Here is a 57,671-nt window from a genome sequence, read left to right as displayed (position 1 = left end):
TCGACTTGCCGGCACCGGTCTTGCCGGTGATCAGGAAGAGCCCGTCAGCGGCCAGGCTCGTGAAGTCGATTGTCTGCGAGTCGCGATACGGGCCGAACCCGCGAAACGCGAGGTGGAGCATCCTCATCGCTGGGCCCCCTTCGCACGCGCGGCGGCGAGTAGGTCGTCGAGTTCGTCGAGTTCGGCCTCGGTGGCCGATTCTCCGCGCACGAACTCGAAGAACGAGCGCAGTCGCTGCTCGTCGCTCGTGTGTTGCGAAAGCTGCTCGAGGTGCGAGGGGGCACCCTCGGCCGGGGCCGGTGGGTCGTATTCGAGATGCACGGCGTGGGGGAAGCGCGCGCGCAGGCGGCGCATCGCGTCGATCGGCCGGGCCGCGTCGGTGAGTTGCGCCTGCACCCAGTCGCCAGCGGCGTCGGCGTGAGCGGCGTTGGTCAAAAGCTCGTCGAGCTCGCCGCGCAGTCGCGTCAGCGCGCGGGGCACCGGTAGCTCTAGCCACGTCGCGCCGGCGAAGCCGTCGGCGTCGAGGTCGACGAGCCAGGCGCCGCGCGGCGCCCCCGCCTCGCTGAACGAGTAGTGCAGCGGCGCTCCCGAATAACGGATGCGCTCGGTCACTTCGACGCGCGAGTGGATGTGCCCGAGCGCGACGTAGTCGAAGCCCTCGAACAGCGAGCTCGGCACGACGTCGATGCCGCCGGCCGTGAGGTCGCGTTCAATGTCGTCGCCCGGGGTGGTCTCGGGTACCCCGGAGACGAAGCAGTGCGCGAGCACGAGGGTGCGCTCGCCGTCGGAGCCGTGCGCCGTGAGGTCGGCGCGCACCGCCTCGGTCGCCCAGCGCAGGGCGTCTTCTTGCGAGCGCACCCCGTCGGCACCTGGCAGGTGACGCACGAGCGCCGGTTCGAGATAAGGGATGGGGTAGCACCGCACCGAACCGTGCTCGTCGCGGAGTTCGATGGGCGCGGCCGGCTGCGCCGGGTCGGCCGAAATGTGAATGTCGGCGAGCTTCGCCCAGGCCGAGGGAAATCGCAGACGTGCCGCCGAGTCGTGGTTGCCGCTCGACACAACGACGGTCGCGCCAGCGGCGCGTAGGCGCTGGAGCGCGGCGGCCAAGAAGTCGAAGGCGGCCGCGGCCGGCGCTGACGAGTCGAAGATGTCGCCCGCGACAACGACGACATCGACGTCGTGTTCGGGCACGAACTCGGTCAGTGCACGCAGCACCTCCTCGAGGTGAGCGAGGGTGGATTCGCCATGGAAAGTACGACCGATGTGCCAGTCAGACGTGTGCAGGATGCGCATGCACGCAGGCTAGCGCGAGCCTGCGACATTGACCTCGCGCACCCCGATGAACCGCCGCGCCTGCGAGGCAACCAGCCACACGAGCACGATGAAGAGCACCGCATCCGTCGCGATATAGAAGAAGTGAGCGAACGAGCCACCCTCGCCGCCGGCGAGCACGGCGTCCGTGTGCACCGCGAGCAGCGGACGAATCACCCCGAACTTGAGCACAAGCAGAGCGAAGGCGGCACCCGCGAGCGTCCAGGACCGTCGATCGGCACGGCTGCGCCACAGCGCGATGGCGAGCACGAGGGCGATGACGATCTCGGTGATGTTCATCGCGAGAAACACGAGCCGGCCGATGCCAAGGCCAAGCGGAATCGTGATGCCGGGTGCCTGGAATTTCAGCGGCGCCTCGATGAGGTCAATAGCGATGATGAGGCCAAGCCAGACGGCCGGAAGGATGAGGCGCAGAGCCTGCCACACGCGAATCGACATGGCCTAACTCTACGCTTTGTAGTGATCGCGCCCGGCGGTGCGATCAGGCTCCCGGGGCCGTCACGAAATCGATGAGTTCCTCGACCCTGCCGATCACCGAAGGCTCGAGGTCATTCCAGTTGCGCACTCGCCCGAGGATGCGCTGCCAGGCCCGCGCGATGTCGGCCTGTTCCTCGTGGGGCCACCCCAGGTGCGCGCAGATGCCGTGCTTCCACGACTGGCCGCGCGGGATATTCGGCCACTCGCGCATCCCGAGCCGCTCGGGTCGTACCGCCTGCCACACGTCGATATAGGGGTGACCGATGACGAGCACCGAGTCGCGGCCGAACTTCGCGGTGATGTCGTCGGCGATGCGCGACTCCTTCGAGCGTTCGACGAGGTGGTCGAGCAGGATGCCCGCACGTCGTGGGCCTCCCGGCGCGAACTCGCGCAAGACCTCCTCGAGGTGGTCGGCGCCCTCGAGGTACTCGACCGCAACACCCTCGATGCGCAGGTCGTGGCCCCACACCTTCTCGACCAGCTCGGCGTCGTGCCGGCCCTCGACGAAGATGCGGCCGGCGCGGGCGACACGGGCGCGGGCGCCCTCGACGTAGACCGAGCCGGATGCGCTGCGGGTGGGCGTCTTCGGCGCCACGGCGGCGAAGGTCAGCAGCACCGCGCCGTCATCGTCAAAGAACATCTCGTGCCGCGGAAACTTCTTCACGGCGCCGTCGGCGTCGCGTAGCGTTACGGTCTCGCGATCGGCGGCGGCGAGCTGCCCGTAGAACTCTGTTACGGGATCCTCAAGCCACATGCCCTTGCGCGCGGTAACCTTGCGAGGGCCCTTAGGCTTGCGTGATTCTCGCAATTGCGCGATCGGGTCAATGTCATACCGCTCGTCCATAATGAGCGCGAGTTTACTGGGCCCACGCCCATCCTTCAGATTTTGGCGTGCGCTAGGCTGATTGCTCTCATCGAGCAGGAGGAATACATGTCGCAGAACGACGGGCGCGACCTGGAGCACCCCCGCGGTGACGACGACCAGCAGCCGGAGCCGTCGTCGACCATGTCATTCACCGGTGACTTCAGCGCTCAGCTCGCCGCACTCATCGCCGGTGGTGTGAGCAAAGAAGAAATGGACTCGATCGGAGCCCTGCCTTCGGGCTCGGCGCTGCTGATCGTTCGCCGCGGCAGCAACGTTGGCGCCCGCTTCCTGCTCGACACCGACCTGCAGATCGCCGGCCGCCACCCGAACGCCGAGATCTTCCTCGACGACGTCACGGTGTCGCGCCGCCACGCGGAGTTCACGCGCACGGGTCGTACCTTCCAAGTGCGCGACCTCGGCTCGCTCAACGGCACGTATTACAACGGCGAAAGCATCAACCAGGCTCAGCTAACGAACGGTGGCGAGGTGCAGATCGGCAAGTACCGGCTCACCTTCTACGCATCGCCGCTCGACGTGCCGGGCACGCAGACGGCGCAGTAACCGATGGTGGCGTCAACTGCGGCGGCCGCGTCGAGTGGCGCGACCCCGAAGCTGTCGATCGGGCAGGTATTGCAGCGCCTCGGCGCTGAGCACCCGGAGCTCACTCCGTCGAAGATTCGCTTTCTCGAAGAGCAGGGGCTCGTGCACCCTGCCCGCACCGAGAAGGGGTACCGTAAGTACTCCGACCAGGACGTGCAGCGCATTCGCGTCGTGCTTGCTCTGCAGCGCGACCACTACCTGCCCCTGAAGGTGATCGGCGAGTACCTCGACGCGGTCGACCGTGGCGAGAACCCCAAGGTGCCGGGCGCCGCGGCGCCGGCGCGCGCCAAGGGTGAGGCGACCGCACCAGCGGGCCTCGGCATTCTCGAAACTGGGCTCGAGCTGCGCCGCGATGAGCTGCTGCAGCGCTCGGGCGCGAGCCGAGACCTGCTCGAGGCGGCGCACACCGCCGGTCTCATCGCGAGGGCGATGCGTTACGGCGAGGAGGAACTCGTGCTGCTCACGACGCTCGTCGAGCTCGACGGCTCGGGCATTCAGCCGCGTCACCTGCGGCCCTACCGTTCGGCCGCTCAGCACGACCTCGGCCTCGTCGAGCGCGCGATCACGCCGCTGAAGCGGGGCAAGGATGCGGAGGCCTCGGCCCGCGCGCAGGAGAAGGCGGATGAGCTCGCGACCGCGCTCGAACGGGTCCGCTCGGCGCTGCTGCGCCAGGGCCTGCGCGACCGCCGCGGCTAAGTCCGGACGGGTGAGGCAGGCCGGAGGTTACGGTTTGGTCTCACCCTCAACTTGAAGTTGAGGGTTTCGGCGTGCCACCTCTGGCGACGTGGAATTCTTTGACACGATCTCATCGTTGTAATTCGACCTCGATGAACGACGCTGGCTCGCCTACACTGAGGTGAGCCGACCTTCGAAATCGGATGCGTCATGCGACGCTGCACCGGCGAGCCGCACCTACGAATCCGGTCCGAAGGACAAGACTGACTGCAACGCAACTGGGCGGAACATCCGCACAAAGCAGACCGGCACGGTTCGGTTGGAAAGGGTAACGCCATGAGCGCACGCGAGGGTGCAGACGGACAGCCGCTGCACGGAGAGCTGCTGTTCACTGATGGTCTGCCCGACCTTGACCCGAACCTCGGGTACCGTGGCGCCGTCGCCGCGAAGGTGGCCGGCATCACCTACCGTCAACTCGACTACTGGGCCCGCACGGAGCTCGTGCAGCCGACCATTCAGAACGCTGCAGGATCGGGCTCACAGCGCCTCTACTCCTTCCGCGACATCCTCGTGCTCAAGCTCGTGAAGCGACTGCTCGAGACGGGCATCTCGCTCCAGCAGATTCGCATCGCCGTCGAGCAGTTGCACGATGCCGGCATCACCGACCTCGCCCAGACGACGCTGATGTCCGACGGCGCGAGTGTGTACCTGTGCACCTCGAACGACCAGGTCATCGACCTCGTCCAGCGTGGCCAGGGCGTCTTCGGCATCTTCGTCGGTCAGGTGCTGCGCGAGGTCGAGACGAACCTCGTCGACATCGAAACCGAGCGGGCCGAACCCGAAGACGAACTCGCGGCACGCCGCAAGAAGCGCGTCAGCTAGCGCGTCCATACTTCAGAGAAATCGCGGACTTGTACGAAAAGTTCGCGATTTTCTTGTTTGCTTGAACATATCCACGAAATGTCGCGTGTGCGCCGATCCGCGCGGTTTCCCCACGCAAATCCCGCCGCTCGACCGATAGTGTGAACTGCACCGCACAACAACGTGCATAATCCACTTCCACACCCAAGGAAGAGTGAGGGGAAGCGTGTTCAAGAAGATTCTCGTCGCGAATCGCGGTGAAATTGCGATCCGTGGATTCCGGGCCGCGGTCGAACTCGGGGCGAAAACCGTCGCCGTGTATCCATTCGAAGACCGTAACTCGCTGCATCGTCTGAAGGCCGACGAGGCCTATGAGATCGGCTCGGAGGGGTCGCCGGTGCAGGCGTACCTCAACATCGACGAGATTATTCGGGTCGCGAAGCTCTCTGGCGCCGACGCTATCTACCCGGGCTACGGCTTCCTTTCCGAGAACGCCGACTTTGCGAAGGCCTGTGCCGACAACGGCGTCACCTTCATCGGCCCCTCGCAGACCGTGCTCGCCTCGGCGGGGAACAAGGTGCACGCGAAGCAGCAGGCCATCGGCGCCGGGGTGCCGGTGCTGAAGTCGTCCGAGCCGTCGACCGATGTCGACGCCCTCATCGCGGCGGCCGACGAGATCGGCTACCCCGTGTTCGCCAAGGCCGTCGCCGGAGGCGGTGGTCGAGGGATGCGCCGCGTCGAGCGGCACGAAGACCTCCGCAGCGCACTTGAGTCGGCCATGAACGAGGCAAAGAGCGCCTTCGGCGACGACACGATGTTCATTGAGCAGGCCGTGCTGCGGCCACGGCACATTGAGGTGCAGATCCTCGCCGACTCGAGCGGTGACGCGGTGCACCTGTTCGAGCGCGACTGCTCGGTGCAGCGCCGCCACCAGAAGGTCATCGAGATCGCGCCCGCGCCGAACCTTGACCAGTCGATCCGCGACGCGATCTACGCCGATGCGGTGAAGTTCGCCAAGTCGATCAACTACGTTAACGCGGGTACCGTCGAGTTCCTCATCGACACCGAGGGCGAGCGTGCCGGCCAGCACGTGTTCATCGAAATGAACCCACGTATCCAGGTTGAGCACACGATCACCGAGGAAATCACCGACATCGACCTCGTGCAGTCGCAGATGCGCATCGCGGCGGGGGAGTTGCTGGTCGACCTCGGTCTCGAGCAGGACGCCATCGAGCGTCGCGGCTACGCGATCCAGTGCCGCATCACCACGGAAGACCCATCGCAGGACTTCCGCCCCGATTCGGGCACGATCACGGCCTACCGCTCGGCCGGTGGGTCGGGCATCCGCATCGACGGCGGTACCGTCGCGACCGGCGCCGAGGTGCTGCCGTACTTCGACTCGCTGCTGCTCAAACTCATTGCCCACGGCAGCGACTTCCCCACCGCGGTGAGCCGAGCCCGGCGCGCGCTGAGCGAGTTCCGCATCCGTGGCATCGCCACGAACATTCCCTTTATCGAGGGCGTGCTCGGCGACGAGGCCTTCGTCGCCGGCGAGGTCTCGACCGACTTCATCGAGAAGCGGCCCGAGCTGCTGCAGTACCGCAAGTCGGCGAACCGCGGCACGAAGATCCTCAACTGGCTCGCCGACGTCACCGTGAACAAACCCAACGGCGAGCGCCCCGCGACGGCGCAGCCGCGGCTCAAGCTGCCGGCGCTCAAGGCGGCAGGTGAGCCGACCGGCCAGCGGCAGCTGCTGCGCGAGCTCGGCCCCACCGGGTGGGCAGCACAGCTGCGCGCCGACCCTCGCCTGCGAGTGACCGACACGACGTTCCGCGACGCCCACCAGTCGCTGCTCGCCACCCGCGTGCGCACGACCGACCTGCTCGAGGTCGCGCCGCACGTCGCGCATCAGCTGCCCGAGTTGCTCTCGATGGAGGCCTGGGGTGGTGCGACCTATGACGTCGCCCTGCGCTTCCTCGGCGAAGACCCGTGGGAGCGACTCGCGCGCCTGAGTGCCGAGCTGCCGAACATCCCGGTGCAGATGCTGCTGCGCGGCCGCAACACCGTCGGTTACACGCCGTACCCGACTTCGCTCACCGACGCGTTCGTGCGCGAGGCGACCGACACGGGCGTCGACATTTTCCGCATCTTCGACGCGCTCAACGACGTCGAGCAGATGCGCCCGGCGATCGACGCCGTGCTCGAAACCGGCAGTTCGGTGGCCGAGGTGGCCATGTGTTACACCGGCAACCTGCTTGACCCGGCCGAAGACCTCTACACGCTCGACTACTACCTGAAGCTGGCCGAGCGCATCGTCGATGCGGGCGCACACGTGCTCGCGGTCAAGGACATGGCGGGCCTGCTTCGCCCGGCCGCGGCGACGAAGCTCGTCGAGGCACTGCGCGAACGCTTCGAGGTGCCGGTGCACCTCCACACGCACGACACCGCGGGCGGCCAGCTCGCGACGCTCGTCGCGGCGAGCAACGCCGGGGTGGATGCGGTCGACGTCGCCGCCGCGCCGATGTCAGGCACGACGAGCCAGGTGTCGATGAGCGCGCTCGTCGCGGCACTCGCGAATACCGAGCGCGACACCGGCTTCGACCTGCAGGCCGTCACCGACCTCGAACCATACTGGGAAGCCGTGCGCGCGATCTACTGCCCGTTCGAGTCGGGCCTGCCGTCGCCGACCGGCCGCGTCTACCGCCACGAGATTCCCGGCGGGCAGCTCTCGAACCTGCGCCAGCAAGCGATCGCCCTCGGCCTCGCGAACGACTTTGAGCGCATCGAGGACATGTACGCCGAGGCCGACCGGATTCTCGGTCGCCTGCCGAAGGTGACGCCGTCGTCGAAGGTCGTTGGCGACCTCGCGCTCCACCTCGTGGCCGTGAACGCCGACCCGAAGGACTTCGAGGAGCACCCCGAGAACTACGACATTCCGGCGTCGGTCACGGGCTTCCTCGCAGGCGAGCTCGGCGACCTGCCGGGCGGCTGGCCCGAGCCATTCCGCACGAAGGCGCTGCGCGGTCAGCAGCCGAACATCGATGTGAAGCCGCTCAGCGCGCAGGACGAGGCTGACCTCGCGGGCGACTCGGCAACCCGTCGGGCGACGCTGAACCGCCTGCTGTTCCCACAGCCGACCGCGATCTTCGAAGACATCCGCGCACTGTTCGGCGACCTGTCGAAGCTCGACACGCTCGACTATCTCTACGGACTCGAGCCGGGCGAGGAGTACCGGGTGCCGCTCGAGAAGGGCGTCGACCTGTTCATCACCCTCGAGGCGATCGGTGAGCCGGACGAGTCGGGCACCCGCACCGTCATGGCCACGTTGAACGGCCAGCTGCGCCCCGTGCTCGTGCGCGACCGCAGCGTCAAGGTCGAAGAAATCGAGCGCGAGAAAGCCGACCCGAACAACGCCGGCCACGTAGCGGCGCCATTCTCGGGCACCGTCACGGTGCGCGTCGAGGCCGGCCAGGAGGTCGCGCAGGGCGACCAGATCGCGACCATCGAGGCCATGAAGATGGAGGCGGCAATCACCGCGAGCGTCGCGGGTACGATTGAGCGCGTGGTGCTCCAGCAGGCATCGCAGTCGGTTGACAACGGCGATCTCGTTGCCGTCATCCGACCCGCAGACAGCAGCGGGCTGGTCGGCGCGGAGTAGCGCGCGCACGGCCATCCCCGCAGGACGAAGGGATGGCCGTGCCCCAGACCGAGTACGAGGAGTTCGACCTCATTATCATCGGGGCCGGTTCGGGCAACACGATTCCCGGGCCGGACTTCGCCGATTGGCGCATCGCGATCGTTGACGACGGTCGCTGGTTCGGGGGCACTTGTCTCAACGCCGGCTGCATTCCGACGAAAATGTTCGTGCACCCGAGCGACGTTGCGCGCGAGATGCGCCAGGGTGGGCACCTCGGCGTGCACGGCTCGGCTGAGCTCGACTGGGCGGCCGTGCGCGACCGCGTCTTCGGTCGCATCGACTCGATCTCGCAGGGCGGCGAGGCGTACCGCGATCACGGTGAGCCGAACATTACGCTCGTGCGCGAGACCGTGCAGTTCACGGGGGAGCGCGAGCTCACGACGGTGAGCGGGCGACGCCTGCGCGGTGAGCGCATCGTCATCGCGGCTGGCTCGCGGCCCCGCGAGCTGCCGAACCTGCCGTTCGGCGACACTGTGATTTCGAGCGACGACGCCCTGCGGCTCGACGCGCTGCCCGCGAGCCTTCTCGTCATCGGTGGCGGTGCGGTCGCGTCGGAGTTCGCCGCCGTCTACTCGGCGTTTGGCGTCGAGGTCACGCAGCTCAACCGCTCGCCGCTGCTCCGCAGCGCCGACGCCGACGTCTCCGAGACCTTCACCAAGCTCGCGGGCGAGCAGTGGTCGGTGCGTACCGGCGTCACGGTCGCCTCGGCTGAGCACCGGGACTCGGGCTGGCAGCTCACGCTCGATGACGGCAGTGAGCTCTCGGCCGAGCTCGTGCTCGTGGCCGCCGGGCGCATCCCGAACACCGACCGCCTCGGTGTCGACGCGGCCGGCTTCGACGTCCGCGCCGACGGCACGCTCGCGGTCGATCTGGGCCAGCGCGTGCTGCGCGACGGCGAGCCCGTCGACGGCATCTATGCGCTCGGCGACGTCTCGTCGCCGCACCAGCTCAAGCACGTCGCGAACCAGGATGCGCGCATCGTCGCCGAAAACCTGCGCCGCACAGCCCGCGGAGAAGCGCTCGCCGAGAACACGCTCGGGCCCGTGCCGTACGCCGTGTTCAGTGCCCCCGAGGTCGCCCACTTCGGGCTCACGCTCGCGGAGACCACCGAGCAGGGCATGGACGCGTTCGAGGTGCGCCACGACTATGGCTGGACGGCCTGGGGGTGGGCGCTCGACGACGAGGTGAGCTTCCTCAAGATCGTCGTCGAGCGGGTCACCGGCAAGCTGCTCGGTGCCCATATCATCGGCCCCGACGCACCCATCTTGCTGCAGCCGCTGCTGCAGGCCGCGAGCTTCAACCAGAGCGTGCGCGGTCTTGCCCGCGGCCAGTATTGGCCGCACCCGGCCGCCACCGAAATCATCGAGAACGCCCTGCTGAAGGCGGAGGAGGAACTGCAAGCGTGACCATTCGCGACATCCGGTATTACGGCGACCCCGTGCTGCGCACGGAGGCCGACCCGATCACGAAGATCGACGACCGCATCCGCAGCCTCATTGCCGATCTCGTCGAAACGACCGACATGGATGGTCGCGCGGGCGTGGCCGCGCCGCAGATCGGCGTGCCCCTGCGCGCGTTCAGCTACAACGTCGACGGCAAGGTCGGCTATGTCATCAACCCCGTGCTCGAGGAGGTCTCGGGCGAACCGACCGAGATCGATGAGGGCTGCCTCTCGGTGCCCGGCCTTTGGTTCCCGACCAAGCGCTACCCATACGCGCGCGTGCGCGGCATCGATCTCGAGGGCGAGGAAGTCATGCTCGAGGGCACGGGCGTGATGGCGCAGATGCTGCAGCACGAGACCGATCACCTCAACGGCACGGTCTACGTCGACACGCTCGCGAAGGACCAGCGCCGGCTCGCCCTCCGGCAAATCCGCGAGAGCGACTGGTTCTAAGAACCAGCCGCTCTCGGCAGTGGGGCGCGGGGGCTAGAGCGTCGGCACGGACGAGGTCTTCGAGTAGATCTCGGCGATGACCGGGGCGATGCGCTCGAGCACTACGTTGCGCTTGATCGACAGCTTCGGCGTGAGCGTGCCGTCGTCGATGCTGAAGACATAGTCGAGGATGCGGAACTCGCGAATCGACTCGGCCCGCGACACGCGCGTGTTCGCGCTATCGATGACCGACTTCAAGTGCGCGCGCACCTTGTCGTTCTCGGCGGCTTCGGCGAGCGAGAGATTCGGGTCAAGGCCCTGCGTCTCGAGCCACTTCGGCAGCATCTCGGGGTCGAGCGTGATCACTGCCGAGATGAACGGCTTCTGGTCGCCCACGACGACGCACTCGCCGACGATCGTGTCGGCACGGATCGGGTCTTCAAACGTCGCCGGCGCGACGTTCTTGCCGCCCGCCGTCACGATGATGTCCTTCTTGCGGCCCGTGATGGTGAGGTAGCCGTCCGCGTCGAGGCGGCCGAGGTCGCCGGTACGGAACCAGCCGTCCTCGGTGAAGGCATCGGCCGTCGCTTCGGGGTTATTGAGGTACTCACGGAACACGTCGACGCCCTTGACGAGAATCTCGTCATCGTCATCGATGCGCACGCCGACACCTGGCAGGGGCGGGCCGACGGTGCCGACCTTGAACGCACCGGGCAGGTTTACCGACACCGGCGCCGTCGTCTCCGTGAGGCCGTACCCCTCGAGCACCTGCACGCCGAGCGCGCGGTAGAAGTGGCCGAGGAACAGGCCCAGCGGCGCCGAACCCGAGACGGCGTGCTCGACGCGGCCACCGAGAGTCTCGCGCAGCTTCTTGAACACGAGTCGGTCATAGAGCTTGAACTGCAGCTTGAGGCCGAGCGGCACCTTCGCCTCGTCGAGGGCGCGCGAGTACGCCACGCCGATCTTCACGGCGCGCTCGAAGATCTTGCGCTTGCCACCCTCGGTCGCCTTCTGCAGGGCCGAGTTGTAGACCTTCTCAAAGACGCGGGGCACCGCGAGCAGGAACGTCGGGCGGAACGAGCCGAGCGCCGGCACGAGCTGCGAGGTGTCGTGCTGGTGGCCCACCTTGACGCCCGTCGAGACGCAGAGAATCGAGATGAGCCGGGCGAACACGTGCGCGAGCGTGATGAACAGCAGGGTGGATGAGCCAGGCTTACGCACGAGCGGCGACAGCGGCTCCTCGATGTTGCGCACGAGTTCGACGAAGTTCGCGTGCGTGAGCACGGTGCCCTTCGGGCGGCCGGTCGAGCCAGAGGTGTAGATGATGGTCGCGACGTCATCGGCCTTCGCCTGCGTGCGCGCCTGCTCGAGCTGCGCATCCGTGACCGACGTACCGGCCTCACGCAGTTGGTCGAGCGCGCCCTCGCTCATCGTCCAGCGCCACTGGACCTCGGGCCGACCCTCGCCGATTTCGTCGTAGCGGCCGGCGAGCTTCTCGTCTTCGGCCAGAATACCCTTGGCGCCCGAGTCACTGAGCATCCAGGCGAGCTGCGAGGCCGAGCTCGTCTCGTAGACCGGGACCATCACCGCGCCGGCCGTCATGAGCGCGTAGTCGACGAGCGTCCACTCATAGCTCGTGACGCAGAGGAATGCGATGCGGTCGCCGGGCTGAACGCCGGCGGCGATGAAGCCCTTGGCGATCGAGTTCACGTCGTCGACGAACTCGCGGGTGGAGATATCGCGCCAACCGTCACCCTTCGGCACTGAGAACAGTGCGGCTTGGGGTCGCAGATCGAGCTGCTTGTGCAGCAGATCGGTGATGTTGAGTTCTGGGTCAGCGGGCACGACCGGAGGAGTGATGCGTTCTCGCACCCCGCCTCCCTGTGCTCCCGACTTCGGGGTACCGGACATATGGGGTGGCTCCTCGTCGAGTGGTGGATTGATTGCGCGACATCTTTGGCGGTTGCGTCATTGCATCTGTCTCGCTGGGATCCTATGAGGATTCTCCGAGCGGGGCGCCCAGGTGGGTATGATTGCAGTCGCGCAATTGGAGGTTATGGTCCCGCATGATTTATTGGCTGCTCAAGCACATTGTGGCTGGCCCCATCCTTCGGAGTCTTTTTGGACCAGAAGTTGTTGGCGCTGAACACCTCCCGCGGAAAAAGGGGGCAGTCATCTTTGCCTCGAATCACCTCTCGGTGATCGACTCCTTTTTGCTGCCGCTCGTGCTCCGTCGCCGCATCTACTTCCTCGCCAAATCCGAGTACTTCACGGGCAAAGGCATCAAGGGTGCCTTCGTGCGATGGTTCTTTACGTCGACCGGCATGCTCTCGATCGACCGCTCCGGTGGCAAGGCCTCCGAGGCGTCGCTGCGCACGGGCCTTGAGGTGCTCAACCGCGGCGACTGGCTCGGTATTTACCCCGAGGGCACTCGTAGCCCCGACGCCCGCCTGTATCGCGGTCGCACCGGCATCGCGCGCATGATCCTCGAGTGCGAGCGCCCCGTGCAGGTGGTGCCCGTGGTGATGGTGGACGCCGAGAAGATCATGCCACCTGGTGCGAAGCGCCCGCGGCCCGGCAAGGTCGGTATCCGCTTCGGCAAGCCCATCGAGTTCTCGCGGTATCAGGGCATGGAACCCAACCGGTTCATCCTGCGCTCGATCACCGACGAGGTCATGAGCGAGATCGCCGCGCTGAGCGATCAGGAATACGTCGACGGCTACGCGTCGTCGTATAAGAACCGCGAAATCGCCGCCGCCTAGCTGTCGGGAATTCCGCCCGAACCCCACGCGTTGCCCGAGACAGACGGCACCCCCACACGTCCCCGAGCCCCATTGAAGAAAGACACTTCCGCATGACCAACACGCCCACTCTGCAGCCGACTTCCTCCCCGTTGCCCGGACTTGAGGCGTGGCGAGAGCTGCCGATCAAGCAGCAGCCGACCTGGCCCGACCCTGCCGAGGCGACGCGCGTGTTCGACGACCTGTCGAAGCGTCCGCCGCTCGTGTTTGCGGGCGAGGTTGACCGCCTGCGCACCCGCGTCGCCGATGCCGCGGCCGGCAACGCCTTCGTGCTGCAGGGTGGCGACTGCGCCGAGACCTTCGTCGGCGCGACCGCCGACAAAATCCGTGCGCGCGTCTCGACGATCCTGCAGATGGCGCTCGTGCTCACGTACGGTGCCTCGATGCCGGTCGTGAAGATGGGCCGCATGGCCGGCCAGTTCGCGAAGCCACGCTCGAGCGACACCGAGACGCGCGAGAACGTGACGCTGCCCGCCTACCGCGGCGACATCGTCAACGACTTCGCCTTCACAGAGGCGTCGCGCACGCCGAACCCGCAGCGGATGCTCGAGGGCTACCACGTCTCGTCGTCGACGCTCAATCTCATTCGTGCCTTCACGACCGGTGGCTTTGCCGACATGCGCGAGGTGCACTCGTGGAACCGCGGGTTCGCGCAGAACCCCGCCAACGCGAAGTACGACGCGATGGCGCGCGACATCGACCGCGCCCTGAAGTTCATGGCCGCCACGGGGACCGACTTCGACACGATGAAGGAGGTCGAGTTCTACGTCGGCCACGAGGGCCTGCTGCTCGAGTACGAGCGCGCCCTGACCCGCATCGACTCGCGCACCGGCTTGCCGTACGACACCTCGGCGCATTTCATCTGGATCGGCGAGCGCACACGCGATCTCGACGAGGCCCACATGGACTACTTCTCGCGGGTGCGCAACCCGATCGGTGTGAAGCTCGGCCCGTCGACGACGCCCGAGACGATGCACCGCATCATCGAGAAGCTCGACCCGAACCGCGAGCCCGGCCGCCTCACCTTCATCACTCGGATGGGCGCGGGCAAGATCCGCGACGTGCTGCCAGGCCTCCTCGAGGCGTCGAAGCAGGAGGAGTCGACCCCGCTGTGGATCACCGACCCGATGCACGGCAACGGCTTCACGAGCGAGCGCGGCTTCAAGACCCGCAACTTCGACGACATCGTCGATGAGGTCAAGGGCTTCTTCGAGTCGCACCAGCAGGCCGGCACCCACCCGGGCGGCATCCACGTTGAGCTCACCGGCGACGACGTGACCGAGTGCCTCGGCGGCTCGGAGCACATCGATGAGGACGCCCTGGCGACGCGCTACGAGTCGCTTTGCGACCCGCGTCTCAACCACATGCAGTCGCTCGAGCTCGCGTTCCTTGTGGCCGAGCTGCTGCAGCAGCGCCCGGCCTAACGACCGCAACGAAGAATCCCGCCCACGGAGCGACTCCGCGGGCGGGATTTCTCGTTGGTCGCTAGAACTCGTAGGTGGCGGTGATCTTCACCGTCGAGCCGCGCTCGACCTCCTCGCCGCCGCTCGGGTTCTGTGATGAGACCTTTGCGTCGTCGAGCAGCACCGATGGAATGCTGTGGTCGACGTCAAAGCCCGCGGCCTCGAGCTCGGCAATCGCATCCTTCGCCGGCTTGCCGGTGACGTCGGGCACCTCGACGAGGTCGGGCCCGAGCGACACGACGAGGTTCACTGTCGAGCCGGGCACCATCGGGTCGGACGTGTTCTCTTGCGAGAGCACGACCCCCGCGGGCACCGACGAACTGTACTGCGAGTCGACGACCGCCGGCGTGAGGCCGGCGTCGGTGAGTGCCTGCTCGGCCTCGCCCTGGCTCATGCCGCTGACCTCGGGCACCGAGCCGGCCGAAACGACGAGCCGAATGGTCTGCTGCTCCGCCATCTCCTGCGGCAGGGTCTCGCCGGTCTCGGTCGTGCCGCGGATGACGTGGTCGGCCTCGATCGAACCGCTGAACTCGGTCACGTGCGTCTCGGCGTCGACGACGAAGCCGGCGTCGGTGATCGCCTGCTCGGCGTCGGCGGTCGACAGGCCCTCGAGGGCGGGCACGGTGAGGATGCGCGGCCCGGCAGAGACGACGAGGTCGATCGGGGAGTCGGGTGCGAGCTTCGTGTTGGGGTCAGGGCTCATGCTGATGACGGTGCCCTCCGGCACTTCGAGCGAGTTGTCCTCGGTCACCTCACCCACGGTGAAGCCCGAGGCGACGATGGTCGCTTCGGCGTCGGACTGCGCCTGCGCGACGACATCGGGCGTCGAGCCGTAGGACCCCGGGCCGATGCCCTCGTACCAGCCGAGGCCCGCAGCCAAGAACGCCATGACCAAGACGACAAAGAAGGCGAGCACACCCGCACGACGCTTCTGCCCGTTGAGTCGTTGTAGGCGTCTAGCCGCGGGCGCGCCGCCCTCGACTGCCGGCGCAATCGTGGCCACATCGACCGACTCGACAGGACCCGTCGGCTGCATCACCGAGTTCGGCATGGAGTCGTTGTCGGAGACGGCGAGCAGGTGGGTGTCGTTGTCGGCAAAGTTCTGGATCGCCGTTTCGAGGGGCACAGTTGCCCCGCCGCCGTTGGCAATGTCGCGCTCGGCCTGCCGCAGCGCGGCGAGCATGGCGCCGGCGTCAGCCGGGCGGTCCTCGGCGTCGCGCTCGGTCGCCCAGACGACCAGGTCGTCGAGCACTCCGGGCACGCTCGGCTGGGCCTCGCTCGGCGGCGGCACCGAGTCGTTCGCGTGCCGGTAGGCGATGTTGACCGGCTCATCGCCGCGGTAGGGCTGCTCGCCGACCAGCATCTCGTACATCATGATGCCGGCCGAGTAGATGTCGCTGCGCACATCGGCGAGGCCCTTGGTGACGAGCTCGGGCGCGAGGTAGGCAATCGTGCCAAGCAGCACCGAACCGGACGCGGTGTTGTTCGTCACAGCACGGGCGAGGCCGAAGTCCGAGAGCTTGATGCGGCCATCGTCGGCGAGTAGCACGTTCTCGGGCTTGATGTCGCGGTGGATGATGCCCTGGCGGTGCGCCACCTGCAGGCCTGCCAGCACCGCATCCATGATGTCGATGGTCTGCTCGACCGTGAGCCGGTGGTGGTCGTGCAGCAGGTCGCGCAGGGTGATGCCCGGCACGTACTCCATGACGATGTAGGCGAGCCCCTCGTCGTCGCCCTGGTCATAGACATTGACGAGGTTCGGATGCGCGAGTCGTGCGGCTGACCGGGCTTCGCGAATGAAGCGGTCGCGGAACGATTCGTCGGCCGCGAGATGCGCGTGCATGATCTTGATCGCGACCCGGCGGTCGAGCCGGAGGTCGGTCGCGACGTACACCGTGGCCATGCCGCCTCGGGCGATGAGCGACCGAACCTGGTAGCGGCCGTCGACGAGACGGCCGATCACGGTGTCGGGATTCACAGGGCTCACGCTGGCAGGGTAGTCGGCCGCGACAAATCAGCGCGTGTGAAACTCCGCGGGCGATGCATTTTGCCGCGCGGTGGCAGGCGAGACGGAGAATCTGCAACCATGGAGGTGTGACCGATGTCAACACCGAATCCGTATACGCCGACCACGAGTGGATCTCGCTCAAAGACGCCGCCGGGCAGCTCGGAGTCTCCTCCGGCCGCCTCCACCGCCTGCTCCAGGAGCGCTACCTGCTCTCCGTCAAGTACGACGGCGAGAAGCAACTGCCGCAGGCCTTTATCCAGAATGGTGAACCGCTCGCCGGTCTGCGTGGCACGCTCACGCTGCTCGCCGACCAGGGCATCGATGGCGACGAGGCCATGGCCTGGCTGCTCAGTGAGGACGACAGTCTCGGCATGACGCCGGTGGCGGCGCTCACCGAAGGGCGCAAGTCCTCGGTGCGTCGCTCCGTGCAGCTGTTCGCCGTCTAAGGGCTACGAGCTGCGCTTCGCTGTCTGCTCGGCGAGCGCGGTCAACGACGACTGGGTCTCGGAGCTGAGCGGCGTCGCATCGATTGCCGCGACGGCCTCGTCGAGCCAGGCTTGGATGCGCGCCTCGACGGCCTCGAGCGCGCCGCTGTCGGTCAACGCCGCCTGCATCCGGCCGATTTCGTCGAGTGAGAGGTCGGGCCGCCCGAGGCGGGTGGCGAAGAACTCGCGCGTCGCCGCGTCGCCGCGGGCCGCCACCTCGGCGACGAGCAGCGTGCGCTTGCCCTCGCGCAGGTCGTCGCCCGCCGGCTTGCCGGTGACCTCGGGGTCGCCGAAGACGCCGAGCACGTCATCGCGGAGCTGGAAGGCGAGGCCGAGGGGTAGGCCGATGGCGCTGGCCGAGTTGAGCTCGGCCATGGATGCGCCGGCGAAGCTCGCGCCGAGGCGCAGCGGCGACTCGACCGAGTAGCGTGCCGACTTGGACGTCGCGATGGCGATGGCTCGGTCGGCCCAGCGCTCGACCGGCACGACCGGCCACGCGAGTTCCTCGACGACGTCAAGGTATTGGCCGGCCGTGACCTCGGTGCGCATGCGGCGGAACTCGGCCGCCGCGGTCTCGGCGCGATCGCGACCGACGAGCCCGCGGGCCAGGTCGAGGGCGTCGTTGCTCCACATGAGCAGGAGGTCGCCCGCGAGGATGGCGGCTGAGGCGCCGAAGTGTTCGCGGTCGCCGGTCCAGCCGCGCTCGCGGTGGAGCGTCTCAAAGACCCGGTGGGTCGACGGGCGGCCGCGGCGGGTGTCGGAACGGTCGAGCAGGTCGTCGTGCACGAGGGCGGCGGCGTGAAAGAGCTCGACGGCGACACCGGCGTGTACGAGCGCCTCGTCAGTGCCAGATTCAGGGGAGGCCGCGGTGAGGCCCCCGCCGGCCGCGACGAACTGGGCCCGCGTGCGCTTGCCGCCACTCGAAAAGGCGATGAGCTGCTCGAGTAGGGGAGCGAGGTCGTCGCTCAGCGCAACAAGGTCTGGGCGGTGCTGGTCGAAAACCGTGGCAAGCGCCTGGTTGACGCGGTCCACGAAGAGCAAGCTTTCAGTCACTGTCTCATTCTATTCAGGGGACGGCAGCGTAGAATCAAAGTTCAATCCGCCAGCAGGTGGGCGCCTGCCCAGGGACAGCGAGGGAATCATGGCACTCTCAGAGCAAGAACAACGGTTGCTTGACGAGATGGAGCGCAGCCTCTATCAGCACGATGCCGATGTTGTGTCGACCGGTCGTCCCGCTGGTGCTGCCCTCACCGCACGCTCGATCACCATCTCGGTGCTCGCACTCGCGGTCGGGCTTGCCGTCATCGTCGGCGCGATGGCAATCCAGCAGCCTTGGGCCGGCCTCATCGGCTTCGCAATCATGATCGGCGGCGTCTATTGGGCGTTCGCTTCGTCGGGTTCTTCGTCCACGGGCGAGTCGACGAAGCTTCCCGGTACGCCGGGTCGACCGACCACCGACGCTGGCGTGAAGTCGCCCGACGGTCGCGGCTTCATGGATCGCATGGAGGACCGCTGGGACCGCCGGCAGGATAACCAAGGCTAACCACCTCCCACCACCCCACTTCGCTCCCCGCGGGAGCAAAACGGGGCCAACCCACTCGGGTTGGCCCCGTTTTTTGTTTCCTGCGCTCCCCACTGCCCCCAAAACGGCGGCAAAGCCGGCTTTCTCCCTCCACCGCGCTCCACCTGTCGACTGCCCAGTAGTTTCCACAGTTCTCTCAGGAATAAACCCCGAAAATCGCCCCACTTACCGTGACTCGTGGGGTGATGTGGAGTAAAGTGGTGCGAGATGGCATGAGGTGGTCTGAAGGTGGTGAACACCACCGCGAGCAGGAGGGGAGGGCGCACCGATGTTTCTCGGCACGTACTCACCGAAGCTCGACGAGAAAGGCCGTCTGATCTTGCCCGCGAAGTTTCGCGACCAGCTCACTGAGGGGGTCGTGCTCACCCGCGGGCAGGAACGCTGCATCTACGTGTTCTCGAACGCCGAGTTCGAGGGCTTTCACGACCGCATCCGCCAGGCACCGGTGACGAGCAAGCAGGCGCGCGACTACCTACGACTGCTGCTCTCCGGCGCCCACGCCGAAACCCCCGACAAGCAGGGGCGCATCACGATCCCGCAGCAGCTGCGGCAGTACGCAGGACTAGACCGCGAACTCGCCGTTATCGGCGCGGGCAGTCGCGCCGAAATCTGGGGCGCTGAGTCGTGGAACACCTACGTCGCCGCGAACGAAGCGGCATTCTCTGAGACCGCCGAGGAGGTGATCCCGGGCTTGTTCTAGCCCTGCCGCGTGGCCCCAGGTCGGTCACCCTGACGCACCTTCCCCGGCGCCAGGTTGAGTGACTCGGGACCACGAGGCAGGGAGGAACCCTCCGGAACGATATGGACCGTGACCTCAGCTCCATCCACATCCCCGTCATGCGCGAACGGGTCGTCGAGATGGTCTCGCACTCGCTCACCAAACCCGGCGCGATCTACGTCGACTGCACCCTCGGCATGGGCGGCCACGCCGAGGCGGTGCTGCGGGCGAACCCGAATGCGCGCCTCGTTGGCATCGACCGTGACACGGCGGCGCTCGACGTGGCGCGGGCCCGTCTCGCCGACTTCGCCGACCGCACGCACTTCGCGCACGCCGTCTACGACGAGTTCGATGAGGTGCTCGATGACGCCGGCATCGACGAGGTTGACGCAGTGTTCTTCGACCTCGGCGTCTCGTCGCTGCAGCTTGACGAGGCCGAGCGAGGCTTCTCGTACATGCAAGACGCCGCGCTCGACATGCGCATGGACCAAACCCGCGGCGTCACCGCGGCCGACCTCATCGCCGAGCTCAGCGAGGCCGAGCTGCGCGAACTCTTCTACCGCTACGGCGACGAAAAGCTCGCGCCCCGCTACGCCGGGGCGATCGTTCGTGCCCGCGCCGAGTCGCCGATCACGACGACGGGTCAGCTCGTCGGCCTCCTCCAGCAGGCAACCCCGGCCGCGCGCAAGAACGCCGGGCACCCCGCGAAGCGCGTCTTTCAGGCGCTTCGGGTCGAGGTGAACGGCGAGCTCGACGCCCTTGAGTCGGCGCTGCCGCAGGCGCTTGGGCGTGTACGGGTCGGCGGCCGAGTCGCCGTCGAGTCCTACCAGTCGCTCGAGGACCGCCTCGTGAAGCGGCTGTTTCAGCTGCGCAGCACTTCAGATGCGCCGCGCGGCCTGCCCATGACTCCCGAACAGATGCAGCCGGAGTTTCGACTGCTGACCCGGGGCGCCGAACAAGTTCACGACGAAGAAGCCCGCGAGAACCCGAGAGCCAAGCCTGTGCGCCTGCGCGCCGTCGAGCGAATTCGGAGCCACATCGCATGACCGCAGCAACGTCACCCAGCAAGCAGCCGCAGTCGACCCCGCGGCCGGCGCTCCGCCTGATTCCGGGCCTGCGCCGCCGCCCCAACATTTCGGGCCGCATGATTGTCATCGCGGTAGTCGTGCTGCTCGGCGCCTTCGCGATTCAGCTCGCGCTGTCGATGGCGATCATCCAGGACGCCTACCGGGCCGACGACCTCGAAAGCCAGCAGCTCGAGCTCGAGCGCGAACACACGGCCGCGCTCGAGGCGTCCGACGCCGCATCCTCGCCCCAGCAGCTCGCGCAGCAGGCGACCGACCTCGGCATGGTGCCGAGCACGGGCAACTCCTACCTTGACCTCGCGACGAGCCAGATCGTTGACTCCGGCAACGGTGCGCCCGCGCAGGCGAGCCCAATTGACCCCTCGCTCGTGCCGAACCAGGTGCTCGAACCCGAGGAGTCGGCGAAGGATGCTGAGAACGCCGACGGCTCCGGAGCGTCAAACACGAAGGCCGACGAACCTGCCGTACCGTCGGAGTTCGAACTCAGCTCGCCCTCGACGCACTAGCCAGTGCGGCCTCGGGCCGCTGGCCCACCGCATGGAAGGAGCGTACGGATGGCCAAGACGCGTCGGCGTCGAACGGGCAGTCGTGCGACTCCCATTCTCGTGGTGATCGCGCTCGTCGTGATCGTGTTTGCGGGGCGACTCGTGAGCCTGCAGGTCATCGACGCGAACGCGATCAGCGCTGAGGCTGACGGCCGACGCGGGCAAACCTCCACGCTCTACGGCACCCGCGGTTCGATCACTGCCGCAAACGACACCATGCTCGCCTCGAGCGTCGACCGGTTCGACATCACCCTCGCCCCGGTGAACATGCGCGACTTCAAGCGGCTCGACCCCGAGACGAACAAGTACGTCGACGTGACGGTCAAGGAGTCGCTCGAGAAGATTGCCGAGCTGACTAACCAGGACGCCTCCGACCTCGCGTCGTCGGTGGATGCGGTGCTGGCGGCGAACCCGGACGCCGCGTTCGGCTACCTCGCGCAGGGCGTCACGCTCGAGCAGTACCAGGCCGTGCGCGACCTCGGCATTCCGTGGGTCTACTTCGAGCGGCACCCCGAGCGCACTTACCCGAATGGCGCCGTGGCCGGTAACCTCACGGGCTTCGTGGGCTCGGACGGCACCCCGCTGTCCGGTCTCGAGCTGCAGTACGACCAGTGCCTCGCCGGGCAAAACGGCGAGGAGAGCTTCGAGCGTTCGGCCGACGGCGTCTCGATTCCCGGTTCGGTCGTCACGTTGAGCGAACCGGTGCAGGGTGGCACGCTCGAACTCAGTATCGACAGCGACACCCAATGGCGTACGCAGCAGATCATCGCCGAGCAGGTCGAGAAAACCAACGCGCTCTCCGGCACCATCACGGTCGTTAACGTGAAGACCGGCGAGCTCGTGGCGGCGGCCGAGTACCCGACCGTCGACCCGAACGAGCCGGGCGAGAGCGACACCGATGACCGCGGTGCCAGAACCTTCACGGCGCCATACGAGCCGGGTTCGATCATGAAGCCGCTGACGGCGTCGATGCTTTACGACCAGGGCCTCGTTGACCCCGACGAGACCATCACGGTGCCCGACACCTGGGACCAAAAAGGTGCGAAGTTCGGTGACGATGCACCGCACGATCCCGTCGAAATGAATATGAACGGCGTGCTGACCGAGTCGTCAAATGTCGGCACGGCCACGTTCGCCGACCGGCTCTCGCCCGAGGCGCGACACGACTACCTGCTGAGCTACGGCCTCAATGAGCAGACCGGCGTCAACTTCCTCGGTGAGGAGTCTGGCATCGTCCGCCCCGCCGACGAATGGGATCCGCAGACGAACTACGCGACGACCTTTGGCCACGGCCTCACCGCTACCGTCGCGCAGATGGCGAGCGCCTACCAGGCCCTCGCGAACGGCGGTTCGCACATTCCGCTGCAGCTCGTGCTCGGCTGCACGCAGGAGGATGGCACGGTTACCGACCAGCCCGACACCACACCGACGCAGGTGGTGTCGTCAGAGGCGGCGGAGCTCGCGCTCGAGGGCATGGAATCGGTTGCCCGCGAGGGCTGGCTCGCCGACCAGGTCGAGGTCCCCGGCTACCGCGTCGGCATCAAGACGGGTACCTCCGAGCGCGTCGATGCCGACACCGGCACGTACATCGTGGGCTCGAACAACGTGTCGATGGCCGGGGTAGCCCCAATGGATGATCCACAGTACGTGGTGCTGGTCACGCTGGCCGACCCGACTACCATCACTACCAGCGCTGCCACTGCGCCCGCATGGCAGTCGACCATGTCGTACGTACTGTCGTCGAACAATGTGTCGCCATCGCCACAGCCGTACCCCGATATCAATATCGTCCACTAGCAGCAGGAAGACCTTGCCCACAGACAGTATTCGCCCCCACCATGCCGCGGCGCGCATCCTCTCCGAGATGTGCGCCGAGTTCGGGCTGAATGAACCCGAAGGATCCGATCTCGAGGCCATCGAGGTGACCGGCGTCAGCAGTGATCACCGCAGTGTTGAGGCGGGCGACGTCTTCGTCGCGATTCCCGGCGTGCGTACCCACGGCGCCGAATTTCTCGACGAGGTCGTCGAGGCAGGTGTCGTCGCCGTGTTGACCGACCCCGCGGGTGCTGAACGCGCGACCCACCTCGAGGTGCCCGTCATCGTCATCGACGAGCCGCGGCTGGCCCTCGGTCATGTCGCGAAGTGGGTCTACCGCACCGACCCCGAGCAGCCGCGGCTCTTCGGCGTCGCCGGCACGATCGGCAAGACGAGCGTGAGCTACCTCATCGCCGACCTGTTCGGCCGCATCGGTGTCGCGAGCGGCCTGTCGACCTCGATCGCCCGTCGCGTCGACGAGCAGCACGTCATCGCCACCCTGACGACGCCGGAGGCCGACGACCTGCACGCCCTCGTCGCGCGGATGCGTGAGGTCGCCGACCGCGTCGCCGCCATCGAGATCTCGGGTCACGCGCTCAGCGGCCAGCGCCTTGCGGGCCTCGAGTTCGCCGTGGTGGGCCCCTTCACCTTCAGTGCCAGTGACGACGCGGCGGCCGACTTCTTTGCGCTGCACCGCCTGCTGCTCGACCCAGAGGTCGCCTCGACGGCGGTCATCAACATTGACAGCCAAGTTGGGCGCGACCTCGTCGAGGCAGCCCGCATTCCGGTCGCCACACTCAGCGCCGACCCCGAATCCGGCGCCGACTGGCTGGTCCAGTGGAACAGCATCGACGGCGGCACCGAGTTCACCGTGCGCGGCCACGACGACCGCGTTGTCGCGAGCCACATCACCAAGCCCGGTCGCCTCGCAGCGTTGAACGCAGCTGCGGCCATCGTCATGATCGCCGAGGGCGGCTGGGCCACCGAGCAGATTCAGGACGCGCTCGATCGCACGGGAGGCTTCGACGTACCGATTCCCGGCCGCCTTGAGCGCATCCGCGCCACTGGCGACGGGCCCGAGGTGTTCGTCGACGGGGATGAGCGCACCGACGCGATTCGCGGCTCACTTGAGGCTCTCCGCGGGGAGGGCGCCGACGCGCCGCACCTTGTGGTGCATCCGAGCGATGCCGCCGCCATCGAGGAGTTCGCTCAGCTGCGTGACCTGACAGCCAAGAAACCAATCGTGATTACCCGGACCTCGGCCGACTCCGTGCCCGGGCTCCGGCTCGAGACGGATGCGGCGGCAGCCCTCCAGCGCGCGTCGCGTGACGCTGGCCGCGGCGGGCGCATCCTGTTCGTCGAACCCCGCGCCGACGCGCTGCGCGTCATCGACGAGGGCGAGGTCGTCGACCCGACCGTCGAACTCGTGCGCGACGCGCTCGCCGACACCGGCTGGTAGCCGCGCTTCACCCATCCGCGCGCACCCGTGCGCATCCGACTACAAAGGCCCAAACCATGATTGCAATGACCCTCGCGGAAATCGCGTCCGCGACCGCGGGCACGCTGGTGCTGCGCGGCGACGCGACCGAGGCGACGACCGTGCGCGGCCTCAGCGACACCGACTCGCGCAAGATCACCCCAGGCGACATCTTCTTCGCGAAGCCGGGCGAGGTCACCGACGGCCACCTGTTTGCGCCCGCCGCGGTCGAGAACGGCGCGGCCTTGCTCATCGTCGAACACGAACTCGACCTTGACGTGCCGCAGGTTGTCGTCGCCGATACGGTGCTCGCGCTCGGTGCCCTCGCCACCGAGGTGGTCGCGCGGGTGCGGGCCCTCGGCCGCCTGCGCGTCGTCGCGGTGACCGGCTCGAACGGCAAAACCACGACGAAGAACCTGCTGCGCGAGACGTTCGCGCGCCGGGGCAACGTCGTTGCGCCGATCGGCTCGTTCAACAACGAGGTCGGGGCACCCACCACCTTCCTCGAGGTGACGGAAGAGACCGACTGGCTCGTCGCCGAGATGGGCGCGAGCGGCCTCGGCCACATCGAACGGCTCGCGAAGATGGCGCGACCCGACGTGGGCATCGTGCTCATGGTGGGCCTCGCCCACGCCGGCGAGTTTGGCGGCATCGACAACGTCGAGCGGGCGAAGTCGGAAATGGTCGAGGCGCTTGGCGCCGACGGTGTCGCGGTTCTCAACGCCGATGACCCCCGCGTTGCGAGGATGGCCGCGAAGGCACCGGGCCGCGTCGTCTGGTTCGGCCGGGGCGCGAACGCCGAGGTGCGCGCTGATGACGTGAGCGTTGCCGGCGACGGCACCCGCTTCACGCTGCGCGTGCCGGGGGAAGAGCCTGAGCAGATTCACTTCCCGGTCATCGGCGAACACCACGTTATGAACGCGCTCGCCGCCGCAGCGGCCGCGCACGTCGAAGGCGTGTCGGCGGCCGAGGTTGCCGCGGTGCTTCGCGAGGTGACGCGCGCGGAGCGGGGACGCATGGAGGTGCTCACGCGTGAGCCGCTCACGGTCATCAACGACGCCTATAACGCGAACCCGAACTCGATGTCGGCGGCCCTGCGCACGCTCGCGCAGATTGCGGCCGAGGGGCAGCGCACGGTCGCCGTGCTTGGACCGATGTCGGAGCTCGGCGAGTACGCCGTGACTGAGCACGACAAGCTCGGCGAACTCGCGGTTCGACTCAACATTGACCGAATCGTTGTAGTTGGGCGTGACGCCAGGCCGCTCTACCTCGCCGCGATCGCGCAGGGGAGCTGGAATAATGAGGCGTCATTCACCGAAGATGCCGATGCCGCATACGAGCTGCTTACGAGTGAGCTGCGCGACGGCGACCTCGTGCTGGTGAAGTCATCGAACTCCGCGGGGCTCATGAAGCTCGCTGACCGACTCGGAGAATATGTGAAGGGACGTATCTCGTGATTGCAATCCTCATCGCCGGCGCGGTCGGGATGCTGTTCACGCTGACGCTCACGCCGGTGTTTATCCGGCTATTTAACAAGCTTCGGTGGGGTCAGTACGTTCGCGAGGATGGCCCGAAGGAGCATTACGCGAAGCGCGGTACCCCGACCATGGGTGGCATCGTCTTCGTGCTCGCCACCCTGGTGGCCTACTTCTTCGCGGTGCTCGTCACACAGACGCAGCCGACTGCCGCGGGCCTGCTCGTGCTGTTCATGATGGTCGGCCACGGGCTCGTGGGTTTCATTGACGACTTCCTCAAGGTGCGCAAGCATCAATCGCTCGGCCTCGGCGGTTGGCAGAAGATCGCCGGTCAGGTGATCGTCGCGGCGCTGTTCGCCCTCATCGGCCTGCAGGTGACGAACGAGCTCGGCGTCCCCCTCATCTCGAGCGAGGTGTCGGTGATCCGCGACACCGGCATCGACTTCATGGCGCTCGGCGTCGTTGCGGGCACGATCCTCGTCGTCATCTGGATTGTCGCCATCACCACGTCGGCCTCGAACGCGGTCAACGTCACCGACGGCCTCGACGGGCTCGCGACCGGCGCGTCGATCTGCGCGATCGGCACCTACGGCATCATCGGCTACTGGCAGTTCAACCAGCTTTGCGGCAGCGACCGCCTCTCGAATCAGGTCACGGGCGCGTGCTACGAGGTCTACGCGCCGCTCGACATGACCATCGTCGCGGCCGCCATTGTCGGTGCCCTCATCGGGTTCCTCTGGTGGAACACTTCGCCGGCGAAGCTCTTCATGGGCGACACCGGTTCGCTGGCTCTCGGCGGCGCGCTCGCCGCGTTCGCGATCATTACCCGCACCGAGCTCCTGCTCGTCATCATCGGCGGCCTCTTCGTCATCGACACCGGCTCGGTCATCGTGCAGCGTCTCTACTTCAAGGCCACGGGCGGCAAGCGCATCTTCTTGATGAGCCCGATCCACCACCACTACGAGCTCAAGGGCTGGGCAGAGCAGACCGTCGTCGTGCGGTTCTGGATCGTCGCCGGGCTCTTCGCCGTTGCGGGCCTCGCGATCTTCTACGCCGAGTGGTCGCTCGCGAGCGGGATGGTCGAATAATGAGCGCGCGCACCGACGCACTGACCAGCTGGCATCACGACTGGAGCGGCCTCAAGGTTGCTGTGTTTGGCCTCGGCATGACCGGGTTCGCCGTGGCCGACACGCTCGCCGAACTCGGCGCCGACGTGCTCGTCATCGCAGGCAAGCCCGACGACGATCGCGAGCGCATCCTTCAGGTGCTGAACGTTCCGCTCGTGCTCGCTCCGCAGCAGGATGCGGTGCCGAGCGAACTCGTCGACTTCGCCCCCGAGCTGGTGGTCACCTCGCCCGGCTACGCGCCGCACCACGCGCTGCTGCGCTGGGCTGAAGCGCAGGGACTGCCGGTGTGGGGCGACATTGAGCTCGCCTGGCGCCTGCGCGACAAGACCGGTACGCCCTCGCAGTGGCTGCTCGTCACCGGTACGAACGGGAAGACCACGACAACGCAACTCACCGCACACATGGTGGCTCGCGGCGGTGTGCGCGTCGCGCCGGCCGGCAACATCGGCATCCCTGTGCTCGACGGGGTTCGCGACCCCGAGGGCTTCGAGGTCCTCGTCGTCGAAATCTCGAGCTACCAGCTGCACTACACCCACACCGTTTCGCCATGGTCGAGCGTTGTGCTCAACATCGCCGAAGACCACCTCGATTGGCACGGCAGCTTCGACGCGTATCGGGCGGCGAAGGGTCGGGCCTACGACCGCACGCAGCAGGCGTGTGTGTACAACCTCGGCGACCCAGAGACCGAGCGGCTCGTCGAGCAGGCCGACGTGATCGACGGGGCTCGCGCCATCGGCTTTGGCGTCGACGTACCACCGCCGAGCAACTTCGGTGTGGTTGACGGGCTCCTCGTCGACCGGGCTTTCCTCGACGACCGCCGCAACTCGGCGCTCGAGCTCGCAACCCTCGACGACCTCCGGGCCCGCAACCTCGGCGCGCGTCACCTCGTCGAGGACGTGCTCGCGGCGGCCGCGCTCGCGCGCTCCTACGGCATCGAGCCGGCGGCGATTCGCGAGGCGATCATCACGTTCACGCCCGACCAGCACCGCAACGAGCTCGTGCTCCACGAGGCCGGCGTCATGTGGGTCGACGACTCGAAGGCGACGAACACGCACGCGGCTGAGGCCTCACTGTCGGCCTATCGCTCGGTGATCTGGGTGGTCGGCGGCCTGCTCAAGGGCGTCGACATCTCGCCGCTCGTGGCCGCGCACGCGGCCCGCCTGCGCGCCGCGGTCATTATCGGCGTCGATCGGCATGCCGTGCGCGAGGCGTTCGAGCAACACGCGCCCGCCGTGCCGCTCATTGAGATCGACGTGCGCGAAACTAGTCAGGTCATGCCGGAGGTCGTTCGTCGCGCCGCCGAAGTGGCACAGGACGGCGACACCGTGCTACTCGCACCGGCGGCGGCATCCATGGATCAGTTCGACAGTTATGGCGACCGCGGCGACAAGTTCCGCGCGGCAGTAGAGCGCATCGCGCAGGGGGGAGCAGGCCAGGATGCCGCAAGCCCAGGCGACGAAGCGTAACGCGACGGGGGCCGCGACGAGCGGCTCGGCCTACCGCATCAAGCTCTTCTCGAGCGAGCACCCCGCGAACCTCAACGCGACGCTGCTGCTCGGCATCATCCTTGTGCTCGTGGCCTTCGGCCTCATCATGGTGTTATCGAGCTCGGCAGTCGAGGAGTTCGCAGCGGGGAACACGTTCTCGACGAAGTTCCTCAAGCAGCTCATCTTCGCCGCAATTGGCCTGCCGCTCATGTGGATCGCGTCGCGCGTGCCGCTGCAGTTTTGGACCGGCTCGTTCGCCTGGCTCGCGCTCGGTGTTGCCGTGGTCATGCAGGCCCTCGTGTTCACCCCGCTCGGCACCGAGATCAACGGCAACCGCTCGTGGCTCGACCTCGGACCCACGACGGTGCAGCCCGCCGAGTTCGCGAAGGTCGCGCTCGTCATGTGGCTCGGCATGATCATCGCTCGCAAGGGTGACAAGCTGACGCAGCTGAAAGAGGTGATCGTACCGATCGGGCTGCCGGTCGGCGTTGTGATCCTGCTCGCGCTGCTCGGCAAGGACCTCGGCACCGTCATGGTGATCGGGGCCCTCGTGCTTGGCGCGCTTTGGTTCGGTGGCCTGCGCGCCCGCTACATCATCGGTGCGACGCTGTTCGCCGTTGTCGGCGCCGTGACGATGGCGGTTGTCTCACCCAACCGAGTCGCCCGCATCACGAGCTTCTTCGACGGCTCGTGCGACTACGAGGGCCTCTGCTGGCAAACCTCGCACGGCTTCTTCGCCCTCGCGAGCGGCGGCATCTTCGGTGTCGGGCTCGGCAACTCGACGGCGAAATGGTCGTGGCTCCCCGAGGCTGACAACGACTTCATCTTCGCGATCATCGGCGAGGAATTCGGCCTCATTGGCGCCCTCGCGGTGATTCTGCTCTTTGCGGCACTGGCGGTCGTGCTGCTGCGCATCTGGCGCGAGACCGACAACGTGGCGGGCCGCACGCTCGTCGGCGGCGTGCTCGTCTGGTTCATCTTCCAGGCGTTCGTCAACATCGCCGTCGTGCTCGGACTCCTGCCGGTACTTGGCGTGCCATTGCCGCTGTTGAGCTCCGGCGGCTCGGCCCTCATCACTTCACTGTTCTCGGTCGGCCTCGTGCTCTCGGTCGCGAAGGACAACGCGAAGCGGCAGGCCGCAGCGAACCCCAAACCATCCTCCGGCTCCGCGAGCTCGCGGCCGTCGTCACGAAAGGCACCAAGGGCATGAACACATACCTGCTCGCGGGCGGAGGCACCGCCGGCCATGTCAACCCGCTGCTCGCCACGGCCGACAGTATCCGCGCAGCGCATCCCGACGCGACGGTGCTCGTGCTGGGCACCAAGGAGGGCCTCGAGACGCGGCTCGTGCCCGAACGCGGCTACGAGCTACTCACGATCGACAAGGTGCCGTTCCCTCGCCGGCTCAACGGGGCCGCGGTGAAGTTCCCCGTGCGATTCCAGCGCGCCGTACGGCAGGTGCGCGAGATTATCCGCGACCGCGGGGTGGATGTTGTGGTCGGCTTCGGCGGCTTCGCCTCCACTCCCGCGTATGTCGCGGCCCGCAAGCGCATTCCCGTGATCGTGCACGAGGCGAACGCCATCCCTGGGCTGGCGAACCGCCTCGGAGCTAAGTGGGCCGCGGGCGTCGCCGTGGTGTTTCCGAACACGCCCCTCGCCGGGGCGAAAGCCCTCGGTATGCCGCTGCGGCGCGAGATCGCCGAGCTCGACCGCGAGGCGAGCCGCGCCGAGGCGATCGACTACTTCGGGCTCGACGCCGAGCGACGCACCCTTGTCGTGACGGGCGGCTCGCAGGGCGCGAAGCGCATCAACGAGACCATACGCGAGCTCGGCCCGAAGCTCGTTGGCGGGGCGCACGGCGACGACGCCTGGCAGGTCGTGCACATCGTCGGCCGGCTCTCGCCATTCGACGACCCACAGCTGCCGCACTACCACGTCGTCGAATACTGCGACCGCATGGACCTCGCGTTCGCGGCTGCCGACTTCATCGTCACTCGCGCCGGCTCCTCGACGGTCTCCGAGCTGTCGGCCGTTGGCTTGCCCGCGCTCTATGTGCCGTATGCCGTCGGCAACGGCGAGCAGGCGAAGAACATCGCGACCCTGCTCGAGGCGAACGCCGCCATGACCATTGCCGACGGCGAGTTCCTCCCGGCGCGCGTCGAGGGCGAGCTCCTGCCCGTGTTGGCCGATGCCGCGCGGCGCACCGAGTTCGGTCGCCGAGCGGGCCAACTCGGTGCCAGGGATGCGGCCGAGCAGCTGCTCGCCATGATCGACGCGGCCGTCGCGGATGCGGCGCGTGGCGCCCGAGCCTAATTTGGCCGAGCCGACTATCCTGAAACGCTGGCGGCGGCGCGATTCGAGCGTCGCCTTGAAGGAGAAGCACCGTGATTAGCCCCGACGCGAACGCACAGATTCCTGAGGTGATTCGTCACGCCCACTTCATCGGCATCGGCGGCTCTGGCATGAGCGGCATCGCCACGATGTTCCTGCAGCGCGGCGTCACCGTCTCGGGCTCCGATCGCTCTGGCAACGACTACACCGAGAAGCTCGCGCAGGCTGGCGCGACGGTCTCGATCGGGCACGACGCCGCGAACCTCGACGAGTCGGTTGACACCGTCGTCGTCACCTCGGCGCTTTGGCCTGACAACCCGGAGCTCGTGCTCGCGCGCGAACGCGGCCTGAACATCCTGCACCGCTCGCAGGCGCTGGTCTGGTTGACTCGCGCCGCGCGCGTGGTCGCCGTCGCCGGGGCGCACGGCAAGACCACGTCGACGGGCATGATCGCAAGCTCCCTGCTCGAACTCGGGGCCGACCCGAGCTTCGTCAACGGTGGCGTCATTAGCTCGCTCGGCACGAATGAGCACCTCGGGGCCGACCGCGAGTTCATCGTGGAGGCCGACGAGTCCGACGGCTCGTTCCTCTTCTACGACACCTCGATCGCGCTCATCACCAACGTCGACAACGACCATCTCGACCACTACGGCACCGAGGAGGCCTTCGAAGCGGCGTTCGTGCAGTTCGCGAACCGGGCGAACGAGGCCGTCATCGTCTCGGGCGACGATCGACTCGCGGTTGAAATCACCGCGCAGCTCGAGCACCCCCACGTGGTGCGCTTTGGTGAAGGCGAGCACAACGATGTTCGCGTCACGAACATCACCACGGCCGACGGCGGGGTCGCGTTTGACCTCACCGCCAACGGCATGACAGTGCCCGCGCAGCTTGCGGTGCCCGGCCGCCACAACGCCCTCAACGCCGCAGGTGCCCTTGCCGTGCTGCTTCACCTCGGCTTCACGCTCGAGGCTGCCGCAGCATCCCTGCGCGCCTTCGGCGGCACAAAGCGGCGCTTTGACCTCCAGGGCGAGGTCGACGGCGTTCGCGTCTACGACGACTACGCCCACCACCCGGCTGAGGTCGAGGCGGCGCTCTCAGCGGCGCGCACCGTCGTGGGTGAGGGCCGCATCATCGCAGTGCACCAGCCGCACCTGTTCTCGCGCACGCAGGCCATGAGCGATGTGTTCGCCGAAGTCTACGAGCGCCTGGCCGACCACACGATCGTGCTCGATGTCGACGGCGCCCGCGAAGACCCGGTGCCGGGCGTCACGGGCGCGCTCGTGTCGGAGGCATTCAGCGACGCAAGCCTCGTCGAATACCAGCCCGACTGGAGTGACGCGGCGCAGGCCGTTGCCCGCGTCGCCGAACCCGGCGACTACGTCATCACCCTCGGCTGCGGCAATGTGTACCGCATCGTGCCGCAGCTGCTCGACGCGCTGCGCGAGCGCGACGCAGATGGAAGCGGGCGTGACTAGCGGCACTCCAGAGGACCAGGGCGGCGCGCGTCGTCGCGGTGGCATCGGCGCCGTCTGGCGCGCGAGCCTCGCTCGGCGTCGCCATGATCGCGCCGAGGTGCGTCGATTTACCCGCCGGCGCGTCGCTCGACGCCGCGGCTGGCTCATCGGGCTGAGCTCGTTCGCCCTGCTTATCGCGTTTGTCCTCGTCGCGGTGTTTACACCGCTCATGAGCGTGCGCACGATCGAGGTCGAGGGCACCTCACGACTCGACCCCGCGGTTGTGCAGGAGGCGCTTGCGCCCCTCGAGGGGAAACCGCTCGCGCAGGTGTCGAACGACGACGTGGAGGCGCTGCTCGAGGAGTTCGTGCTCGTGCAGAGCTACACCGTGCAGCGCACACCACCCTCGACGCTCGTGGTGCAGCTCGTCGAACGCGAGCCCATCGGCCGGTACGAGCAGGATGCGGGCGAGGCCGTTGTTGACGCGGCCGGCGTCGTACTCTGGCAGGTCGGCGGCGAGGGCGCGCCCGACGAGGAGCTCACGCTGCCGGTGATGGATGCGGGCTCGCTCGGCTCCGAGGCTTTCCTGGCCGCGGGGCGCGTGTCGCTCGCGCTACCGAGCGACTTCCGTGCGCAGGTCGCGAAGATCACCGCATCCTCGCCCGAAAGTGTCGTGCTGCACCTCACGAGCGGCGCGACCGTGACGTGGGGTAGCGCTGAGGACTCGCAGCGCAAGGCGCAGGTGCTCACCTCGTTGATCACTGCGACACAGGACGTCGGCATCTCGTCGTACGACGTTTCGAGTCCCGACACGCCGGTCACCCACTAGGCGGAAAGCTTCAACCCGGGGTTGAAGCGATTTGGGCCACCTGGGCAACACGCCCGGCATGCCTGGGGTGCGGGCGCAATTCCCGCTTCTAGGGTTGCTCTCGAAATCCCGCCCAACACGACCACGACAAAGGGGCCGCTCACGTGTCGAACACCAGTGCAGCAACGAACAACTACCTCGCCGTAATCAAGGTCGTCGGCGTTGGTGGCGGTGGCGTGAATGCCGTGAACCGAATGATCGACATCGGTCTGCGCGGCGTTGAGTTCATCGCGATCAACACTGACGCGCAGGCGCTGCTGATGTCGGACGCCGACGTCAAGCTCGACGTCGGCCGCGAACTTACCCGCGGCCTCGGCGCCGGCGCCGACCCGGAGATTGGCCGTCGCGCCGCCGAAGACCACGTTGAGGAGATCGAGGAGGCGCTCACCGGTGCCGACATGGTCTTCGTCACCGCCGGTGAGGGTGGCGGCACCGGTACGGGTGGCGCGCCCGTCGTCGCGCGCATCGCGAAGTCGCTCGGCGCTCTCACCATCGGTGTCGTCACGAAGCCGTTCTCGTTCGAGGGTCGTCGCCGCGCCGACCAGGCCGAACACGGCGTCGCCGCGCTCAAGGAGCAGGTCGACGCGCTCATCGTCGTGCCGAACGACCGCCTGCTCGCGATCAGCGACCGCGGCATCTCCATGCTCGAGGCGTTCGCCACAGCCGACCAGGTGCTCCTCGCCGGTGTGCAGGGCATCACCGATCTCATCACCAATCCGGGCGTGATCAACGTCGACTTCGCCGACGTGAAGTCGGTCATGCAGGGTGCCGGTTCGGCCCTCATGGGTATTGGTACCTCGCGCGGCGCTGACCGCTCGGTGAAGGCCGCCGAACTCGCGGTCGCGTCGCCGCTGCTTGAAGCCTCGATCGAGGGCGCGCACGGCGTGCTCCTGTCGGTGCAGGGTGGCTCGAACCTCGGCATGTTCGAGGTCGCCGAGGCCGCGCAGCTCGTGCGCGACGCCGTGCACGAGGGCGCGAACATTATTCTCGGTACCGCGGTTGACGACACTCTCGGCGACGAGGTGCGCGTGACGGTCATCGCCGCCGGCTTCGACGGTGGCCAGCCCCGTCCGCTCGACGAGGCAGAGATCCCGAAGTCGGCGCCGAGCCCGCTGCCCTCGCTCGAAGAGGCCACCGCGCGCAACCAGTCGGCGAAGCAGGAGGAGCCGCAGGCACCGGCCTACGCCTCGACCAACGCCTCGGCCAACACCTCGAACTCGGCCAACGCGGCAGGCTCGACCGAGCAGCCGGCCGAGCGCAAGCCCGCCGAAGAGGCGGCCCCGCGTCTCGGCGAGAGCCCCGCGTGGTCGACCGCCGAGGCGCCGACCATCTCGCCGCGCCAGACCGAGTCGCCCTATGCCGACGCCTCGTACGGTGAGGACGAGAACGACCTCGACATCCCCGACTTTCTGCGCTAGATCGTCGTGACCACTACGCCCGTTTCGCCCTCATGGGGGAGTGACGCAGAGCTCGCGCACCGTCTCGAGACGGTGCGCGAGCGCATTTCTGCTGCCGCGGACGCAGCCGGCCGCTCTGCGGAACAGATCACGCTCGTCGCTGTCACGAAGTTCCACGACCCCGAAATCGTGCGCGCCCTTGCTGAGCTCGGCGTGCGTGACTTCGGTGAGAACCGCCACCCAGAATCGCGGCTCAAGGCCGAGGTTGCCCACGAGGTGGCGGACGCCCACCTGCACTTCATCGGACGGCTCCAACGCAACAAGGCCCGGCAGGTCGCGCGCTACGCCGACGTCATCGAGTCCATCGACCGCGAGGACCTCGTCGAGGCCCTCGGGAAGCTCGAGGACGTGACGGTCGATGTGACGATTCAGCTCTCGATCGATGGCGACACGAGCCGCGGAGGCGTGCCGCTGACCGAGGCTGAGTCGCTCGCCGAGCGCATCCTCGCAACTCCCACGCTGCGGCTTCGCGGCGTGATGACCGTCGCTCCGATCGACATGGAGCCCGAGGCCGCGTTCGCGCGGGCGCGCGAAACTTCGGAGCGCATCCGCACCCTCGCGCCCGACGCCGATTGGCTGTCGATGGGCATGTCCCACGACTTCCATTCAGCAATTTCACAGGGAGCAACACACCTGCGAATCGGCGAGGCAATCACCGGAAAACGGCCCGGCCAGCAATAACGTGGAGTAACACCAATCACAGGAGGCAACAATGGCTAACCCCCTTCGCAATGCCATGGTCTACCTCGGCCTCGCCGAGGAGCAGGAAGAGACCACTGCGACGACCGCATCCGCACGCCCGGCACCGGCGCCGGGGGCCGTGCAGACCGACCGCGTCGAGGCGGTGCAGGAGGAAGAGTTCTCGGCCCCCGTGACGCCGATCAAGCCGACGATGACCCCCGCGCCAGCTCCGAAGCCCTCGACCACAGCAGTTGGAGAGATGAACGAAATCCTCACCGTCCACCCGAAGGCCTACGACAAGGACGCCCAGCTCATCGCCGAGAGCTTCCGCGATGGCGTGCCCGTCATCATGAACCTCTCGCAGATGACCGACGCCGACGCGCGCCGCATCATCGACTTCGCGTCGGGCCTCACCCAGGGTCTCAACGGTCGTATCGAGCGCGTCACGAACCGCGTGTTCCTGCTCACGCCCGAGCACGTCAACGTGCACGGTGACGAGCAGCACGTTCGCAACGACGACCCGACCTTCTTCGCCTAGGCGGTAGGGCCTCCGGCCTCCAGGTGTGATCACCTCGGCGGTGCACCGAATACGGTGCGCCGCCGATGGCTGTTTTCCCAGAGCCTGGCAGAATAACTAGGTGGTCGCTCGCCCGACCGCTTGAACCTCACAGAAAGCGCGCCCCCTTTGGCTCTCATTGGCACGATCCTGCTGATCGCCCTGCAGCTCTACAACTTCGTCATGTGGGCGCGGCTCATCCTCGATTGGGTGGTTGTGCTCGTGCCGAGCTTCCGGCCGCGCGGCTTCGTGCTGTTGCTGGCCGAATTCGTCTACACGCTGACCGATCCACCGCTGAAGTTCGTGCGCCGCTGGATCAAGCCGTTGCGGGTTGGTCCTGTCGCGCTCGACCTCGCCTGGATCGTCGTGATCATCGCGCTGAGCGTCCTCTCGATCGTCGTGCGGAGCATCTTCTTCTAAGACTTGCCCGCTATCGTGGACGGGTTCACCGCTAGGGAATGTGACGAACGTGGCACAAGTACCGTAGTGTGATCGGTACCAAACTTCTTGTCGAAACGAAAGGGTCGGAAATGGCACTGACTCCGGAAGACGTGGTCAATAAGCGTTTTCAGCAGACGAAGTTCCGGGAGGGATACGACCAGGACGAAGTAGACGACTTCCTTGATGAAGTTGTTGTTGAACTGCGTCGCCTGATCGCCGAGAACGACGAACTGCGCACCGAAAACGAGCGACTGCAGTCGGAGGGTGCGTCCGCACCCGCGGCGGCAGCGCAGGCCCAGCCCGAAGCACCTGCCGAGTCCGAGGCCGAAGCGCCCGAGGCACCGGCCAAGCAGGAGGCCCCCGCGGCTTCGGCTCCCGCAGCTCAGGCCGCTGCACCCGCCGCCGCGCTCGGCGCTGGCGAAGACGAGGCAGCGTCGATCTCTTCGCTCCTCGCCCTTGCCCGTCGGCTCCACGACGAGCACGTCGCCGAAGGTACTCGCACCCGCGATCAGCTCATCAAGGAAGCCGAGACGAAGGCGTCGAAGCTCGTTGCTGATGCCGAGGCCGAGGCGAAGAAGCGCAAGGCCGACGCCGAAGCGGTCGCGACCAAGCGTGTTCAGGAGGCCGAGGCCGCCGCGACCAAGCGCACTCAGGACTCGCAGACCAACGCGAACCGCCTGGTGAGCGAGGCTGAAAACAAGGCGAAGACGCTGATCACGAACGCGGAGACCCGCGAGCGCGAGATCACGACGAGCCTTGAGAACACGAAGAGCCGACTCGAGGAGCGCATCGAAGAGTTGCGCGGCTTCGAGGCGAGCTACCGCACGCAGCTGCGCAGCTACATCGAGGGTCAGCTCGAAGAATTCACTGCTTCGAGCAACGAGTTCGACGGTGGCGAGGCGAAGAACTAGCACCGCGTGAGCGATGAATTCCCCAAACGGCGAGTCCGGCCAGGAGTCCTTGCACTCCTGGTCGGAATCGCTGTTGTTTGGTTTTCCCTCGACCAATTCACCAAGCACCTCGTCGAAACCAACCTGACGGAAGGCGAAGTCGTGCCGGTGCTCGGCAGCGCCCTGCAGTGGTATTTCGTGCGCAACCCTGGTGCGGCCTTCTCGATGATCGCCGACATGACATGGATCCTCACGGTCGTGGCCACCGCGGTCGTCGTCGTCATCGTCGTGCTCGCCCGGCGCATCCAGTCGAAGTGGTGGGCGCTCGTGTTCGGCCTCGTGCTCGGCGGTGCGCTCGGCAACCTCGTGGATCGACTGTTTCGGCCGCCGTCGTTCGGTGAGGGACACGTCGTCGACTTCATCTCGACGCCGTGGATGATGCCGGCGATCTACAACGTCGCCGACATCGGCGTGGTCGTGGGGATGTGCCTGTTCGTGCTGCTCACGATTCTCGACGTCGGCCTTGACGGTCGTCGTCGCAGGCGCAGCGACGACGAGCCGGCGGATGACGTCGAGTCGACGCCCGACGGAAGCACACGGGCCTAGGCATGGAATCACGCATGCTTCCGGTGCCCGATGGCCTCGACGGCGAGCGGGTGGATGCCGGGGTCTCGAAGCTCCTCGGGCTCAGCCGTTCGCGCGTTGCAGCGATCGCCGATCGGGGCACGGTGCGCCTGGACGGCCGGGTCGTCGGCAAATCGGACCGCCTGCGGGCCGGCGCGATGCTCGACGTCGAGTGGGAACCCGAGCGGCCCCTCCAGGTTGAGCCGATCGAGGTGCCCGAGCTCGAGATTGTCCACGACGAGACGAGCTTCGTCGTGGTGATGAAGCCGGTCGGCGTCGCCGCGCATCCCTCGGTGGGTTGGACTGGCCCGACTGTGCTCGGCGCGCTCGCTGCGGCGGGCTTCCGCATCTCGACCTCTGGGCAGCCGGAGCGCCAGGGCATCGTGCACCGCCTCGACGTCGGTACGAGCGGCCTGATGGTCGTGGCGAAGACCGAGCGCGCCTACTCGGTGCTCAAGCAGGCGTTCCGCGACCGCACCGTCGACAAGACGTATCACGCGGTCGTGCAGGGACTGCTCGATCCGCTCTCGGGCACGATCGACGCGCCGATCGGCCGGCATCCCGGCTCGAGCTGGAAGTTCGCGGTGGTCGCTGGCGGCAAGCCGTCAATTACCCACTATGAGACGCTTGAGGCGTTCCGCCGCGGCTCGCTCATCGAAGTGCACCTCGAGACGGGCCGCACACACCAGATCCGCGTGCACACGTCGGCTCAGCACCACCCGTGCATGGGCGACCCACTGTACGGCGGCGACCCGAAGCTCGCGGCCGCGCTGGGCCTCGAGCGGCAGTGGCTGCACGCCGTGAAACTCGGTTTCGAGCATCCCGAGCGTGGCGGCTACGTCGAGTTCAGCTCGGAGTATCCGGCCGATCTGCAACATGCCCTCGAACTCCTCCGGGCAGGTCAGCCCGAGTAGACTCGAGGCTTCGCAAGAGCTTGGAGGAACACCGTGGCGGCATCAGACTCGTTCGTTCACCTGCACAACCACACCGAGTATTCGATGCTCGACGGCGCGGCGAAGATTGAGGACATGATCAAACGCGCGGCCGAACTCGGTATGCCGGCGATCGCCACTACCGACCACGGCAACATGTTCTCGGCGTACGAGTTCTTCCGCACAGCGAAGCGCTACGACATTAAGCCGATCATCGGCACCGAGGCGTACCTCACGCCGGGCACACACCGTTCAGACCGCTCGCGCGTGCGTTGGGGCAACGGCGGCGGTGACGACGTCTCGGGTGGTGGCGCCTACACCCACATGACGATGCTTTCCGAGACCACCGAGGGCATGCACAACCTATTCCGACTCTCGTCGTACGCGTCGATTGAGGGGCAGTACTTCAAGCCGCGCATGGACCGTGAGCTGCTGCAGCGCTACGCCAAGGGCGTCATCGCGACGACGGGTTGCCCCTCGGGCGAGGTGCAGACGCGTCTGCGGCTAGGGCAGTGGGATGCGGCGGTCGAGGCCGCGGGGGAGTTCCGCGATATCTTCGGCAAGGACAACTTCTTCCTCGAGTTCATGGACCACGGGGTCGGCGTCGAGCGCCGCGTGCGCGATGACCTGCTCAAGCTGCGCGACCACATGGACCTGCCGATGGTCATCACGAACGACCTCCACTACACGCACAAGGAAGACGCAGTCGCACACTCGGCGCTGCTCTGCGTGCAGTCGGGTTCGACCCTCGACGACCCGAATCGCTTCAAGTTCGACGGCGAGGGGTACTACCTCAAGACCGCCGAGGAGATGCGGCACCAGTTCCGCGAGTTCCCTGAGGGCTGCGACAACACCCTCCTGATCGCCGAGCGCTGCTCGGCCGCCTTCGACGAAGGGGCAAACTACATGCCCGCGTTTCCGGTACCCGAGGGCGAGACCGAGGCGACGTGGTTCGTGAAAGAGGTCGACCGCGGCCTGCACTACCGCTACGGCGACACGATCCCCGATGACGTGCGCAAGCAGGCCGACTACGAGATCGGCATCATCACCCAGATGGGCTTCCCGGGTTACTTCCTCGTTGTTGCCGACTACATCCAGTGGGCGAAGGAGAACGGCGTGCGCGTCGGCCCGGGCCGCGGCTCGGGCGCCGGCTCGATGTGCGCCTACGCGATGCGCATTACCGACCTCGACCCGCTCGAGCACGGCCTGATCTTCGAGCGCTTCCTCAACCCCGACCGCGTCTCGATGCCCGACTTCGATATCGACTTTGACGACCGTCGCCGCTCCGAGGTGATCCACTACGTCACCGAAAAGTACGGCGACGAGTACGTCGCGCAGATCGTTACGTACGGCACGATCAAGTCGAAGCAGGCGCTAAAGGATGCCTCGCGCGTGCTTGGCTACCCCTTCTCGGTCGGCGACCAACTCACGAAGGCGATGCCCGAGGCGATTATGGGCAAGGACATCCCGCTCGCCGGTGTCTACGACACGACGCACCCGCGCTACAAGGAAGCGGGGGAGATGCGTGCCGTCATCGAGTCGAACCCCGACTTCCAGAAGGCGTTCGAGACCGCGAAGGGCATCGAGGGCCTGAAGCGCCAGTGGGGTGTGCACGCGGCCGGCGTGATCATGTCATCGCAGCCGATCATCGACGTGATCCCGCTCATGAAGCGTGAGCAGGACGGCCAGATCGTCACGCAGTTCGACTACCCCTCGTGCGAGTCGCTCGGCCTGATCAAGATGGACTTCCTCGGGCTGCGCAACCTCACGATCATCTCGGATGCGCTCGAGAACATCACGCAGAACCGCGGCGAGACGATCGACCTCGAGACCCTCGAACTCAACGACAAGGCGACGTACGAACTCCTGAGCCGCGGCGACACGCTCGGTGTGTTCCAGCTCGATGGCAACGGCCTGCGCTCGTTGCTGCGCCTCATGCGCCCCGACAACTTCGACGACGTTTCGGCGACCATCGCGCTGTACCGCCCCGGCCCCATGGGCGCGAACTCGCACACGAACTACGCGATGCGCAAGAACGGCCAGCAGCCGATCACGCCGATCCATCCCGAGCTCGAAGAGCCGCTCGCCGACATCCTCTCGGAGTCGTACGGCCTCATCATCTACCAGGAGCAGGTGATGGCGATCGCGCAGAAGGTCGCTGGCTACACGCTCGGCCAGGCCGACCTACTGCGTCGCGCGATGGGTAAAAAGAAGAAGTCCGAGCTCGACAAGCAGTTCGCGATCTTCTCGGAGGGCATGAATCAGAACGGCTTCTCGGATGCGGCCGTGAAGGCGCTCTGGGACATCCTGCTGCCGTTCTCGGACTACGCGTTCAACAAGGCGCACTCGGCCGCGTACGGCGTGATCTCGTACTGGACCGCGTTCCTCAAAACGCACTACGCGCCCGAGTACATGGCCGGCCTGCTCACCTCGGTGGGTGACTCGCGCGACAAGCTCGCCGAGTACCTCAACGAGTGCCGCCGCATGCGCATCCAGGTGCTGCAGCCCGACGTGAACGAGTCGACCCTGCGCTTCCGCGCTGTCGGCCACGACATCCGCTTCGGCCTCGGCGCCGTGCGGAACGTGGGCGAGCAGGTCGTCGCCGAGATCATCAAGGCGCGCGAGGACCAGGGTGACTTCACCTCGTTCCACGACTTCCTCAAGAAGGTGCCGATCTCGGTCGCGAACAAGCGCACCGTCGAATCGCTCATCAAGGCAGGTGCCTTCGACACGATGGGCCCGACGCGCCGCGCGCTGCTCGAGATTCACGAGGACGCGATCGACGCGGCCGTAAGCCGCAAGCGCAACGAGGCCCATGGCCAGGTCGACCTCTTCGTGGGGCTCATGGAGTTCGAGGAAGAAGAGCAGGTGGTGCCGGAGCGCCCAGAGTTCACGCGCAAGGACAAGCTCGCCTTCGAGCGGGACATGCTCGGCCTCTACGTATCTGACCATCCGCTCAAGGGGCTTGAGGTCGAGCTGTCGAAGCTCTCGGCCACGCCGATCCTCGACCTCGTCGGCGACACCGAGGTACGCGATGGCGAGCAGGTGCAGATCGCCGGGCTCATTACGACGGTGCAGCACCGCGTGGCGCGCAACTCGGGCAACCCGTACGGCCTCGTCTCGCTCGAGGACTTCGGCGGCGAGATCACCGTCATGTTCCTCGGCAAGACCTACCTCGAATACCGCGATCAGCTCGAGAGCGACACGATCGCCGTGATTCGTGGCCGGGCGCAGCACCGCGACGACGGCATCAACATCACGGCGCAGGGAATCACGGTGCCGCACCTGTCGGTCGGCGACAACCCGCCGCTCACCCTGACGCTGCCCGATGTGCGGGCGACCGAGACGGTCGTGACCGAACTCGATGAACTCCTGCGCCGCAACATAGGCGAGTCGGAGGTGCGCCTGCACCTCGAGACGCAGCAATCGGTGCGCGTGTTCGAGCTGCCGCACCGGGTGTCGCTCGGGTCGGCGATCTACTCGGAGCTCGCTGCACTGCTCGGCCCCGGCTCGGTCAGCTAGCGACGGGTTCGGGGTGCGGGGCACCGCGCGCTCGTCATTAGAATGGGATCACTATGATCCAGCTCATTGACCTGCGCGGCCGCGACCTTTCGGCCGCGCAGCTGCGCGACGCCCTGCCCCGCCCCGAGGTCGACGTGAGCCGTGCGCTCGCCGGCGCGACCCAGCTCATCCAAGACGTGCGCGAGCATGGGGCGGATGCGCTGCGCGAGCAGGCCGAGAAGTTCGATGGGGTGCGCCCTGAGCACCTCCGGGTGCCGCAGCAGGCCATTGATGACGCCGTCGCGGGGCTCGATGCGCAGGTGCGTGCCGGGCTCGACGAAATGATTCGCCGCGTGCGGCTCGGCTCGGCGGCCCAGGTGCCGCCGCCCGCGCGCACCGAACTCGGGAACGGCGCCATGATCGAGCAGCGGTGGCAGCCGGTCGACCGCGTCGGGCTCTACGTACCCGGCGGTAAGGCCGTGTACCCCTCGAGCGTTGTCATGAACGTGGTACCCGCCCAGGCGGCTGGCGTGCGGTCGATCGCCCTCGCTTCGCCCGCGCAGGCCGAGTTCGGCGGGCTGCCGCACCCGACCATCCTTGCCGCCGCGGGCATCCTCGGCGTCACCGAGGTGTATGCGATGGGTGGCGCGGGCGCGATTGGCGCGCTCGCCTACGGCGTCGCCGAGCTCGACCTTGCGCCGGTCAACGTCATCACCGGCCCGGGGAATGTCTGGGTCGCGGCGGCGAAGCGGGCCGTCAGTGCCCAGGTCGGCATCGACGCCGAGGCCGGCCCCACCGAGATCCTCATCATCGCCGATGAGACCGCGCAGCCGCGGCTCATCGCCGCCGACCTGCTTAGCCAGGCCGAGCACGACGAGCTGGCCGCGGCCGTGCTCGTCACCGACAGCCAGGCGCTCGCCGACGCGGTGGCGACCGAACTCGCGGCCATCGCCGCCGCGACCAAGCACGCCGAGCGCGTCAACGTCTCACTCTCGGGCCAGCAGTCGGCGATCGTGCTCGTCGACGACCTTCCCGCGGCCTGCGCCGTGTCGAACGTCTACGGCCCCGAGCACCTCGAACTTCACACCGCCGACGACGACGCGACGCTGCACAACATCACGAACGCGGGCGCGATCTTCCTCGGCCCGAACTCGCCCGTGCCGCTCGGCGACTACATCGCCGGATCGAACCACGTGCTGCCCACAGGCGGCCAGTCGGCGCACTCGGCCGGCCTCGGCGCCTACACGTTCCTGCGCGCCCAACAGATCATTCGCTACGACGCCGCGGCGCTCGCCGACGTCGCCGATCGCCTCAGCGCGGTGGCGCTCGCGGAAGACCTGCCGGCCCACGCCGCGGCGGTCGCCGCCCGCGCGACGACGGGGGAGTAGCGCCGTGCACTGCCCCTTCTGTCGCCACCCCGATTCGCGCGTCATCGACTCGCGCACCACCGATGACGGCTACGCGATTCGTCGTCGTCGCCAGTGCCCGAATTGCAATCGCCGCTTCTCGACGCTGGAGACCGCGAGCCTCAGCGTGATCAAGCGCTCGGGCGTCGCCGAGTCGTTCTCGCGTGACAAGGTGATGTCGGGCGTGCGCAAGGCGTGCCAGGGCCGCCCGGTCACCGATGCCGACCTCGCGCAGCTCGCGCAGAAGGTCGAAGAGACGATCCGGCAGTCTGGCGCTTCGCAGGTCGAGGCGAACGAGATCGGCCTCGCGATCCTGCCGTTCCTGCGCGAGCTCGACGACATCGCGTACCTCCGCTTCGCGAGCGTGTATCAGGGCTTTGCCTCGCTGAACGACTTCGAGCAGGCGATCCAACACCTCAAGCACGACGACATCGTGCCGAAGTACTCCGACGAGACCGTCGACGGCGAGCCGCTCGACCAGTCCGAATAGCGAAGGAATCCCAGTGCTGCTGCAACTCGCTCGAGCCGGTTACCGCGTTGTCTTCAACTGCGTCTTTCGACGCATGGATGCCGAGAAGGCCCACCACTTCGGTGCCACGGTAATCCGCTGGATCGGGTCGCTGCGACCGCTCGCGGCGGTGCTCGGTCGCTTCACCAAGCCGGATGCGCGGCTGCGCACGAGCGCGCTCGGACTCGAGTTCCCCTCGCCCTTCGGCCTCGCGGCCGGCTTCGACAAGAATGCCGACATGGTTGACGGCCTCGCGGCGCTCGGCTTCGGCCACGTCGAGGTGGGCACCGTGACGCCGCTCGCGCAGCCGGGCAATCCGAAGCCGAGGATGTACCGTCTGCCCCGCGACCGTGGCCTGATCAACCGCATGGGCTTCAACAACGACGGCGCCGAGGGGGCCGCGGCGTCGCTGCGCGCGCGCCGCAACCGCGGTGCCATCGTCGGTGTCAACATCGGCAAGAACAAGCTGACACGTGATGAGGATGCGGTCGCCGACTACGTTGCCGCGGCGAAGGCCGTGCGCGACGAGGCCGACTACCTGGTCATCAACGTGTCGTCGCCGAATACTCCGGGCCTTCGCGGTCTGCAGGAGCTTGACGCGCTCGAGCCGATCCTGCGCGAGACCCTCGATGCGGCCGACGGTGTGCCCCTGCTCGTCAAGATCGCGCCCGACCTTGAGAACGACGCGATCCAGCGCATCGGCGAGCTCGTGCGACGTGTCGGGCTCGCGGGCGTCGTCGCGACGAACACGACGATCTCGCGTGCTGGCCTGCGCGCCCCCGCCCGCGTCGTCGAGGCGTACGGCGCCGGCGGCCTTTCGGGGGCGCCGCTCGCGAACCGCTCGTTCGAAGTGCTGCGCCTCGTGCGGGCCGCGCTCGGCGACGACCTCTGCGTCATCTCGGTCGGCGGCGTCACTGGCGCCGGCGATGTGCGCGCGAGGCTCGACGCCGGGGCGACGCTCGTGCAGGGCTACACGGCGTTCCTCTATGAGGGACCGATGTGGGCCGCGGCGATCAACCGCGAGCTGGCGCGCTAGCGGCCGGTGAACTCGACCTTGTCGAAGCGCTTCACCTGCGGCTTCGGCATGCGCAGCATGCGGATCTGCATGCTGCGGCCCATGGCTTGGAAGAGGAAGCCCTTTTCGGTCTTGTCGTCGCCGACGACCTCACGCACCTTGCGGCGAATCATTACGCCGTAGAGCAGACCCTCGGCGACGCAGAGCGCGAGGTAGACCCAGATGAACATCATCGCCCAGACCGCGGCGTTCGTCTGCGGAATGAATGTGGCGAAGATCACGAGGAACATGAGGGGGAGGAGCCACTCGCCGAGCGTGATGCGCGCGTCGATGAAGTCGCGCAGGTAGCGCTTCTGCGGACCGCGCTCGTTCGGGCGCAGGTAGCGGTCGTCGCCCCGGGCCATGCCCTCGCGCGCCTTCTGCTGCTCGACCTGCATCTTGGCCCTCGACTGGCGTTTGGCCTCCTTGCGGTCCTCGGGCACGAGCGGGCGGAAGTTCGCCGCCTCGGCGTCCCTACGGCGCGGCGTTGGTCCCTTCTTGGCCGGGGCCTGAGCGGCCTCGTCGCTCGACTCGGGGACGTTCTGCTCGCTCGCCGAATTCTTCGCCATGGTGTCCTTCTACGTTGACTGCGGTATCCGCCAATTCTAAGCGACGCGGATGCGCCGGGCGCAGGTCGCGCAAGAATCGGCCGCGACGTTCGCATTTAGCAAATCTGTCGACGTCCGCACAACGGCGAATCGCAACTGTGACGAGGAATGACGACACGTGACGAATCGTGACGACGTGGATCGTGGCGCTGCGAGACATCGGCTCACTGTTCACTAAGTTCGTGGGGGCTTTGGTGCACGTGCATATGTTTCCGAGGCAACCGATCCAACCCGCTCAAGGAGCTCTATGGCCTCGCGCATCCGCATCGTTCCGATGCTCGCCGCAGCTGTGCTCGCGCTTACCGGCTGCGCGGCCAGCACCACGACGACGAGCAGCGGCGATGCCACCACCCCGCAGACGGGTGGCACGCTCGTGTACGGACTGCCCGACGACCTCGGCTGCATCGACCCGCAACAGGTCTCGTCGAACGACGCGATCGTCATGAGTAAGCCGCTCGTGGCGTCGCTGACGTGGCAGAACCCCGACACGGGCGAGATTGAGCCGTGGCTGGCAAGCTCGTGGGAGATCAATGACGAGTCGACCGAGTTCACTTTCCACCTCGCCGACGGCGCGAGCTACTCCGACGGCACACCGGTCGATGCGGCCTCGGTCAAGGCGAATTTTGACAGCATCCTCGAAATGGGTGCCGTCGCGGTGCTTGGCGCGCGGTACACCACCGGCCTCGAATCGGTCGAGACGCCCGACGATATGACGGTGCAGCTCACCTTTGCGTCGCCCCGCGGCGACTTCCTGCAGGCCTCCGCGTCGCAGGCACTCGGGATGATCTCAACCGAGTCGACGAAGAAGTCGCAGGCCGACCGCTGCGCCGGCGACTTCGCGGGCTCTGGCCCGTTCGCCCTCGACCGCTACGAGCCAGACACGATCGCCGTGCTGAAGGGTCGGAAGGACTACGCCTGGGCGCCGCCGAGCGTCGAGAACCAGGGTGCGCCCTACCTCGACGAGCTTCGCTTCGCCGTCATTCCTGAGTCGTCGACCCTGACGGGCACGCTGCTGAGCAACCAGATTCAGGCGTCGAACAACATCTCGGCGCGCGACCAGGAGATCTTCTCGGAGCGCGGCTTCGAGCTCAACAACCGGGCGAACCCGGGCCAGGTCTACGGCTTCCTCGTCAACTTCGACAGCACGGTGGGCAAAGACCCGGCCGTGCGCCAGGCGCTCATGCACGCGATCGATCGCGACGCCGTCAACTCGCTACTCACGCCAAACGACCGCCCGGCCACCTCGGTGCTCAGCGACACGACGCCGCTCTACAACGACGTCTCCGACGAGTTTGCGTATGACGTCGACCTCGCGAACCAGCTGCTCGACGAGGCCGGTTGGGAGCTCGGCGCCGACGGTGTGCGCGAGAAGGACGGCGAGCGACTGAGCTTCACCCTCGACTACTGGCAGCCGACGGGCGACGCGCTCCAGCTGATTCAGCAGCAATTCAAGGACATCGGCGTCGATATGCAGCTCAAGCAGACCACCGTCGCGCAGCAGACCGGCACCATCGGGGACGGCTCGCGTGCCCTGTGGTGGGTGAACTCGACCCGGGCCGACCCGAGCGCGATGAGCAGCCTGATCGGTCCGAACGCGCTCTTCAACGAAAACCGCCCCGACACGAGCATCGACGAGGCGCTCCAGCGCATCGACGAGATCTCCGACCCCGAGCAGCGGCAGGAGGCGGTCGACGAGGCCGTCGCGCTCATCCTTGAGCAGGGCGCCGTGATTCCGGTCATGCAGCTCTCGACCACGATCGTGTCGTCGCCGACCACGCACGGCATCACGTTTGATGCCTCGAGCCGCGTCGACTTCGCTAGCGCCTGGACGGAGCAGTAACGATGGCGACCTACCTTCTGCGCCGCATCGGCTTCGGCGTCCTCATCATCTGGGCCGCGTTCACCGCGGCCTGGCTCATCCTCTTCTTCCTCCCCGGCGACGCGGTCGCGGCAGCGGGCGTGGATACGTCCGACCCGGCGGCGCTCGAAGCCCGCCGAGAGGCGCTCGGCCTGAACCGACCCTGGTACGTGCAGTATGTTGCGGCCCTGTTCGGTGCCGTGCGCGGTGACTTCGGCGTCACCGTCGGCACCGGTGAGCCCGTCTCACAGATCATCGCTCGCTCGCTGCCGAACACCCTCGAACTTGTTGGCGTCGCGCTCGTGTTCGCGCTCATCATCGGCCTCGTCGTCGGCATCGCCTCGGTGTACCCCCGCGCCGCCTGGCTGCGCGGGCTGCTCTCGGCGCTGCCGCCCATCGCGATCTCGCTGCCGTCGTTCTGGCTCGGCCTCTTGCTGCTGCAGGCGTTCTCGTTCGGCCTCGGCTGGTTCCCCGCCTACAACACCGGCACGTTCGCCTCGATCGTGCTTCCTGCGCTCTCGCTCGCGATCACGACCGGCGCGTACCTCGCCCAGGTGCTCGCCTCGAGCCTGCGCATCGAAATGGCGAGCGCCTACGCCGAGCAGGTGCGGGCGAAGGGTGCCACGCGCCCCCGCATCGTGTTCGGCCACGCACTGCGCGGCGCGGCGTTGCCCTCCCTCAACATGGTCGGCATCCTCGTCGCCGGCATGCTCGGTGGCACCGTCGTGACCGAGACGGTGTTCTCGCGCAACGGGCTCGGCCGCGAGCTGATCGGCGCGGTCGAGAGCAGCGAGATTTCGGTCGTACTCGCGATCGTTACGATCGCGGCGCTCGTGTTCGTCGTGATCAACCTCCTCGTCGACTTCGTGACCCCGCTCATCGACCGCCGAATCGCGCTGACCGGAAAGGTGGCGGCATAGTGACCTCGCTCACCCAAGTCACCAGCAACGCTGGCGCTCGCCGCAAGGTCGGCCTCGCCGGCAACATTGGCCTCGGCGTCGCCGTGCTGATCGTGCTCGTCGTCGTCGCGTGGGCCATCTGGCCCGGCCTGTTCACCGCGACCGACCCGGCTGCGGTCGACACCGCCGACCGGCTTCAGGCGCCCTCGGGCGCGCATCCCTTCGGCACAAACCAACTCGGGCAAGATGTTTACGCCCGCACCGTCTACGCCGCCTCGGTGACGCTCTCGGCGGCTGCACTCGCGGTCGGGCTCGGCTTCGTGGTCGGCTCGGTGCTCGGCCTGCTCGCGGGCTACCTGCGCGGCTGGGTCGACGAGGTGGTCATGCGCATCGTCGACGTGTTTCTTTCGATCCCCGCCATCCTCCTCTCGATCGCCATTGTCGCCTCGCTCGGCTTCGGCATCGTCGAGATCGGCGTGGCCGTCGGAATCACGTCGATGGCGACCTTCGCCCGCGTCATGCGCTCATCGGTGCTGCAGAATGCGCAGGCCGTTTACGTCGAGGCCGCGCTCATGAGCGGCGCCCGCTGGTACACCGTGCTCTGGCGCCACATCCTGCCGAACTCGATCACGCCGGTGATCTCGCTCATCGCGCTCGAATTCGGCGTCGCGCTGCTCGCCATCTCGTCGCTGAGCTTCCTCGGCTTCGGTGCGCCGCCAGACGTGCCCGAGTGGGGCGCGCTGATCTCGGCCGGCCGGGACTACATGGCGACCGCTTGGTGGCTGACGGTGCTGCCGGGGCTCGTGATCGCAATCGTCGTGCTCGCCACCTCCTACATTTCGAACCGAATCGCACGGGCAGGTAAGTGATGACGACTGCAACAACCACGCCGCTGCTGCGGGTACGCCAGCTCCACGTCGATTACCAGACCGACGGCGGCGACGTCGCCGGTGTCGCGGGCATCGACCTCGAGGTCAACCGCGGCGAGATCGTCGCGATCGTCGGTGAGTCCGGTTCGGGCAAGTCGACGCTCGCCCGAGCCGTCCTGCACCTGCTTGCGAGCAACGCCACGTCGCGCGCCGAGGAACTCGCGTTCAATGGCCTCGACCTCGCCGGGTTGAGCCGCAGCGAGTGGCACCGCGTGCGCGGCGCGCAGCTCGCGCTCGTGCCGCAGGACCCGACGCTCTCGCTCGATCCGCTGCTGCCGGTTGGTCGACAGGTCGCCGAGACCCTGCGCATCCACGGCCTTGCCTCGCGGTCGGCCGCGCCGAAGCGCGCGATCGAGCTGCTTGCCGAGGCCGGGGTCGACCAGCCCGAGGTGCGCGCGCAGCAGCTGCCGTCGCAGCTCAGCGGCGGCCTGCGCCAGCGCGCGCTCATCGCCGCCGCCCTCGCGGGTGACCCCGAGCTGCTTGTCGCCGACGAGCCGACCTCGGCCCTCGACGTGACGGTGCAGCGGCAGATTCTCGACCGGCTCGAGCAACTGCGCAGCGAGCGCGGCCTCGCGGTACTCCTCATTACCCACGACCTCGGCGTCGCGGCCGACCGCGCCGACCGCATCGTCGTGATGCAGCACGGCAAGGTCGTCGAGACCGGCAGGGCCGCGGTCGTGCTGCGGGCACCGAAGCACGAGTACACGAAGTCGCTGGTCGCGGCGGCTCCGGGCCTCGGCCGCACCGTCGTGCGCGAGCGGCATTTCGTCGACGCGAGCGACGCGCCACTGCTCGAGCTCGAGGACGTGCACAAGACCTATCGCATTCGCCGAGGCGAGACCCTCGACGCCGTGGGGGGCGTGAGCCTGCACATCCACAAGGGCGAAACCTATGCGCTCGTCGGCGAATCGGGCTCGGGCAAGACGACGACGGCGCGCGTCGCGCTGCAGCTTGAACCGGCCACGTCGGGTCGCGTCAGGTTCGCGGGAGAGGACGTGACGGGCGCCCGCGGCGAGGCCGCTCGCGAGCTGCACCGCCGGTTCCAGCTTGTGCACCAGAGCCCGTTCGCCTCGCTCAACCCATTGCGCACCATCGGCCAGACCATCGCCGAGCCGCTTCGCGAGTTCTCGGTCGTCGCACCGAAGCAGCGGGATGCGCGGGTCGCGGAGTTGCTCGACTCCGTCGCGCTGCCGCCGGAGTTTGCCTCGCGCCGACCCGAGCAGCTCTCGGGTGGCCAGCGCCAGCGCGTCGCGATCGCCCGCGCGCTTGCGTCCGAGCCCGAGTGCATCGTGCTTGACGAGGCCGTCTCGGCCCTGGATGTCTCGGTGCAGGCGCAGGTGCTCGACCTGCTCGCGCGCCTCCAGCGCGAGACCGGGGTCGCGTACCTGTTTATTACGCACGATTTAGGCGTCGTGCGCGAACTCGCCGACCGAGTGGGAGTATTGCGACAGGGTCAGATGGTCGAAACCGGGTACACCACCGAGGTGCTCGACCACCCAACCGAGGCATACACGCGGGCACTCGTGCAGGCGATTCCGGGCACCAATCTCAACGTTGCCGGGGCCTCGCAGCTCACCGGCGCGAACGAATCGAACGACTAGGAGCATGACAGTGACGAGCAAGTTCTCGATCGGACTCGCGGCCAAGGGAGCCGGCTGGCATGCCGGCGCGGATGCGGTGGGCGGCTTCGCGCCGCAGGACCCGGCCGCGTGGGCCAAGCTCGCGCAGCGCGCCGACGAGGCCGGCATCGACGTGCTCACCATCGAAGACTCGCTGGCGCCGCTCGGCACCTCGGCGAGTTTCGACTCGTTCATACTGACGAACTGGCTTGCGCCGCAGACGACGCGCATCGGCCTCGTGCCGGCCGCGACGACCTCGCTGCTCGAGCCGTTCCACACCGCGACCGCCGTGGCAACGCTCGACTACACGTCGGAGGGGCGCGCCGCCGTGCGGCTGCGCACCGGTGGCTTCGCGGACGAGAGCGCCGCGGTCGGTCGAGAGGACACACTCGGCAACATCCGCGAGGCCCGCGCGCTGCCCCCGCAGGAATTCGAGCGACTCATCGCCGATCGCTTCAACGAGGGCGTCGAGTTCGCCGAGGTCGTGCGTCTGCTCTGGGACTCGTGGGAGGACGACGCGGAGATCCGCGACCTCGCGACGAGCCGCTTTATCGACCGCGAGCGCATCCACAACCCCGAGTTCACGGGCGAGCACTTCTCAGTGTTTGGCGCGTCGATTACGCCGCGCCCGCCGCAGGGTCAGCCGCCGGTGTTCTCGCTCGCGCACACGCACACGCCGTACCGCTTCGCCGCGGTGACCGCCGACGTCGTGCTCATCACGCCCGAGACCGAGGGCACGCTCGAGGAGATTCTCGCGTCGCTCGCCGAGGGCGCGAGCGCCGTCGACCGGCAGGGCAGCCCGCTCAAGGTCTGGGTCGACTACAACATCCTCATCGCCGATGACGCGGCGGCTCGCCTCGCCGAGCTTGAGGCCGCGGGCGGTGAGCTCGCCAGCGACGCCGCGCTGATTGCCGGCACCGCCGATGAGGTGGCCGCACGCATCCTCGAACTGCGCGACGCCGGCATCGACGGCATCCGCGTGCGCCCCCTCGTGACCGACCGCGACACCGAGGCGTTCATCTCGGAGGTACTGCCGAAGCTGCGCGACGCCGGGGTCGAGCCCGCCGAGGGCGCCAACCTGCGCGAGCGGCTCGGACTCGCGCCCGCCGCCAACCGTTTCGTGACAACCCCGCCGTTCACCGCGAACGCGGCCGCCGTCACTGCCAGCACCCAGGAGGTCTCCGCATGAGCGAGCAGCACCGTCAGATCCACTTCGCCGCACACTTCCCGGGCGTCAACCAGCAGACCATCTGGAGCGACCCGAATGCGGGCAGCCAGATCGAGTTCGAGTCGTTCCGTCGCTTCGCGGAAATCGCCGAGCGCGGCGTCATGGACTACATCTTCCTCGCCGAGGGTTTGCGTCTGCGCGAGCGCAACGGCGAGATCCTCGACCTCGACGTGCTCGGCCGCCCGAACACGGTCTCGATCCTCGCGGCGCTCGCCGCTGTGACGAAGCACATCGGCCTCGTCGGCACGCTGACCACCACGTACAACGAACCCGTCGACCTCGCGCGCCAGCTGCGCAGCCTCGACGTGCTGTCGAACGGCCGCGCGGGGTGGAACGTCGTCACGACGACCAACGCCTTCACCGGAGCGAACTTCCGCAAGGGCGATCACCTGCCATACCCCGAGCGCTATCTGCGCGCGCAGGAAATGATTAGCGCGCTCGAGCAGCTCTGGGAGACCGAGCTCGGCGAGACCACGACGCTCGACAGCCGGTACTTCCAGGCCACCGCGACGCAGACGCTCCCCGCGAGCCCGCAGGGCCGACCGCTGTTGGTGCAGGCGGGCGCCTCGGGCGAGGGGCGCGACATCGCGGCCCGCAACGTTGACGTCGTGTTCTCGATGTTCGGTGAATTCGCCGAGGGCCAGAAGTTCCGCACCGACCTCGACGAGCGACTCGAGCACTTCGGCCGCAACGCCGAAGACCTCAAGATTCTGCCGGCGATCACGCTCGCGATCGGCGACACCGAGGCCGAGGCACAGGAGCGCGCGCAGGCGATTCGGCACGCGCAGGTGAGCGGCCCGAACGCGATCTACTTCATGGAACAGATCTGGGGGCGTGAGCTGAGCGGCGTCGACCCCGACGGCCCGCTGCCCGACTTCGACCCCGTGCCGCCGACGCACGCGACCGGCCGTGTGCCGCACTACGGCGACGTCGAGGAGCGCACCGCGCTCGTGAACCGCTGGCGCGCCGAGTCGGAGGCCGAGGGTCTCAGCCTGCGCGACCTCGCGGTGCGCGAATACGGTCGCCCGAGCCTCATCGGCACGCCCGAGCAGATCGCCGACGAGATCATTCGCCGGGTCGACGAGCGCGCCTGCGACGGCTTCACCCTCGTCGGCGACATCGTGCCCGACGGCCTCGCTGAGTTCGTCGACCGAGTCGTGCCGATCCTGCAGGAGCGCGGCGCCTACCGTACCGAATACCCTGAGAACGCCACCCTGCGCGAGCTGCTCGGCAGCGCGGCCGCACCTTCTGTACCGTTGGAGACCCCGGAACGAGTATGAGCCGACACAATCGCGCGATCCGTCTCGTCGACCGCGACGCCCACCAGCCGACCCGCTGCATCACCTTCGTTGGTGCCGGGCCGGCTGCTGCGGGCGTCGTCGAGCGAATCGCCGCGAACCAGGCCGAGATCGATGACCGGCCGCTGATCATCCACCTCGTCGACCCCTACCCACCCGGCGCGGGGCGGATCTGGCGCGACCAGCAGTCGGGGCTGCTCAAGCTCAACTCGATGGCCGGCGATGTGACGATGTTCACCGACGACTCAAGCACGATCGACGGAGCGATCGAGCCGGGTCCCGACCTGGCGGCCTGGGCCGAGCTCGTGCGAACCCGCCGCATCACCGACGTCGACATTGACGTTGACCGTGACCCGGAGCTCGCGGCAGAGCTCGACGGACTGCGGCCCGAGAGCTTCCCAACGCGTCGCCTGCACGAGCGCTACATGACCTGGTGCCTCGAGCGCAGCGCCGACCGCCTGCAGCCCGGCTCGAAGGTGATGTGGCACCGAGCGGCCGTGGTGAGCGTGAGCGACACCGAGACCGGCGCGCAGGTCGTCGAACTCGACTCGGGCGACGAACTCACGACCGATCTCGTCATCTACACCTTCGGCCACCTTGGCTCGCACGTGAGCGGTGAGGCGAAGTTTTTCACCGACTTCGCGCAGGCGAAGCAGGCGCGGTACTACGCGCCGGCGTTCACCGCCGACCTCGACTACGGCGACATTGCGCCCGGCGACGAGGTGCTCGTGCGCGGACTCGGCCTCGCTGCCATCGATCTCGTCGTCATGCTCACCCTTGGCCGTGGCGGCGAGTTCGTGCGCGACCGCGGCGAGCTGCAGTATGTTCCGAGCGGTCGCGAGCCGAAACTGCTGCTGAGCTCGCGTCGCGGCGTGCCGTATCGCTCGAAGGTCGCCGCCCCGCTGCGCGGCAGCCACTACGAGCCGCGCTTCTTCACGCCCGAGATCGCGCAGCAACTCGCCGACTCGGTCGCCGAACTGCAGTTCTACCGTGACCTCTGGCCGCACATCGAACGTGAGCTGCACCACGGGTATTACCTCGAGCTGTTCACGGGCTCGCCCCGCCGCGTCTCGCTGCCGTGGTCGGAGTTCCTCGAGGGGCTCGAGGCACTCGACCTCCACGGCGAGGACTACCGGGCGCTCGTCGAGCGCGCGGTGCCGGATGCTGCCGACCGGCTCGACGTGGATGCGCTCGACCGGCCACTCGCTGGCGAACGCTTCGAGAGCGCCGACGAGCTGCAGGCGCGCGTGCGCGAGCACATGCGCAACGACCTGCTGCGCCGCACCGACCACCGCTACTCGGAAAACACCGGCCTGTTCGTGGCACTCTTCCGGATCTACCTCGCCGTGGCCGAGCTCGCGACGGCGCGCAACTGGCAGCCCGAGTCGTACCTCAACGACTTCCAGCGCCGCTGGTACAAGTTTTTTAGCTACATCGCCTCGGGCCCTCCCGGCGAGCGCATCGAGCAGCTCATCGCGCTGAGCGAGGCGGGCGTGATCGAATTCGCCGGTGCCGACGTGCACGTGCGCGCCGACGGTGAGACGGGGCAGTTCGTGGCCACGAGCCCGAGCCTGTCCGGCGAACGCCGCAGCGACACGCTCATCGACGCGTGGCTGCCCGACCCGAGCATCCGCACTACCGATTCCGCGGTGCTGCGCGATCTCATCGACTCCGGTGCGGGCCGCGAGCAGGTCGTCGGCTCGACGCCAAGTGGCTACGTTGATGTGCGACTCAGCGACGGCCGGCTGATCCGCGCTGGCGGTGGCGTGCATCCCCGCCGCTACGCAGTGGGGCCCGGCACGAGCACGCCGCAGGGCGGCGCGTTCGCGCGACCGCACACGAACGCGCTCTCGTTCCGTATCTGGGATCGGGTCGCGCGGGCGATTCTTGGCGAGCTCGTCGAGATTCGCGGCGCGGGTGACCACTCGACCGTGCACACGGGCGCCTCTGACACCGAGCTTGAGCAGATCTTCGACGGGGCCGCGTACTTCCAGCCCGACACCGAGTCGACGCGCTAGCGCACGGCCTAGGCTGGTCGGCATGAGCAAATTCGATCCAGCCGAACTTGCCGAGCAGCTGCGCGACCGCGTGCAGCTCGGTATGCCGAACACCATTGACCGCCTCGCTCGCCTTGTGCGCATCCCCTCGGTTTCGTGGGATGCGTTCGACCGCGAGCACGTGAGCTCGAGCGCCGAACGCGTGCGCGAGCTGTTCGCGGGTACCGGCATGTTCGACGAGGTGGGCATCCACCAGTACGACATCGACGACGAGACGCCTGGGCAGCCGGGCGTGATCGCTCGCCGCGAGGCGAGCGAGGGCTGGCCGACCGTGCTGCTCTACGCCCACCACGACGTGCAGCCGCCCGGACGCGACGAGCTCTGGGACACCCCGGCCTACGAGCCGACGCTTGTGGGGGAGCGGCTCTACGGCCGCGGCGCCAGCGACGACAAGGCCGGCGTGCTGCTGCACGTTGCCGCGCTCGAGACATTGCACGACCTCTGGGAGGCCGCTGGCGAGCGCTTCCCGCTCGGCGTTTCGATCTTCGTCGAGGGCGAAGAGGAAAACGGCTCGGGCAGCTTCACGAAGTTCCTCGATGCCCATCGCGAGGCGCTTGGCGCCGATTACATCATCGTCGCCGACAGCGATAACGCGGCAATCGACGTGCCATCGCTCACCGTCGCGCTGCGCGGCAATGTCACCTTCAACCTCACGGTGCGCACGCTGCGTCACGCCTCGCACTCAGGCATGTTCGGCGGCGCGGCACCGGATGCGATGCTCGCGGCAGTGCGTTTGCTCGACACCCTCTGGAACGCCGACGGCTCGGTCGCGGTCGAAGGTGTCGATAGCCACGACGCGCAGGTGCCAGAGATGCCGGCGTCGCAGCTCGTTGAGGAGGCGGGCGTCATCGGCGGTGAGTTGCTCGGCAGCGGCCCCGTGCTCGCGCGCACCTGGTACCAGCCGTCGGTCACCGTCACCGGCATCGACGCGCCCGACGTCGCGAACGCCTCGAACACGCTCATCCCCGAGGTGCGCGTGCGTATCTCGGCTCGCATCGCTCCGGGCACGGACGCCGAGGCCGCGGCCGAGGCGCTGCAGTCACACTTGCGGGCAAATGCGCCGTTCGGTGCCGAGCTCGAGTTCGATTCGCTGAATACCGGCCGGCCGTTCCTCGTCGACGTCGACGGCGATGGTGTCGAGCGGATGCGCGCTGCGATGGCCGAATGCTGGGGCGCGGACGCGCAGCTCTCGGGCATCGGTGGGTCAATCCCGTTCATCGCCGACCTGGTCGACCGCTTCCCGGCTTCGCAGATTCTCGTGACGGGTGTCGAGGACCCAGCAACCCGGGCGCACTCGCCCAACGAGTCGCAGCATCTCGGCGTGCTGCACCGCGCGATCCTCACCGAGGCGTGGTTCCTTGCCGACCTCGCGGAGAATCCGCCGCTTGGTGACGGATCGGTCGAACGGGAATAGAATTTTTCGAAGCGACGTTCTGAACGTCAGAGCGCTGGCGCTGTGACGGCGCGGCGAGGGCAGGAGAAGACATGACACAGGTACTCGATGGCATCACCATCACCGAAAACACGCACGGCGTGACGCTCACGCAGGCGGCCGCCGACAAGGTGAAGTCGCTGCTCACGCAGGAGGGTCGTGATGACCTGCGTCTGCGCGTTGCGGTGCAGCCGGGCGGATGCTCGGGGCTGATTTACCAGCTTTACTTTGACGAGCGCGAGATGGCGAACGATGCGTCGGTCGACTTCGACGGCGTCGAACTCATCGTCGACGAAATGAGCGCGCCCTACCTCGATGGCGCATCGATCGACTTCGCCGACACGATCGAAAAGCAGGGCTTCGCGATCGACAACCCGAACGCGGGCGGCAGCTGCGCCTGCGGTGACTCGTTCCACTGAGTCTCCTGAGAACCGCGCACGGCGGGTCCGTACTGATACCGGTGCGGGCCCGCCGTTCGTTTCCGTGGCGAACCCGTGTCTGGCCGCCCGCCCGTTGCGAAGGGTCTACACTGGGAGTTGTCTGTATGCATCTTCTCGAAAGGTCCAACGTGCGGAAGAACCACCGGAAAATC

The 57,671-nt window shown here is 67.4% G+C and carries 51 protein-coding genes (2 of these 51 cut by a window edge); 43 read left to right on the top strand and 8 right to left on the bottom strand.

Going from position 1 to position 57,671, the window contains the following annotated elements; all coding sequences use genetic code 11:
* The 4 genes in view from QM019_RS01705 to QM019_RS01690 are tightly spaced (at most 43 nt apart) and all read right to left on the bottom strand, a layout consistent with a single transcriptional unit that may run on beyond the window.
* Window positions 1-127, bottom strand: partial view of an AAA family ATPase gene (locus tag QM019_RS01705; RefSeq protein WP_282851611.1) — the 5' portion only. 2,864 nt of this gene lie to the left of the window's left edge; the window shows 127 of its 2,991 coding nt (coding positions 1-127); the start codon lies at window positions 125-127; its stop codon lies beyond the left edge, outside the window.
* Window positions 124-1,293: an exonuclease SbcCD subunit D gene (locus QM019_RS01700; RefSeq protein WP_282851610.1), complete on the bottom strand. Its 1,170-nt coding sequence runs from the start codon at window positions 1,291-1,293 to the stop codon at window positions 124-126. The genes QM019_RS01705 and QM019_RS01700 overlap by 4 nt, the downstream gene beginning before the upstream one ends.
* Before the next feature lie 9 nt (window positions 1,294-1,302).
* Entirely contained in the window at window positions 1,303-1,770 is a 468-nt protein-coding gene (locus QM019_RS01695) for a hypothetical protein (protein WP_282825598.1), read from the bottom strand.
* 43 nt (window positions 1,771-1,813) lie between these two features.
* The gene (locus QM019_RS01690; RefSeq protein WP_282825596.1) at window positions 1,814-2,653 is read right to left on the bottom strand and encodes a DUF3097 family protein; all 840 of its coding nucleotides are present in this window, start codon (window positions 2,651-2,653) and stop codon (window positions 1,814-1,816) included.
* An 87-nt stretch (window positions 2,654-2,740) separates the two neighbouring features.
* Between QM019_RS01690 and QM019_RS01685 the strand changes: the two genes are divergently transcribed.
* The 6 genes from QM019_RS01685 (at window position 2,741) to def (ending at window position 10,401) form a co-directional block, all read left to right on the top strand.
* The gene (locus QM019_RS01685) at window positions 2,741-3,235 is read left to right on the top strand and encodes an FHA domain-containing protein (RefSeq protein WP_282825594.1); all 495 of its coding nucleotides are present in this window, start codon (window positions 2,741-2,743) and stop codon (window positions 3,233-3,235) included.
* 3 nt (window positions 3,236-3,238) lie between these two features.
* Entirely contained in the window at window positions 3,239-3,970 is a 732-nt protein-coding gene (gene ftsR, locus QM019_RS01680) for a transcriptional regulator FtsR (protein ID WP_125105734.1), read from the top strand.
* A 315-nt stretch (window positions 3,971-4,285) separates the two neighbouring features.
* Window positions 4,286-4,831, top strand: coding sequence for a MerR family transcriptional regulator (locus QM019_RS01675; RefSeq protein WP_125105735.1), 546 nt, complete (start codon window positions 4,286-4,288; stop codon window positions 4,829-4,831).
* Between the two features lie 205 nt (window positions 4,832-5,036).
* Entirely contained in the window at window positions 5,037-8,468 is a 3,432-nt protein-coding gene (locus tag QM019_RS01670; RefSeq protein ID WP_282851609.1) for a pyruvate carboxylase, read from the top strand.
* A gap of 32 nt (window positions 8,469-8,500) precedes the next feature.
* Window positions 8,501-9,913, top strand: coding sequence for a mycothione reductase (locus QM019_RS01665; protein WP_282851608.1), 1,413 nt, complete (start codon window positions 8,501-8,503; stop codon window positions 9,911-9,913).
* Complete coding sequence (gene def, locus QM019_RS01660) at window positions 9,910-10,401, top strand: peptide deformylase (RefSeq protein ID WP_282851607.1); 492 nt, start codon at window positions 9,910-9,912, stop codon at window positions 10,399-10,401. Before QM019_RS01665 ends, def begins: the two co-directional genes overlap by 4 nt.
* Window positions 10,402-10,434: 33 nt before the next feature.
* On the opposite strand, the gene QM019_RS01655 is transcribed toward def, so the two are convergent.
* Complete coding sequence (locus tag QM019_RS01655) at window positions 10,435-12,291, bottom strand: AMP-dependent synthetase/ligase (RefSeq protein WP_428831945.1); 1,857 nt, start codon at window positions 12,289-12,291, stop codon at window positions 10,435-10,437.
* A gap of 155 nt (window positions 12,292-12,446) precedes the next feature.
* On the opposite strand from QM019_RS01655, the gene QM019_RS01650 reads away from it, so the two are divergent.
* Window positions 12,447-13,142 carry a lysophospholipid acyltransferase family protein gene (locus tag QM019_RS01650; RefSeq protein ID WP_282825582.1) on the top strand — a complete coding sequence of 232 codons (696 nt, stop codon included), beginning with the start codon at window positions 12,447-12,449 and terminating at the stop codon, window positions 13,140-13,142.
* A gap of 92 nt (window positions 13,143-13,234) precedes the next feature.
* The gene (locus QM019_RS01645; protein WP_282851605.1) at window positions 13,235-14,605 is read left to right on the top strand and encodes a class II 3-deoxy-7-phosphoheptulonate synthase; all 1,371 of its coding nucleotides are present in this window, start codon (window positions 13,235-13,237) and stop codon (window positions 14,603-14,605) included.
* 61 nt (window positions 14,606-14,666) lie between these two features.
* On the opposite strand, the gene pknB is transcribed toward QM019_RS01645, so the two are convergent.
* The gene (pknB, locus tag QM019_RS01640; protein ID WP_428831950.1) at window positions 14,667-16,547 is read right to left on the bottom strand and encodes a Stk1 family PASTA domain-containing Ser/Thr kinase; all 1,881 of its coding nucleotides are present in this window, start codon (window positions 16,545-16,547) and stop codon (window positions 14,667-14,669) included.
* A 191-nt stretch (window positions 16,548-16,738) separates the two neighbouring features.
* On the opposite strand from pknB, the gene QM019_RS01635 reads away from it, so the two are divergent.
* Entirely contained in the window at window positions 16,739-17,098 is a 360-nt protein-coding gene (locus tag QM019_RS01635; RefSeq protein ID WP_125105742.1) for an Rv2175c family DNA-binding protein, read from the top strand.
* 3 nt (window positions 17,099-17,101) lie between these two features.
* On the opposite strand, the gene QM019_RS01630 is transcribed toward QM019_RS01635, so the two are convergent.
* On the bottom strand, window positions 17,102-18,190 hold the full coding sequence (locus QM019_RS01630; RefSeq protein ID WP_282851603.1) for a polyprenyl synthetase family protein: 1,089 nt from the start codon (window positions 18,188-18,190) through the stop codon (window positions 17,102-17,104).
* Window positions 18,191-18,278: 88 nt separating this feature from the next.
* Here QM019_RS01630 and QM019_RS01625 point away from each other — a divergent pair, with 88 nt between their 5' ends.
* The 24 genes from QM019_RS01625 (at window position 18,279) to QM019_RS01510 (ending at window position 45,133) form a co-directional block, all read left to right on the top strand.
* Window positions 18,279-18,680: a DUF3040 domain-containing protein gene (locus tag QM019_RS01625; RefSeq protein ID WP_282825571.1), complete on the top strand. Its 402-nt coding sequence runs from the start codon at window positions 18,279-18,281 to the stop codon at window positions 18,678-18,680.
* Between the two features lie 307 nt (window positions 18,681-18,987).
* Complete coding sequence (mraZ, locus tag QM019_RS01620; RefSeq protein WP_125105745.1) at window positions 18,988-19,419, top strand: division/cell wall cluster transcriptional repressor MraZ; 432 nt, start codon at window positions 18,988-18,990, stop codon at window positions 19,417-19,419.
* 101 nt (window positions 19,420-19,520) lie between these two features.
* Window positions 19,521-20,483: a 16S rRNA (cytosine(1402)-N(4))-methyltransferase RsmH gene (rsmH, locus tag QM019_RS01615; RefSeq protein WP_282851602.1), complete on the top strand. Its 963-nt coding sequence runs from the start codon at window positions 19,521-19,523 to the stop codon at window positions 20,481-20,483.
* The gene (gene ftsL, locus QM019_RS01610) at window positions 20,480-21,028 is read left to right on the top strand and encodes a cell division protein FtsL (RefSeq protein ID WP_125105747.1); all 549 of its coding nucleotides are present in this window, start codon (window positions 20,480-20,482) and stop codon (window positions 21,026-21,028) included. Before rsmH ends, ftsL begins: the two co-directional genes overlap by 4 nt.
* A 48-nt stretch (window positions 21,029-21,076) precedes the next feature.
* On the top strand, window positions 21,077-22,864 hold the full coding sequence (locus tag QM019_RS01605) for a peptidoglycan D,D-transpeptidase FtsI family protein (protein WP_282851601.1): 1,788 nt from the start codon (window positions 21,077-21,079) through the stop codon (window positions 22,862-22,864).
* Window positions 22,865-22,877: 13 nt separating this feature from the next.
* On the top strand, window positions 22,878-24,341 hold the full coding sequence (locus QM019_RS01600) for a Mur ligase family protein (RefSeq protein WP_282851600.1): 1,464 nt from the start codon (window positions 22,878-22,880) through the stop codon (window positions 24,339-24,341).
* 56 nt (window positions 24,342-24,397) lie between these two features.
* Entirely contained in the window at window positions 24,398-25,816 is a 1,419-nt protein-coding gene (locus QM019_RS01595) for a UDP-N-acetylmuramoyl-tripeptide--D-alanyl-D-alanine ligase (RefSeq protein ID WP_282825562.1), read from the top strand.
* Entirely contained in the window at window positions 25,813-26,922 is a 1,110-nt protein-coding gene (gene mraY / locus QM019_RS01590; RefSeq protein WP_282851599.1) for a phospho-N-acetylmuramoyl-pentapeptide-transferase, read from the top strand. The genes QM019_RS01595 and mraY overlap by 4 nt, the downstream gene beginning before the upstream one ends.
* Window positions 26,922-28,427 carry a UDP-N-acetylmuramoyl-L-alanine--D-glutamate ligase gene (murD, locus tag QM019_RS01585; RefSeq protein ID WP_282851598.1) on the top strand — a complete coding sequence of 502 codons (1,506 nt, stop codon included), beginning with the start codon at window positions 26,922-26,924 and terminating at the stop codon, window positions 28,425-28,427. The genes mraY and murD overlap by 1 nt, the downstream gene beginning before the upstream one ends.
* Complete coding sequence (gene ftsW, locus QM019_RS01580; RefSeq protein ID WP_282851597.1) at window positions 28,399-29,658, top strand: putative lipid II flippase FtsW; 1,260 nt, start codon at window positions 28,399-28,401, stop codon at window positions 29,656-29,658. Before murD ends, ftsW begins: the two co-directional genes overlap by 29 nt.
* The gene (locus QM019_RS01575; RefSeq protein ID WP_282851596.1) at window positions 29,655-30,761 is read left to right on the top strand and encodes a UDP-N-acetylglucosamine--N-acetylmuramyl-(pentapeptide) pyrophosphoryl-undecaprenol N-acetylglucosamine transferase; all 1,107 of its coding nucleotides are present in this window, start codon (window positions 29,655-29,657) and stop codon (window positions 30,759-30,761) included. Before ftsW ends, QM019_RS01575 begins: the two co-directional genes overlap by 4 nt.
* A gap of 71 nt (window positions 30,762-30,832) precedes the next feature.
* Window positions 30,833-32,254 (top strand): UDP-N-acetylmuramate--L-alanine ligase, encoded by a 1,422-nt coding sequence (gene murC, locus QM019_RS01570; protein WP_282851595.1) that lies wholly within the window; start codon window positions 30,833-30,835, stop codon window positions 32,252-32,254.
* Entirely contained in the window at window positions 32,247-33,062 is an 816-nt protein-coding gene (locus QM019_RS01565) for a cell division protein FtsQ/DivIB (RefSeq protein WP_282851594.1), read from the top strand. The genes murC and QM019_RS01565 overlap by 8 nt, the downstream gene beginning before the upstream one ends.
* Window positions 33,063-33,205: 143 nt before the next feature.
* Complete coding sequence (gene ftsZ, locus QM019_RS01560) at window positions 33,206-34,519, top strand: cell division protein FtsZ (protein WP_282851593.1); 1,314 nt, start codon at window positions 33,206-33,208, stop codon at window positions 34,517-34,519.
* A 6-nt stretch (window positions 34,520-34,525) separates the two neighbouring features.
* Entirely contained in the window at window positions 34,526-35,239 is a 714-nt protein-coding gene (locus QM019_RS01555; RefSeq protein WP_282851592.1) for a YggS family pyridoxal phosphate-dependent enzyme, read from the top strand.
* Between the two features lie 31 nt (window positions 35,240-35,270).
* Window positions 35,271-35,777: a cell division protein SepF gene (locus tag QM019_RS01550; protein ID WP_125105759.1), complete on the top strand. Its 507-nt coding sequence runs from the start codon at window positions 35,271-35,273 to the stop codon at window positions 35,775-35,777.
* A 147-nt stretch (window positions 35,778-35,924) separates the two neighbouring features.
* The gene (locus tag QM019_RS01545; protein WP_282851591.1) at window positions 35,925-36,215 is read left to right on the top strand and encodes a YggT family protein; all 291 of its coding nucleotides are present in this window, start codon (window positions 35,925-35,927) and stop codon (window positions 36,213-36,215) included.
* Window positions 36,216-36,325: 110 nt separating this feature from the next.
* Window positions 36,326-37,147: a DivIVA domain-containing protein gene (locus QM019_RS01540; protein ID WP_282851590.1), complete on the top strand. Its 822-nt coding sequence runs from the start codon at window positions 36,326-36,328 to the stop codon at window positions 37,145-37,147.
* A gap of 6 nt (window positions 37,148-37,153) precedes the next feature.
* Entirely contained in the window at window positions 37,154-37,732 is a 579-nt protein-coding gene (gene lspA / locus QM019_RS01535) for a signal peptidase II (RefSeq protein ID WP_282851589.1), read from the top strand.
* Window positions 37,733-37,734: 2 nt separating this feature from the next.
* Complete coding sequence (locus QM019_RS01530) at window positions 37,735-38,664, top strand: RluA family pseudouridine synthase (RefSeq protein WP_125105762.1); 930 nt, start codon at window positions 37,735-37,737, stop codon at window positions 38,662-38,664.
* Window positions 38,665-38,697: 33 nt separating this feature from the next.
* Window positions 38,698-42,204: a DNA polymerase III subunit alpha gene (gene dnaE / locus QM019_RS01525; protein WP_282851588.1), complete on the top strand. Its 3,507-nt coding sequence runs from the start codon at window positions 38,698-38,700 to the stop codon at window positions 42,202-42,204.
* Between the two features lie 53 nt (window positions 42,205-42,257).
* Window positions 42,258-43,571: a histidinol dehydrogenase gene (hisD, locus tag QM019_RS01520; RefSeq protein ID WP_282851587.1), complete on the top strand. Its 1,314-nt coding sequence runs from the start codon at window positions 42,258-42,260 to the stop codon at window positions 43,569-43,571.
* A gap of 4 nt (window positions 43,572-43,575) precedes the next feature.
* Window positions 43,576-44,079: a transcriptional regulator NrdR gene (gene nrdR / locus QM019_RS01515; RefSeq protein ID WP_125105765.1), complete on the top strand. Its 504-nt coding sequence runs from the start codon at window positions 43,576-43,578 to the stop codon at window positions 44,077-44,079.
* A gap of 13 nt (window positions 44,080-44,092) precedes the next feature.
* Complete coding sequence (locus QM019_RS01510) at window positions 44,093-45,133, top strand: quinone-dependent dihydroorotate dehydrogenase (RefSeq protein WP_125105766.1); 1,041 nt, start codon at window positions 44,093-44,095, stop codon at window positions 45,131-45,133.
* Here QM019_RS01510 and QM019_RS01505 read toward each other — a convergent pair.
* On the bottom strand, window positions 45,130-45,720 hold the full coding sequence (locus QM019_RS01505; protein ID WP_282825533.1) for a DUF3043 domain-containing protein: 591 nt from the start codon (window positions 45,718-45,720) through the stop codon (window positions 45,130-45,132). The two genes, QM019_RS01510 and QM019_RS01505, sit on opposite strands and share 4 nt — an antisense overlap.
* Window positions 45,721-46,006: 286 nt before the next feature.
* On the opposite strand from QM019_RS01505, the gene QM019_RS01500 reads away from it, so the two are divergent.
* From QM019_RS01500 to ctaC, 10 genes are all read left to right on the top strand, one after another.
* Window positions 46,007-47,599: an ABC transporter substrate-binding protein gene (locus QM019_RS01500; protein ID WP_282851586.1), complete on the top strand. Its 1,593-nt coding sequence runs from the start codon at window positions 46,007-46,009 to the stop codon at window positions 47,597-47,599.
* A gap of 2 nt (window positions 47,600-47,601) precedes the next feature.
* Window positions 47,602-48,537, top strand: coding sequence for an ABC transporter permease (locus QM019_RS01495; RefSeq protein WP_282851585.1), 936 nt, complete (start codon window positions 47,602-47,604; stop codon window positions 48,535-48,537).
* Window positions 48,537-49,385 (top strand): ABC transporter permease, encoded by an 849-nt coding sequence (locus QM019_RS01490; protein ID WP_282851584.1) that lies wholly within the window; start codon window positions 48,537-48,539, stop codon window positions 49,383-49,385. Before QM019_RS01495 ends, QM019_RS01490 begins: the two co-directional genes overlap by 1 nt.
* Window positions 49,385-51,046 (top strand): dipeptide ABC transporter ATP-binding protein, encoded by a 1,662-nt coding sequence (locus tag QM019_RS01485; protein ID WP_282851583.1) that lies wholly within the window; start codon window positions 49,385-49,387, stop codon window positions 51,044-51,046. Before QM019_RS01490 ends, QM019_RS01485 begins: the two co-directional genes overlap by 1 nt.
* Before the next feature lie 10 nt (window positions 51,047-51,056).
* On the top strand, window positions 51,057-52,253 hold the full coding sequence (locus QM019_RS01480) for an LLM class flavin-dependent oxidoreductase (RefSeq protein ID WP_282851582.1): 1,197 nt from the start codon (window positions 51,057-51,059) through the stop codon (window positions 52,251-52,253).
* A complete protein-coding gene (locus QM019_RS01475) occupies window positions 52,250-53,572 on the top strand; it encodes an LLM class flavin-dependent oxidoreductase (RefSeq protein ID WP_282851581.1) in 1,323 nt (440 codons plus the stop codon). The genes QM019_RS01480 and QM019_RS01475 overlap by 4 nt, the downstream gene beginning before the upstream one ends.
* Window positions 53,569-55,608, top strand: coding sequence for an FAD/NAD(P)-binding protein (locus QM019_RS01470; RefSeq protein WP_282851580.1), 2,040 nt, complete (start codon window positions 53,569-53,571; stop codon window positions 55,606-55,608). Before QM019_RS01475 ends, QM019_RS01470 begins: the two co-directional genes overlap by 4 nt.
* A gap of 22 nt (window positions 55,609-55,630) precedes the next feature.
* A complete protein-coding gene (locus QM019_RS01465) occupies window positions 55,631-57,061 on the top strand; it encodes a dipeptidase (RefSeq protein WP_282851579.1) in 1,431 nt (476 codons plus the stop codon).
* Window positions 57,062-57,132: 71 nt separating this feature from the next.
* Window positions 57,133-57,498, top strand: a complete 366-nt coding sequence (gene erpA, locus QM019_RS01460) for an iron-sulfur cluster insertion protein ErpA (protein WP_125105776.1) — start codon at window positions 57,133-57,135, stop codon at window positions 57,496-57,498.
* Between the two features lie 149 nt (window positions 57,499-57,647).
* Window positions 57,648-57,671, top strand: the 5' portion of a protein-coding gene (gene ctaC / locus QM019_RS01455; protein WP_282851578.1) for an aa3-type cytochrome oxidase subunit II. It continues 894 nt past the right edge of the window; the window shows 24 of its 918 coding nt (coding positions 1-24); it begins with the start codon at window positions 57,648-57,650; its stop codon lies beyond the right edge, outside the window.

This window comes from Gulosibacter sediminis (genome assembly GCF_030011715.1).
Lineage (GTDB): Bacteria > Actinomycetota > Actinomycetes > Actinomycetales > Microbacteriaceae > Gulosibacter > Gulosibacter sediminis.
This window is presented reverse-complemented; position numbering and strand designations above follow the sequence as displayed.

What these genes read in the sequence shown, in the direction of transcription:
- QM019_RS01700 (WP_282851610.1), bottom strand. Translation starts at nt 1,293, where the DNA reads ATGCGCATCCTGCACACGTCTGACTGGCACATCGGTCGTACTTTCCAT.
- QM019_RS01695 (WP_282825598.1), bottom strand. Translation starts at nt 1,770, where the DNA reads ATGTCGATTCGCGTGTGGCAGGCTCTGCGCCTCATCCTTCCGGCCGTC.
- QM019_RS01690 (WP_282825596.1), bottom strand. Translation starts at nt 2,653, where the DNA reads ATGGACGAGCGGTATGACATTGACCCGATCGCGCAATTGCGAGAATCA.
- QM019_RS01685 (WP_282825594.1), top strand. Translation starts at nt 2,741, where the DNA reads ATGTCGCAGAACGACGGGCGCGACCTGGAGCACCCCCGCGGTGACGAC.
- ftsR (WP_125105734.1), top strand. Translation starts at nt 3,239, where the DNA reads ATGGTGGCGTCAACTGCGGCGGCCGCGTCGAGTGGCGCGACCCCGAAG.
- QM019_RS01675 (WP_125105735.1), top strand. Translation starts at nt 4,286, where the DNA reads ATGAGCGCACGCGAGGGTGCAGACGGACAGCCGCTGCACGGAGAGCTG.
- QM019_RS01665 (WP_282851608.1), top strand. Translation starts at nt 8,501, where the DNA reads ATGGCCGTGCCCCAGACCGAGTACGAGGAGTTCGACCTCATTATCATC.
- QM019_RS01655 (WP_428831945.1), bottom strand. Translation starts at nt 12,291, where the DNA reads ATGTCCGGTACCCCGAAGTCGGGAGCACAGGGAGGCGGGGTGCGAGAA.
- QM019_RS01650 (WP_282825582.1), top strand. Translation starts at nt 12,447, where the DNA reads ATGATTTATTGGCTGCTCAAGCACATTGTGGCTGGCCCCATCCTTCGG.
- QM019_RS01645 (WP_282851605.1), top strand. Translation starts at nt 13,235, where the DNA reads ATGACCAACACGCCCACTCTGCAGCCGACTTCCTCCCCGTTGCCCGGA.
- pknB (WP_428831950.1), bottom strand. Translation starts at nt 16,547, where the DNA reads ATGGCCACGGTGTACGTCGCGACCGACCTCCGGCTCGACCGCCGGGTC.
- QM019_RS01625 (WP_282825571.1), top strand. Translation starts at nt 18,279, where the DNA reads ATGGCACTCTCAGAGCAAGAACAACGGTTGCTTGACGAGATGGAGCGC.
- mraZ (WP_125105745.1), top strand. Translation starts at nt 18,988, where the DNA reads ATGTTTCTCGGCACGTACTCACCGAAGCTCGACGAGAAAGGCCGTCTG.
- rsmH (WP_282851602.1), top strand. Translation starts at nt 19,521, where the DNA reads ATGGACCGTGACCTCAGCTCCATCCACATCCCCGTCATGCGCGAACGG.
- ftsL (WP_125105747.1), top strand. Translation starts at nt 20,480, where the DNA reads ATGACCGCAGCAACGTCACCCAGCAAGCAGCCGCAGTCGACCCCGCGG.
- QM019_RS01605 (WP_282851601.1), top strand. Translation starts at nt 21,077, where the DNA reads ATGGCCAAGACGCGTCGGCGTCGAACGGGCAGTCGTGCGACTCCCATT.
- QM019_RS01595 (WP_282825562.1), top strand. Translation starts at nt 24,398, where the DNA reads ATGATTGCAATGACCCTCGCGGAAATCGCGTCCGCGACCGCGGGCACG.
- murD (WP_282851598.1), top strand. Translation starts at nt 26,922, where the DNA reads ATGAGCGCGCGCACCGACGCACTGACCAGCTGGCATCACGACTGGAGC.
- ftsW (WP_282851597.1), top strand. Translation starts at nt 28,399, where the DNA reads ATGCCGCAAGCCCAGGCGACGAAGCGTAACGCGACGGGGGCCGCGACG.
- QM019_RS01575 (WP_282851596.1), top strand. Translation starts at nt 29,655, where the DNA reads ATGAACACATACCTGCTCGCGGGCGGAGGCACCGCCGGCCATGTCAAC.
- QM019_RS01550 (WP_125105759.1), top strand. Translation starts at nt 35,271, where the DNA reads ATGGCTAACCCCCTTCGCAATGCCATGGTCTACCTCGGCCTCGCCGAG.
- QM019_RS01540 (WP_282851590.1), top strand. Translation starts at nt 36,326, where the DNA reads ATGGCACTGACTCCGGAAGACGTGGTCAATAAGCGTTTTCAGCAGACG.
- QM019_RS01530 (WP_125105762.1), top strand. Translation starts at nt 37,735, where the DNA reads ATGGAATCACGCATGCTTCCGGTGCCCGATGGCCTCGACGGCGAGCGG.
- hisD (WP_282851587.1), top strand. Translation starts at nt 42,258, where the DNA reads ATGATCCAGCTCATTGACCTGCGCGGCCGCGACCTTTCGGCCGCGCAG.
- QM019_RS01505 (WP_282825533.1), bottom strand. Translation starts at nt 45,720, where the DNA reads ATGGCGAAGAATTCGGCGAGCGAGCAGAACGTCCCCGAGTCGAGCGAC.
- QM019_RS01500 (WP_282851586.1), top strand. Translation starts at nt 46,007, where the DNA reads ATGGCCTCGCGCATCCGCATCGTTCCGATGCTCGCCGCAGCTGTGCTC.
- QM019_RS01495 (WP_282851585.1), top strand. Translation starts at nt 47,602, where the DNA reads ATGGCGACCTACCTTCTGCGCCGCATCGGCTTCGGCGTCCTCATCATC.
- QM019_RS01485 (WP_282851583.1), top strand. Translation starts at nt 49,385, where the DNA reads ATGACGACTGCAACAACCACGCCGCTGCTGCGGGTACGCCAGCTCCAC.
- QM019_RS01475 (WP_282851581.1), top strand. Translation starts at nt 52,250, where the DNA reads ATGAGCGAGCAGCACCGTCAGATCCACTTCGCCGCACACTTCCCGGGC.
- QM019_RS01470 (WP_282851580.1), top strand. Translation starts at nt 53,569, where the DNA reads ATGAGCCGACACAATCGCGCGATCCGTCTCGTCGACCGCGACGCCCAC.
- QM019_RS01465 (WP_282851579.1), top strand. Translation starts at nt 55,631, where the DNA reads ATGAGCAAATTCGATCCAGCCGAACTTGCCGAGCAGCTGCGCGACCGC.
- erpA (WP_125105776.1), top strand. Translation starts at nt 57,133, where the DNA reads ATGACACAGGTACTCGATGGCATCACCATCACCGAAAACACGCACGGC.